The 57,419-nt window shown below is 56.6% G+C and carries 54 protein-coding genes (1 of these 54 running past the window's edge); 37 read left to right on the forward strand and 17 right to left on the reverse strand.

From position 1 onward, the window contains the following. The first annotated feature begins 648 nt into the window (after positions 1-648). The 9 genes from N6P30_RS08110 (at position 649) to trmL (ending at position 10,735) form a co-directional block, all read left to right on the forward strand. Positions 649-2,556: a PTS mannitol transporter subunit IICBA gene (locus tag N6P30_RS08110; RefSeq protein ID WP_023294817.1), complete on the forward strand. Its 1,908-nt coding sequence runs from the start codon at positions 649-651 to the stop codon at positions 2,554-2,556. An 85-nt stretch (positions 2,557-2,641) separates the two neighbouring features. Continuing rightward, the gene (gene mtlD / locus N6P30_RS08115; RefSeq protein WP_084832070.1) at positions 2,642-3,805 is read left to right on the forward strand and encodes a mannitol-1-phosphate 5-dehydrogenase; all 1,164 of its coding nucleotides are present in this window, start codon (positions 2,642-2,644) and stop codon (positions 3,803-3,805) included. Beyond that, a complete protein-coding gene (mtlR, locus tag N6P30_RS08120; RefSeq protein ID WP_008502725.1) occupies positions 3,802-4,392 on the forward strand; it encodes a mannitol operon repressor MtlR in 591 nt (196 codons plus the stop codon). Before mtlD ends, mtlR begins: the two co-directional genes overlap by 4 nt. A 58-nt stretch (positions 4,393-4,450) precedes the next feature. After that, positions 4,451-4,813, forward strand: coding sequence for a YibL family ribosome-associated protein (locus N6P30_RS08125; RefSeq protein WP_008502724.1), 363 nt, complete (start codon positions 4,451-4,453; stop codon positions 4,811-4,813). A gap of 271 nt (positions 4,814-5,084) precedes the next feature. Beyond that, positions 5,085-6,740: an L-lactate permease gene (gene lldP / locus N6P30_RS08130; protein WP_023294815.1), complete on the forward strand. Its 1,656-nt coding sequence runs from the start codon at positions 5,085-5,087 to the stop codon at positions 6,738-6,740. Continuing rightward, on the forward strand, positions 6,737-7,510 hold the full coding sequence (gene lldR / locus N6P30_RS08135) for a transcriptional regulator LldR (RefSeq protein WP_023294814.1): 774 nt from the start codon (positions 6,737-6,739) through the stop codon (positions 7,508-7,510). The genes lldP and lldR overlap by 4 nt, the downstream gene beginning before the upstream one ends. After that, the gene (lldD, locus tag N6P30_RS08140; protein WP_008502721.1) at positions 7,507-8,694 is read left to right on the forward strand and encodes a quinone-dependent L-lactate dehydrogenase; all 1,188 of its coding nucleotides are present in this window, start codon (positions 7,507-7,509) and stop codon (positions 8,692-8,694) included. The genes lldR and lldD overlap by 4 nt, the downstream gene beginning before the upstream one ends. Before the next feature lie 181 nt (positions 8,695-8,875). After that, positions 8,876-10,216, forward strand: a complete 1,341-nt coding sequence (locus tag N6P30_RS08145) for an MFS transporter (RefSeq protein WP_023294813.1) — start codon at positions 8,876-8,878, stop codon at positions 10,214-10,216. Positions 10,217-10,261: 45 nt separating this feature from the next. Continuing rightward, a complete protein-coding gene (gene trmL, locus N6P30_RS08150) occupies positions 10,262-10,735 on the forward strand; it encodes a tRNA (uridine(34)/cytosine(34)/5-carboxymethylaminomethyluridine(34)-2'-O)-methyltransferase TrmL (protein WP_021242431.1) in 474 nt (157 codons plus the stop codon). Here trmL and cysE read toward each other — a convergent pair. From cysE to N6P30_RS08175, 5 genes are all read right to left on the reverse strand, one after another. Further along, a complete protein-coding gene (gene cysE / locus N6P30_RS08155; protein ID WP_008502718.1) occupies positions 10,732-11,553 on the reverse strand; it encodes a serine O-acetyltransferase in 822 nt (273 codons plus the stop codon). The genes trmL and cysE overlap by 4 nt on opposite strands. Positions 11,554-11,627: 74 nt before the next feature. Beyond that, entirely contained in the window at positions 11,628-12,647 is a 1,020-nt protein-coding gene (gene gpsA, locus N6P30_RS08160; RefSeq protein WP_008502717.1) for an NAD(P)H-dependent glycerol-3-phosphate dehydrogenase, read from the reverse strand. Next, the gene (gene secB, locus N6P30_RS08165; protein WP_008502716.1) at positions 12,647-13,114 is read right to left on the reverse strand and encodes a protein-export chaperone SecB; all 468 of its coding nucleotides are present in this window, start codon (positions 13,112-13,114) and stop codon (positions 12,647-12,649) included. The genes gpsA and secB overlap by 1 nt, the downstream gene beginning before the upstream one ends. A 32-nt stretch (positions 13,115-13,146) precedes the next feature. Continuing rightward, a complete protein-coding gene (gene grxC, locus N6P30_RS08170; protein WP_008502715.1) occupies positions 13,147-13,398 on the reverse strand; it encodes a glutaredoxin 3 in 252 nt (83 codons plus the stop codon). Between the two features lie 11 nt (positions 13,399-13,409). Beyond that, on the reverse strand, positions 13,410-13,841 hold the full coding sequence (locus N6P30_RS08175) for a rhodanese-like domain-containing protein (protein ID WP_008502714.1): 432 nt from the start codon (positions 13,839-13,841) through the stop codon (positions 13,410-13,412). Between the two features lie 247 nt (positions 13,842-14,088). Between N6P30_RS08175 and gpmM the strand changes: the two genes are divergently transcribed. From gpmM to N6P30_RS08190, 3 genes are read left to right on the forward strand one after another with little or no spacing between them, the layout of a single operon-like run. After that, positions 14,089-15,633: a 2,3-bisphosphoglycerate-independent phosphoglycerate mutase gene (gpmM, locus tag N6P30_RS08180; RefSeq protein WP_023294812.1), complete on the forward strand. Its 1,545-nt coding sequence runs from the start codon at positions 14,089-14,091 to the stop codon at positions 15,631-15,633. A gap of 33 nt (positions 15,634-15,666) precedes the next feature. Continuing rightward, on the forward strand, positions 15,667-16,926 hold the full coding sequence (gene envC / locus N6P30_RS08185; protein WP_025910576.1) for a murein hydrolase activator EnvC: 1,260 nt from the start codon (positions 15,667-15,669) through the stop codon (positions 16,924-16,926). Positions 16,927-16,929: 3 nt separating this feature from the next. Further along, complete coding sequence (locus N6P30_RS08190; protein WP_023294811.1) at positions 16,930-17,862, forward strand: divergent polysaccharide deacetylase family protein; 933 nt, start codon at positions 16,930-16,932, stop codon at positions 17,860-17,862. 3 nt (positions 17,863-17,865) lie between these two features. Here the strand turns inward: N6P30_RS08190 and N6P30_RS08195 are convergent, their stop codons facing one another. The 3 genes from N6P30_RS08195 to kbl all read right to left on the reverse strand — a co-directional run bounded on the left by N6P30_RS08195 (position 17,866) and on the right by kbl (position 21,039). After that, complete coding sequence (locus N6P30_RS08195; protein ID WP_008502710.1) at positions 17,866-18,666, reverse strand: glycosyltransferase family 2 protein; 801 nt, start codon at positions 18,664-18,666, stop codon at positions 17,866-17,868. 141 nt (positions 18,667-18,807) lie between these two features. Beyond that, positions 18,808-19,833, reverse strand: coding sequence for an L-threonine 3-dehydrogenase (gene tdh, locus N6P30_RS08200; RefSeq protein WP_032664678.1), 1,026 nt, complete (start codon positions 19,831-19,833; stop codon positions 18,808-18,810). 9 nt (positions 19,834-19,842) lie between these two features. Next, positions 19,843-21,039: a glycine C-acetyltransferase gene (gene kbl, locus N6P30_RS08205; RefSeq protein ID WP_023294809.1), complete on the reverse strand. Its 1,197-nt coding sequence runs from the start codon at positions 21,037-21,039 to the stop codon at positions 19,843-19,845. Positions 21,040-21,254: 215 nt separating this feature from the next. Between kbl and rfaD the strand changes: the two genes are divergently transcribed. The 5 genes from rfaD to N6P30_RS08230 are packed head-to-tail and all read left to right on the forward strand — an operon-like array spanning position 21,255 to position 26,434. Next, complete coding sequence (gene rfaD / locus N6P30_RS08210) at positions 21,255-22,187, forward strand: ADP-glyceromanno-heptose 6-epimerase (protein ID WP_023294808.1); 933 nt, start codon at positions 21,255-21,257, stop codon at positions 22,185-22,187. A 2-nt stretch (positions 22,188-22,189) separates the two neighbouring features. Continuing rightward, positions 22,190-23,236, forward strand: a complete 1,047-nt coding sequence (gene rfaF / locus N6P30_RS08215; RefSeq protein ID WP_023294807.1) for an ADP-heptose--LPS heptosyltransferase RfaF — start codon at positions 22,190-22,192, stop codon at positions 23,234-23,236. Positions 23,237-23,239: 3 nt separating this feature from the next. Beyond that, positions 23,240-24,226 (forward strand): lipopolysaccharide heptosyltransferase RfaC, encoded by a 987-nt coding sequence (gene rfaC / locus N6P30_RS08220; RefSeq protein ID WP_260629937.1) that lies wholly within the window; start codon positions 23,240-23,242, stop codon positions 24,224-24,226. Continuing rightward, positions 24,219-25,328 (forward strand): putative lipopolysaccharide heptosyltransferase III, encoded by a 1,110-nt coding sequence (rfaQ, locus tag N6P30_RS08225; RefSeq protein WP_023294805.1) that lies wholly within the window; start codon positions 24,219-24,221, stop codon positions 25,326-25,328. The genes rfaC and rfaQ overlap by 8 nt, the downstream gene beginning before the upstream one ends. After that, complete coding sequence (locus N6P30_RS08230; RefSeq protein WP_023294804.1) at positions 25,325-26,434, forward strand: glycosyltransferase family 4 protein; 1,110 nt, start codon at positions 25,325-25,327, stop codon at positions 26,432-26,434. The genes rfaQ and N6P30_RS08230 overlap by 4 nt, the downstream gene beginning before the upstream one ends. Here N6P30_RS08230 and N6P30_RS08235 read toward each other — a convergent pair. Next, complete coding sequence (locus N6P30_RS08235; protein WP_023294803.1) at positions 26,413-27,516, reverse strand: glycosyltransferase family 4 protein; 1,104 nt, start codon at positions 27,514-27,516, stop codon at positions 26,413-26,415. The genes N6P30_RS08230 and N6P30_RS08235 overlap by 22 nt on opposite strands. Positions 27,517-27,746: 230 nt before the next feature. On the opposite strand from N6P30_RS08235, the gene N6P30_RS08240 reads away from it, so the two are divergent. The 7 genes from N6P30_RS08240 to coaD all read left to right on the forward strand — a co-directional run bounded on the left by N6P30_RS08240 (position 27,747) and on the right by coaD (position 35,563). Further along, positions 27,747-29,117 carry an O-antigen ligase family protein gene (locus N6P30_RS08240; RefSeq protein WP_023294802.1) on the forward strand — a complete coding sequence of 457 codons (1,371 nt, stop codon included), beginning with the start codon at positions 27,747-27,749 and terminating at the stop codon, positions 29,115-29,117. Between the two features lie 145 nt (positions 29,118-29,262). Then, on the forward strand, positions 29,263-30,246 hold the full coding sequence (locus N6P30_RS08245) for a glycosyltransferase (RefSeq protein WP_023294801.1): 984 nt from the start codon (positions 29,263-29,265) through the stop codon (positions 30,244-30,246). An 8-nt stretch (positions 30,247-30,254) separates the two neighbouring features. Next, positions 30,255-31,226: a hypothetical protein gene (locus tag N6P30_RS08250; protein ID WP_023294800.1), complete on the forward strand. Its 972-nt coding sequence runs from the start codon at positions 30,255-30,257 to the stop codon at positions 31,224-31,226. Positions 31,227-31,244: 18 nt separating this feature from the next. Next, positions 31,245-32,879: a sulfatase-like hydrolase/transferase gene (locus N6P30_RS08255; protein WP_023294799.1), complete on the forward strand. Its 1,635-nt coding sequence runs from the start codon at positions 31,245-31,247 to the stop codon at positions 32,877-32,879. Positions 32,880-33,035: 156 nt separating this feature from the next. Next, a complete protein-coding gene (gene waaA / locus N6P30_RS08260; protein ID WP_023294798.1) occupies positions 33,036-34,310 on the forward strand; it encodes a lipid IV(A) 3-deoxy-D-manno-octulosonic acid transferase in 1,275 nt (424 codons plus the stop codon). Then, positions 34,310-35,080, forward strand: a complete 771-nt coding sequence (locus tag N6P30_RS08265) for a glycosyltransferase family 2 protein (RefSeq protein ID WP_023294797.1) — start codon at positions 34,310-34,312, stop codon at positions 35,078-35,080. Before waaA ends, N6P30_RS08265 begins: the two co-directional genes overlap by 1 nt. A gap of 3 nt (positions 35,081-35,083) precedes the next feature. Continuing rightward, entirely contained in the window at positions 35,084-35,563 is a 480-nt protein-coding gene (gene coaD / locus N6P30_RS08270) for a pantetheine-phosphate adenylyltransferase (RefSeq protein ID WP_008502695.1), read from the forward strand. Between the two features lie 2 nt (positions 35,564-35,565). On the opposite strand, the gene mutM is transcribed toward coaD, so the two are convergent. The 4 genes from mutM to radC all read right to left on the reverse strand — a co-directional run bounded on the left by mutM (position 35,566) and on the right by radC (position 37,761). Beyond that, positions 35,566-36,375: a bifunctional DNA-formamidopyrimidine glycosylase/DNA-(apurinic or apyrimidinic site) lyase gene (mutM, locus tag N6P30_RS08275; RefSeq protein ID WP_008502694.1), complete on the reverse strand. Its 810-nt coding sequence runs from the start codon at positions 36,373-36,375 to the stop codon at positions 35,566-35,568. 72 nt (positions 36,376-36,447) lie between these two features. Continuing rightward, a complete protein-coding gene (gene rpmG, locus N6P30_RS08280; protein WP_003024094.1) occupies positions 36,448-36,615 on the reverse strand; it encodes a 50S ribosomal protein L33 in 168 nt (55 codons plus the stop codon). A gap of 22 nt (positions 36,616-36,637) precedes the next feature. Further along, positions 36,638-36,874 carry a 50S ribosomal protein L28 gene (rpmB, locus tag N6P30_RS08285; RefSeq protein ID WP_002436699.1) on the reverse strand — a complete coding sequence of 79 codons (237 nt, stop codon included), beginning with the start codon at positions 36,872-36,874 and terminating at the stop codon, positions 36,638-36,640. 218 nt (positions 36,875-37,092) lie between these two features. Beyond that, positions 37,093-37,761, reverse strand: a complete 669-nt coding sequence (gene radC, locus N6P30_RS08290) for a RadC family protein (protein WP_008502693.1) — start codon at positions 37,759-37,761, stop codon at positions 37,093-37,095. A gap of 172 nt (positions 37,762-37,933) precedes the next feature. Here radC and coaBC point away from each other — a divergent pair, with 172 nt between their 5' ends. The 3 genes from coaBC to slmA all read left to right on the forward strand — a co-directional run bounded on the left by coaBC (position 37,934) and on the right by slmA (position 40,298). Further along, on the forward strand, positions 37,934-39,145 hold the full coding sequence (gene coaBC / locus N6P30_RS08295; protein ID WP_025910617.1) for a bifunctional phosphopantothenoylcysteine decarboxylase/phosphopantothenate--cysteine ligase CoaBC: 1,212 nt from the start codon (positions 37,934-37,936) through the stop codon (positions 39,143-39,145). Then, positions 39,123-39,581 carry a dUTP diphosphatase gene (gene dut / locus N6P30_RS08300; RefSeq protein ID WP_008502691.1) on the forward strand — a complete coding sequence of 153 codons (459 nt, stop codon included), beginning with the start codon at positions 39,123-39,125 and terminating at the stop codon, positions 39,579-39,581. Before coaBC ends, dut begins: the two co-directional genes overlap by 23 nt. A 120-nt stretch (positions 39,582-39,701) precedes the next feature. Next, positions 39,702-40,298: a nucleoid occlusion factor SlmA gene (slmA, locus tag N6P30_RS08305; protein WP_008502690.1), complete on the forward strand. Its 597-nt coding sequence runs from the start codon at positions 39,702-39,704 to the stop codon at positions 40,296-40,298. A gap of 82 nt (positions 40,299-40,380) precedes the next feature. Here the strand turns inward: slmA and pyrE are convergent, their stop codons facing one another. Further along, positions 40,381-41,022: an orotate phosphoribosyltransferase gene (gene pyrE / locus N6P30_RS08310; protein ID WP_023294796.1), complete on the reverse strand. Its 642-nt coding sequence runs from the start codon at positions 41,020-41,022 to the stop codon at positions 40,381-40,383. A 67-nt stretch (positions 41,023-41,089) separates the two neighbouring features. After that, positions 41,090-41,806 (reverse strand): ribonuclease PH, encoded by a 717-nt coding sequence (gene rph / locus N6P30_RS08315; protein WP_006812424.1) that lies wholly within the window; start codon positions 41,804-41,806, stop codon positions 41,090-41,092. Between the two features lie 125 nt (positions 41,807-41,931). Between rph and N6P30_RS08320 the strand changes: the two genes are divergently transcribed. From N6P30_RS08320 to N6P30_RS08330, 3 genes are all read left to right on the forward strand, one after another. Then, the gene (locus N6P30_RS08320; protein WP_008502687.1) at positions 41,932-42,795 is read left to right on the forward strand and encodes a YicC/YloC family endoribonuclease; all 864 of its coding nucleotides are present in this window, start codon (positions 41,932-41,934) and stop codon (positions 42,793-42,795) included. Between the two features lie 206 nt (positions 42,796-43,001). Further along, entirely contained in the window at positions 43,002-43,619 is a 618-nt protein-coding gene (locus N6P30_RS08325; protein ID WP_008502677.1) for a trimeric intracellular cation channel family protein, read from the forward strand. Between the two features lie 113 nt (positions 43,620-43,732). Continuing rightward, positions 43,733-45,385, forward strand: coding sequence for a phosphoethanolamine transferase (locus N6P30_RS08330; RefSeq protein ID WP_023293750.1), 1,653 nt, complete (start codon positions 43,733-43,735; stop codon positions 45,383-45,385). Here N6P30_RS08330 and ligB read toward each other — a convergent pair. After that, on the reverse strand, positions 45,382-47,052 hold the full coding sequence (ligB, locus tag N6P30_RS08335) for an NAD-dependent DNA ligase LigB (RefSeq protein WP_023293749.1): 1,671 nt from the start codon (positions 47,050-47,052) through the stop codon (positions 45,382-45,384). The genes N6P30_RS08330 and ligB overlap by 4 nt on opposite strands. A 251-nt stretch (positions 47,053-47,303) precedes the next feature. Between ligB and gmk the strand changes: the two genes are divergently transcribed. Genes gmk through recG form a run of 5 tightly spaced genes read left to right on the forward strand, consistent with a single transcriptional unit; the run spans position 47,304 to position 53,170 of the window. Beyond that, on the forward strand, positions 47,304-47,927 hold the full coding sequence (gmk, locus tag N6P30_RS08340) for a guanylate kinase (RefSeq protein WP_008502674.1): 624 nt from the start codon (positions 47,304-47,306) through the stop codon (positions 47,925-47,927). A gap of 54 nt (positions 47,928-47,981) precedes the next feature. Then, positions 47,982-48,257 carry a DNA-directed RNA polymerase subunit omega gene (gene rpoZ / locus N6P30_RS08345; RefSeq protein WP_000135058.1) on the forward strand — a complete coding sequence of 92 codons (276 nt, stop codon included), beginning with the start codon at positions 47,982-47,984 and terminating at the stop codon, positions 48,255-48,257. A gap of 19 nt (positions 48,258-48,276) precedes the next feature. Next, positions 48,277-50,391, forward strand: coding sequence for a bifunctional GTP diphosphokinase/guanosine-3',5'-bis pyrophosphate 3'-pyrophosphohydrolase (gene spoT, locus N6P30_RS08350; protein ID WP_008502673.1), 2,115 nt, complete (start codon positions 48,277-48,279; stop codon positions 50,389-50,391). A gap of 4 nt (positions 50,392-50,395) precedes the next feature. Further along, a complete protein-coding gene (gene trmH / locus N6P30_RS08355) occupies positions 50,396-51,085 on the forward strand; it encodes a tRNA (guanosine(18)-2'-O)-methyltransferase TrmH (protein ID WP_032654439.1) in 690 nt (229 codons plus the stop codon). Between the two features lie 3 nt (positions 51,086-51,088). After that, the gene (recG, locus tag N6P30_RS08360; RefSeq protein ID WP_023293747.1) at positions 51,089-53,170 is read left to right on the forward strand and encodes an ATP-dependent DNA helicase RecG; all 2,082 of its coding nucleotides are present in this window, start codon (positions 51,089-51,091) and stop codon (positions 53,168-53,170) included. 2 nt (positions 53,171-53,172) lie between these two features. On the opposite strand, the gene gltS is transcribed toward recG, so the two are convergent. After that, positions 53,173-54,375, reverse strand: coding sequence for a sodium/glutamate symporter (gene gltS, locus N6P30_RS08365; RefSeq protein ID WP_023293746.1), 1,203 nt, complete (start codon positions 54,373-54,375; stop codon positions 53,173-53,175). A gap of 225 nt (positions 54,376-54,600) precedes the next feature. Here gltS and xanP point away from each other — a divergent pair, with 225 nt between their 5' ends. Continuing rightward, complete coding sequence (xanP, locus tag N6P30_RS08370; protein ID WP_008502668.1) at positions 54,601-55,992, forward strand: xanthine/proton symporter XanP; 1,392 nt, start codon at positions 54,601-54,603, stop codon at positions 55,990-55,992. A 119-nt stretch (positions 55,993-56,111) separates the two neighbouring features. Further along, on the forward strand, positions 56,112-57,419 hold the 5' portion of the coding sequence (locus tag N6P30_RS08375) for an AsmA family protein (protein WP_023293745.1). 387 nt of this gene lie beyond the right edge of the window; the window shows 1,308 of its 1,695 coding nt (coding positions 1-1,308); it begins with the start codon at positions 56,112-56,114; its stop codon lies off the right edge, out of view.

Raw genomic sequence — 57,419 nt, forward strand, 5'->3', positions numbered from 1 at the left:
CTTAAACAACGTCAACTCATTAAATTAATAAAACGGTACGCAACCTAATTAATTTTTTTATAAACACGGGGATGTGCTTACTATTTCCGAGCCGGGGAGTATGAGTTTTTATAATATCTCCATGCAAGTTTATAAGCGTGTCAAAATATATCCTGAATAATAATAGACTTAACCTTACAATATGAGCGTAATCCACCTTTTAACTTTTCGCCATACCACACATCAAAAGTGGTTTTTTAGCTTATCGTGTCGTGCCATATCATCCTGGCGCTGAAACGCGAAGCAGAGTTTGCCGCCGATCACAGCCGGAGAAATCTGCATAAAAATATTTTGTGAAATCAGTCACAATCCAGAAACAAACACGTCATGACAAAACGTGACGGCAATCACACTATGGGGTGGATTTTGCTTTTTTTCTCGCCATCGTATTTTTTTTGCCCACTTATTTTGTGATTGAGATCACTTCATTGACATCCCTACCCCCTGCCTTTACGTGACACACATCACATAAATTTTCCCTGTCTGGACAGTTGAACGATTCAGTGCCAGATTTCACAGCATCAGAACAGGGCCCGGCTACCTCTGCCGCCTCATTAACAATAAACCTCGGGCCATAAGCCTAAGCGTAAACAGAAGAAGGGGTGTTTTATGTCATCCGATTTCAAGATCAAAGTTCAAAGCTTTGGTCGTTTCCTCAGCAACATGGTGATGCCAAATATCGGCGCGTTTATCGCGTGGGGTATCATCACTGCATTGTTCATTCCGACAGGGTGGTTGCCTAACGAAACGCTGGCGAAACTTGTTGGCCCAATGATTACCTATCTCCTGCCGCTGCTCATCGGTTTCACCGGGGGTCGTCTGGTGGGCGGTGACCGTGGTGGCGTCGTGGGTGCCATCACAACCATGGGTGTTATCGTCGGTGCGGATATGCCGATGTTCCTCGGTGCGATGATTGCCGGTCCTCTGGGCGGTTGGGCGATTAAGAAATTCGACGTCTGGGTTGATGGTAAGATCAAATCCGGCTTCGAAATGCTGGTGAACAACTTCTCTGCGGGCATCATCGGGATGATCCTCGCCATTCTGGCGTTCCTCGGCATTGGCCCTGCGGTTGAAGTGCTGTCTAAAATTCTGGCGGCAGGCGTTAACTTCATGGTGGCGCACGAGATGCTGCCGCTGGCGTCTATCTTTGTTGAACCGGCGAAAATCCTGTTCCTTAACAACGCCATCAACCACGGTATCTTCTCGCCGCTGGGCATTCAGCAGTCACACGATCTCGGCAAATCCATCTTCTTCCTGATTGAAGCCAACCCGGGTCCGGGTATGGGCGTACTGCTGGCGTACATCTTCTTTGGCCGTGGCAGCGCAAAACAGTCTGCTGGCGGTGCGGCGATCATCCACTTCCTGGGCGGTATCCATGAAATTTACTTCCCATACGTGCTGATGAACCCACGTCTGATCCTGGCCGTTATCCTCGGCGGTATGACCGGCGTGTTCACGCTGAGCGTCCTGGGCGGTGGTCTGGTTTCTCCGGCCTCTCCGGGTTCTATCCTGGCGGTACTGGCGATGACGCCAAAAGGCGCTTATTTCGCGAACCTCGCAGCTATCTTTGCGGCAATGGCCGTCTCCTTCGTGGTCTCTTCTATCCTGCTGAAAACCAGCAAGGTGAAAGAAGATGATGACATCGAAGCCGCAACCCGTCGTATGCACGATATGAAAGCCGAATCCAAAGGCGCAACGCCACTGGCAGCAGGTGATGTTTCTAACGACCTGAGCCACGTGCGTAAAATCATCGTTGCCTGTGATGCCGGTATGGGTTCCAGCGCAATGGGTGCAGGCGTGCTGCGTAAGAAAGTGCAGGATGCAGGCCTGACCAACATCTCCGTGACCAACAGCGCCATTAACAGCCTGCCGCCGGATGTTGACCTGGTGATTACGCACCGCGATCTGACTGAACGCGCCATGCGCCAGGTGCCGCAGGCACAGCACATTTCGCTGACCAACTTCCTCGACAGCGGCCTGTACACCAGCCTGACCGAACGTCTGGTTGCCGCGCAGCGTCACGAAGACAACGAAGTGAAAGTGCGCTCCAGCCTGCAGGACAGCTTTGACGAGAGCAACGCCCACCTGTTTAAGCTGGGTGCGGAAAACATCTTCCTCGGTCGTACCGCGGCCACCAAAGAAGACGCGATTCGCTTTGCCGGTGAGCAGCTGGTGAAAGGCGGCTACGTTCAGCCTGAATATGTCGACGCGATGCTGGAACGCGAAAAACTGACGCCAACCTATCTGGGCGAATCCATCGCGGTGCCGCACGGTACGGTTGAAGCGAAAGATCGCGTCCTGAAAACCGGCGTCGTATTCTGTCAGTACCCGCAGGGCGTGCGCTTCGGTGAAGAAGAAGATGACATCGCCCGTCTGGTAATTGGTATCGCCGCTCGCAACAACGAGCACATTCAGGTGATTACCAGCCTGACCAACGCGCTGGATGATGAAACGGTTATTGAGCGTCTGGCGAACACCACCAGCGTTGAAGAAGTTCTGGCTCTGCTTAACAAATAACGGTACTCCTCCCTCTCCCCCCGGGGAGAGGGCTAGGGTGAGGGGAAAACGTTCCTCACCCCAGCCCTCTCGGGTAAAAACATTGATGAAGGTTAACACTATGAAAGCATTACATTTTGGCGCAGGTAATATCGGTCGTGGTTTTATCGGTAAACTGCTGGCAGACGCGGGCATTACCCTGACATTCGCCGATGTGAATCAGGTCGTCCTGGATGCCCTGAATGCCCGTCATAGCTATCAGGTCCATGTGGTGGGCGAAAACGAGCAGGTTGAGACAGTATCTGGCGTCAACGCGGTCAGCAGCATCGGCGACGACGTTATTGATCTTATCGCCAGCGTCGATCTGGTCACCACCGCCGTGGGCCCGGTTGTGCTTGAGCGCATCGCCCCTGCGGTCGCGAAAGGCCTGGCAAAACGTAAAGCGCAGGGTATCGACACCCCGCTGAACATCATCGCCTGTGAAAACATGGTGCGCGGCACCACGCAGCTGAAAGGCCACGTTCTCAACGCTGTGGCAGATGAAGACAAAGCCTGGGTGGAAGCGCACGTCGGTTTTGTGGATTCCGCCGTGGACCGCATCGTTCCGCCGTCAGAATCTGCCACCAACGACCCGCTGGAAGTGACCGTGGAAACCTTCAGCGAGTGGATCGTTGATAAAACCCAGTTTAAAGGCGACTTGCCTACTATTCCGGGAATGGAATTAACCGATAACCTGATGGCATTTGTCGAACGCAAACTCTTCACGCTGAACACCGGGCATGCTATAACCGCGTACCTCGGAAAATTGGCCGGTCATCAGACCATTCGTGACGCGATCCTCGATGAGAAGATCCGGGCGGTGGTAAAAGGGGCAATGGAAGAGAGCGGCGCGGTGCTGATCAAACGCTACGGTTTTGATGCTGAGAAACACGCAGCATACATCCAGAAAATCCTCGGTCGCTTTGAAAACCCGTATCTGAAAGATGACGTTGAGCGCGTGGGCCGCCAGCCGCTGCGTAAGTTGAGCGCGGGCGACCGCCTGATTAAGCCGCTGCTGGGCACGCTGGAATACGGTCTACCGCACGCCAACCTGGTGAAAGGAATTGCCGCCGCGATGCACTACCGCAGCGAGCAGGATCCACAGGCGCAGGAACTGGCTCAGCTGATTGATAACAAAGGCGCGCAGGCTGCGCTGGCGCAGATTTCCGGTCTGGACGCCAACAGCGACGTGGTTGTGGAGGCGGTTAACGCATACAACGCAACCAAATGATGCAGAATGCGGCGCAGGTAATCCTGCGCCCTGATTACAGATTGTCAGATATGCAGGCAATAATGGAACAAACCCAGGCCTTTGAAAATCGTGTGCTTGAGCGTCTGAATGCTGGCAAAACCGTACGAAGCTTCCTGATTGCCGCCGTCGAGCTGTTAACCGAGGCGGTGAATATCCTGGTGCTTCAGGTGTTTCGCAAAGACGACTACGCGGTAAAATATGCTGTAGAACCGTTACTGGACGGAGATGGACCGCTGGGCGATTTATCCGTGCGTCTGAAGCTGATTTATGGTCTTGGCGTGCTGAACCGACAAGAGTATGAAGATGCGGAGCTGCTAATGGCGCTGCGCGAAGAGCTCAACCATGACGGTAACGAATACACCTTTACCGACGATGAGATCCTGGGGCCGTTCGGCGAGCTGCACTGCGTCACCGCGCTCCCTCCGGCACCGCAGTTTGATAACAGCGACCCGGAACTCTACGCGATGCAAAAGCTGCGTTATCAACAGGTTGTCCGTTCTACGATGGTCCTTTCCCTGACTGAGCTGATTTCCCGAATCAGCTTAAAAAAAGCGTTTCAGAAGTAAGCCTGCTCACATTGGTGTATCCTTCCCTGTAAATTCCCCGTTTTCAGAGTTATTTGTCATGAAAGAAGTCGAAAAGAACGAAATTAAACGCCTGAGCGACCGCCTGGATCTCATCCGCCACCAGATGGCGGGCCTGTCGCTGGTCGATTCCGCCGAGAAATATGCCGAGCTTGAAAAAGAGACCGCAAAGCTGGAAGCGGAGATTGAGCGCCTGCGCGAGGTCAAAGGCCAGAAGCTGAGCAAAGAAGCGCAGAAGCTGATGAACATGCCGCACCGCCGTGCGATCACCAAAAAAGAGCAGGCCGACATGGGCAAGCTGAAGAAAAGCGTCCGTGGTCTGGTGGTGGTTCACCCGATGACCGAGCTTGGCCGCGAAATGGGCCTGAAAGAGATGACGGGTTTTTGTAAGACGGCGTTCTGATTTCATGCCGGGTGGCGCTGCGCTTACCCGGCCTACTCTTTTCCCCTTCGCGTGAATTGGTCCAACCAATAGCGCAATCAATCCTCCCCCGGTTCACAATTCCATTATTTCCGCTCACAAAACCATTGCTAGCTCATAACATCTGGTTAACCATTCATTGTCATTAACCCTACAACACAACATTGGCAGGACCACTTTTACACAGACTGTGACGCAGAGATGAGCGGAGACTCACCCGCAGCGCAGGCTGTCTGGTCCCCAGGAGACCTGCATGAGCCTCTGGCAACAAAACTACGACCCGGCCGGAAATATCTGGCTGTCGAGCCTGATCGCATCGCTGCCGATCCTGTTCTTCTTCTTTGCGCTGATTAAGCTCAAGCTGAAGGGCTACCTTGCCGCGACGTACACCGTCGCCATCGCCCTGATGGTGGCGCTGTTCTTCTACAAGATGCCGGTCGATCGCGCACTGGCCTCCGTCGTCTACGGTTTCTTCTACGGCCTGTGGCCGATTGCGTGGATCATCATCGCGGCGGTCTTCGTCTATAAAATCTCGGTGAAAACCGGGCAGTTCGACATCATCCGCTCGTCGATTCTCTCCATCACGCCGGACCAGCGCCTGCAGATGCTGATTGTCGGCTTCTCCTTCGGGGCGTTTCTGGAAGGCGCGGCAGGCTTTGGCGCACCGGTGGCGATCACCGCCGCGCTGCTGGTGGGGCTGGGCTTTAACCCGCTGTATGCCGCGGGCCTGTGCCTGATTGTGAACACCGCGCCGGTGGCGTTTGGCGCGATGGGTATTCCGATTCTGGTCGCGGGCCAGGTGACCGGTCTGGACAGCTTTGAGATTGGTCAGATGGTCGGCCGCCAGCTGCCGTTCCTGACCATTATCGTCCTCTTCTGGATCATGGCGATTATGGACGGCTGGCGCGGCGTGAAGGAGACCTGGCCTGCGGTGATGGTGGCGGGCGGTTCGTTCGCGATTGCCCAGTACCTCAGCTCGAACTTCCTTGGCCCGGAGCTGCCGGACATCATCTCTTCGCTGGTGTCGCTGGTCTGCCTGACGCTGTTCCTGAAACGCTGGCAGCCGGTCCGTATTTTCCGCTTCGCCGACATGGGCGCCTCACAGGTCGATCAAACGCTGGCCCGCACCGGCTACACCGCAGGCCAGGTAATCCGCGCCTGGTCGCCGTTCCTGTTCCTGACCGCCACGGTTACGCTGTGGAGCATCCCGCCGTTTAAAGCCCTGTTCGCCCCGGGCGGCGCGCTGTACGACATGGTCATTAACGTTTCGGTGCCGTTCCTCGACAAGATGGTCGCCCGTATGCCGCCGGTGGTGCACGCCGCCACGCCGTATGCCGCGGTCTATAAATTCGACTGGTTCTCCGCCACCGGGACCGCCATCCTGTTTGCCGCTATTCTTTCCGTGGTGTGGCTGCGCATGAAGCCTGCGGCGGCGGTACAGACCTTTGCGGCGACCGTAAAAGAGCTGATGCTGCCGATCTACTCCATCGGCATGGTGCTGGCGTTCGCGTTTATCTCGAACTACTCCGGTCTGTCGTCGACGCTGGCACTGGCGCTGGCCCATACCAGCCACGCCTTCACCTTCTTCTCGCCGTTCCTCGGCTGGCTGGGGGTGTTCCTGACCGGTTCCGATACCTCGTCTAACGCCCTGTTTGCCGCACTGCAGGCAACGGCGGCCCAGCAGATTGGCGTGTCGGACGTGCTGCTGGTGGCCGCAAACACGACGGGCGGCGTGACCGGGAAAATGATCTCCCCGCAGTCCATTGCCATTGCTTGTGCGGCGGTGGGACTGGTCGGTAAAGAGTCGGATCTGTTCCGCTTTACCGTGAAACATAGCCTGATATTCACCTGCATGGTCGGGGTGATCACCACCCTGCAGGCCTATGTCTTAACCTGGATGATCCCATGATAGTGATGCCCAGACGCCTGTCCGACGAGATTGCCTCTCGCGTGCGGGCGCTGATTGAAGAACAACAGCTGGAAGCGGGCATGAAGTTGCCCGCCGAACGCCAGCTCGCCGCCCAGCTTGGCGTGTCGCGCAATTCACTGCGCGAGGCGCTGGCAACACTGGTCAGCGAAGGGGTGCTGGTAAGCCGTCGCGGCGGCGGCACCTTTGTACGCTGGCAGCATGACGACTGGTCCGAGCAAAACATCGTTCAGCCGCTGAAAACGCTGATGGAGAACGACCCGGACTACAGCTTCGACATCCTTGAAGCGCGTCACGCCATCGAAACCAGTACCGCCTGGCACGCGGCCATGCGGGCAACCGACGCCGACAAAGAGAAACTCATCGCCTGCTTTGAGGCCACGCAAAGCAGCGACCCGGACATCGCCTCCCAGGCGGACGTGCGTTTTCACCTGGCGATTGCCGAGGCGTCGCACAACGTCGTGCTGCTCCAGACCATGCGCGGGTTCTTCGACCTGCTGCAATCCTCCGTGAAGCAGAGCCGCCAGCGGATGTATCTGGTTCCGCCGGTGTTTGCCCAGCTGACCGAACAACACGAGGCGGTGCTCAACGCCATTCTGGCCGGTGATGCCGAAGCCGCGCGGAAAGCGATGATGGCGCATCTCGGTTTCGTGCATACCACCATCAAACGATTCGATGAAGACCAGGCCCGACAGGCGCGTATTACCCGTCTGCCTGGCGACAGTGATATTTCCAGGGAGAACAAAGCATGATTATTTCAGCAGCCAGTGACTATCGCGCCGCAGCGCAGCGCATTTTGCCCCCGTTCCTGTTCCACTATATCGACGGCGGAGCGTATGCCGAATACACCCTGCGCCGCAACGTGGAAGATCTGTCGGAGGTGGCTCTGCGCCAGCGCGTGCTGAAGAATATGTCTGACCTGAGCCTTGAGACAAAACTGTTTAACGAAACGCTTTCCATGCCGGTCGCGCTCGCACCTGTCGGCTTATGCGGCATGTACGCCCGTCGCGGTGAAGTGCAGGCCGCCGCCGCCGCAGATGCTAAAGGCATTCCGTTTACCCTCTCTACCGTCTCGGTCTGCCCGATTGAAGAGGTCGCCCCGACCATCAAGCGCCCGATGTGGTTCCAGCTGTACGTCCTGCGCGATCGCGGCTTTATGCGTAACGCGCTGGAGCGCGCCAAAGCGGCGGGCTGCTCCACGCTGGTCTTTACCGTTGATATGCCGACCCCCGGCGCGCGCTACCGCGATGCGCACTCCGGCATGAGCGGCCCAAATGCGGCGCTCCGCCGCTACTGGCAGGCGGTAACGCATCCACAGTGGGCGTGGGACGTCGGCCTGAACGGTCGTCCACACGATCTGGGGAATATCTCGGCGTATCTGGGTAAACCCACCGGGCTGGAGGATTACATCGGCTGGCTGGCGAACAACTTCGATCCGTCCATCTCCTGGAAAGACCTGGAGTGGATCCGCGAATTCTGGGATGGCCCGATGGTGATCAAGGGGATCCTCGACCCGGAAGATGCCCGCGATGCGGTCCGCTTTGGCGCAGACGGGATTGTGGTTTCTAACCACGGCGGCCGCCAGCTCGACGGGGTGCTCTCCTCCGCCCGCGCCCTGCCGGCCATTGCCGATGCGGTGAAAGGCGATATTGCCATCCTGGCCGACAGCGGGATCCGCAACGGGCTGGACGTGGTGCGCATGATTGCACTGGGTGCCGACAGCGTGCTGCTGGGGCGCGCGTATCTGTACGCCCTGGCGACCGCGGGCCAGGCGGGCGTGGCGAATCTGCTTAACCTGATCGAAAAAGAGATGAAGGTAGCGATGACGCTGACCGGTGCAAAAACGATTAGCGAAATCAGCAGGGATTCTCTGGTTCAGGAGTTAAGCAAATTACCGGCAGCGCTGGCTCCGCTTGCTCAGGGAAACGCGGCCTGAATTACCCCACGTTAACATCTCTTCTCATGCGTCCGATCTCCCCCTCGGGCGCTTTTTTATGCCAAAAATAACATCCAGATAACATATTGGATAAGAAAATTTGACATCTACCTGTCGCCCGCAATTGTATAGACAAGCAAAGACAAGAACACAAAAACAACATCACATCAGAGGGGAGCGTATGACCTATTCAGGTAAGGTGGATATTCAGCAGGTGATCGACGACAGCCGCTTTTCAGGGTTTCACTGGCTGCTCATTGTGCTGGGCTTTCTGGTTCTGGCGATCGATGGCTTTGATACGGCGGCAATGGGCTACATCGCGCCCACGCTGTCGGCAGAATGGGGGATCCATAAGCAGGATCTGGGGCCGGTGCTGAGCGCCGCGCTGCTGGGGCTGTCGCTGGGCGCGCTGATTGCCGGTCCGGTATCGGACCGAGTGGGACGCAAGCGCGTGCTGGTCTTCTCCTGCCTGTTCTTCGGCCTCGCGAGCCTGGGGACGGCCTGGGCGCAAAGCCTGAATACCCTGACGCTGTGGCGCTTCCTGACCGGCCTGGGGCTCGGTGCCGCCATGCCGAACGCCATTACGCTGATCTCCGAGTTTGCCCCCCAGCGCTGTCGCGCCATGGCGATTAACACCATGTACTGCGGCTTCCCTCTGGGTGCGGCGGGCGGCGGCGCGATCTCGTCCTGGCTGATTCCCCACCACGGCTGGCGAAGCGTGCTGCTGACCGGCGCAATTGCGCCGCTGGTTTTAACGCTGCTGCTGGCGCTGCTTTTACCGGAGTCGGTGAAGTTTCTGGTGCAGCGCGGGAAAGACATCATGCAGGTCCGCCGTATCGCCAGCCGGTTCTCGCGCAGCACGCTGGAGGGCGTCACGGGCTTTTTCCTGGCGGAGGAGAAGGTCGCGTCGAAAAAAGGGAGCGTGTCGCAGCTGTTTTCCATGCCCTGGCTACCCGGCACCCTGATGCTGTGGATCACCTACTTTATGGGACTGGTGATTTATTACGTCCTGCTGAGCTGGATGCCGACGCTGATGCAGGGCATGGGCTATGCCCTGGCGGAATCCGCCTGGCTGACTTCGCTGTTCACCTTCGGCGGTACCGCGGGGATCCTGCTCGCAGGCTGGATGATGGACCGCTGGGAAGCGCACAGGGTGGTTGCGTGTGGTTTCGTCCTGACGATGGGCCTTATTCTGTTACTGGGCATTGAGCATAACCATATCGCCCTGTTTGGCGGGCTGATCTTCCTGATGGGGATCGCGATGAACGGTGCGCAGTCGGGCATGCAGACCCTGGCCGCCACCTTTTACCCTACCGAGTGCCGCGCGACGGGCATCGCCTGGATGCAGGGCATCGGCCGCTTTGGCGGCGTGGCGGGCACCATGACCAGCGCCCAGCTTCTTTCCATGCAGTGGCAGGCGGACAGTATTTTAATGATCCTCAGCGTGCCCGCCCTGGTGGCCGCGGCGGCAACCGTCTACAAAATGCTGTACAGCCGCTCGCAGGAACCCGGCGTCGCGTAGTTCCTCTCTTTTCTGCTATCCTGCCCCCGCAATTAAGGGGGCAGCATGCTTAACATCGTTTTATTCGAACCAGAAATTCCGCCGAATACCGGCAATATTATCCGCCTGTGTGCCAACACCGGTTTTCGTCTGCACATTATTGAGCCGATGGGCTTTACGTGGGACGACAAACGCCTGCGTCGCGCAGGGCTGGATTATCATGAATTTACCGCCGTTATTCGCCACCACGATTACGCCGCGTTTCTGGAAGCAGAGCAGCCGCAGCGCATGTTCGCCCTGACCACCAAAGGCACGCCAGCGCACAGCGCCGTAAGCTATCAGGCAGGTGACTATCTGATGTTTGGCCCGGAAACCCGCGGCCTGCCGGCCACGATCCTGGATGCCCTGCCCGCTGAGCAGAAAATCCGTATTCCGATGATGCCGGACAGCCGCAGCATGAACCTGTCGAACGCGGTGTCGGTGGTGGTGTATGAAGCATGGCGCCAGCTGGGATATCCGGGCGCCATTCTCAGAAGTTAAATGCCGTCACCATACTCGAAGGTATGGTGAATGCCGTTGAAGTGCTGATCCATATCCATGGACGGCTTATCGCTGTCTGGCTTACCGACGATGCGCGCCGGTACGCCAGCGGCGGTGGTGTGCGGCGGCACCGGCTGGAGCACCACGGAGCCTGCGCCGATCTTCGCGCCGCGTCCGACTTCGATATTGCCGAGGATTTTGGCACCCGCGCCAATCATCACCCCTTCACGAATTTTCGGGTGGCGATCGCCGCTGGTTTTCCCGGTACCGCCCAGGGTAACCGACTGCAGGATCGAGACGTCGTCTTCAATCACCGCCGTTTCCCCGACAACGATCCCGGTAGCGTGGTCGAGCATGATCCCGCGGCCAATCTTCGCCGCCGGGTGAATATCAACCTGAAACGTCACGGAAACCTGGTTTTGCAGGAAGATCGCCAGCGCGCGGCGGCCTTCATTCCATAGCCAGTGGCCGATGCGGTAAGCCTGCAGGGCGTGGAAGCCTTTCAGGTACAGCAGCGGCGTAGAGTATTTATCGACCGCCGGGTCACGCGTGCGCACCGCCTGGATATCACAGGCGGCAGAGGCGATCATTTCCGGATCAGCGGCGTAAGCCTCTTCCACCACCTCACGAATCGCAATCGCGGGCATGATCGAGGACGCCAGCTTGTTGGCGAGCATATAGCTCAGCGCGCTGCCGAGGTTTTCGTGCTTGAGTAGCGTTGCGTGGTAGAAACTGGCCAGCATAGGCTCACAGTCGGCCAGCGCCCGGGCTTCGGCTTTAATGTTATTCCAGACGATATCCAGTTCTTCACACGGCATTGCTTACTCCAGACGATAGTTAATGACCAGCCAGTTCTGCGCTGGCTGGGTCATTCAGGTGACAACGGTTCCGACTAGTTACTGCTGCGCTCGTCCTTGCGCGCACGACCTAATAAGGTCAATGCTGCCTCGCGCGCATTTTTTCCGCAATACAATACCTGATAAATTTCCTCGGTTATTGGCATTTCGACACCGAAACGGTGCGCCAGCTCGCGGACTTCTTTGGTATTGCGGTAGCCTTCCACCACCTGGCCAATCTTCTCCTGCGCGTCTTTCACATCGCTGCCCTGTCCAAGCATCATGCCAAAGCGGCGGTTACGAGACTGGTTGTCGGTACAGGTCAGCACCAGGTCGCCCAGGCCCGCCATTCCCATAAAGGTGGCCGGATCGGCACCCAGCGCTTCGCCCAGGCGGGACATCTCGGTCAGACCGCGGGTGATCAGCGCTGTACGGGCGTTGGCACCAAAACCAATGCCGTCGGACATCCCGGCGCCAATCGCAATCACGTTCTTCACCGCGCCGCCCAGCTGCACGCCGATAAAATCGGGGTTGCTGTAAACGCGGAAGCTCTTGCCGCAGTGCAGCAACTGCTGGAGATCGTCGGAGAAGGCCCGATCGGTGGAGGCCAGTGAAATCGCCGTCGGCAGGCCAGCGGCCAGCTCTTTGGCAAAGGTCGGGCCGGAGATGACCGCCAGCGGGATCGCATCACCCAGCGCTTCGCGGGCAACGTCCTGAAGCAGGCGTCCGGTTTCGGCTTCCAGTCCTTTCGTCGCCCAGACAACGCGCGCATCCGGGCGCATCAGCGGCTTAATCTGACGCAGCACGTCGCCAAAGACATGGCTCGGAACCACAATCAGAATGTTGCGGCTGGCCGCCAGCGCGGTCGCAAGGTCGCTTTCAAGGTGCAGGGTGTCAGGGAACGGAACGTCCGGGAGAAACGCCACGTTACAGCGGTCGCGCTGTAGCGTCGCGATATGTTTTGGGTCGTGGCCCCACAGGACCACATCGTGACCATTTCTTGCCAGCGTGATGGCAAGAGCGGTGCCGTATGAGCCGGCACCGATCACAGTCATTGACGCATTAACAGTGCTCATCAGGCATCCTGATGTTGTTCAGCACCTTCGCCAGCCTGCTGCTGCAGATAGTTCATGAACAGCGCATCAAAGTTAACTGGCGCAAGGTTCAGTTGCGGGAATGTACCGCGAGAAACCAGGCTGGTGATGCATTCACGTGCATACGGGAACAGAATGTTCGGGCAGTACGCACCCAGGCAATGCGCCATCTGGTTGCCTTCGATACCGCCGATGGAGAAGATACCGCCCTGCTGTACTTCACACAGGAAAGCAGTCTCTTCGCCCAGAGAAGCGGTCACGGTCACACGCAGTACGACTTCATACACGTCATCAGCCAGTTGGGTTGATGCGGTATCCAGATCAAGTTTAACCTCTGGCTGCCAGTCTTTCTGGAAAACGTGCGGCGCATTTGGCGCTTCAAAAGAGACATCTTTGGTGTAGATGCGCTGGATCTGGAAAATCATTTCATTATTGCTTTGTTCTGACATGGAAATACCCTTTTTAATTGTCCTAAAGTCTCTTAGCTCAGCAGCGGATCGAGTCCACCACGGGCATCGAGCGCATACAAGTCATCACAGCCGCCAATGTGCTGCGCATCAATAAAAATCTGTGGAACCGTCGTACGACCACTACGTTGGATCATCTCTTCGCGTTTAATCGCGTCACCGTCAATCGGCAGTTCCTGGAACGTGACGCCTTTGCTGTTCAGCAGCGCTTTCGCACGGTGGCAGAACGGGCACGTCGCTTTGGTGTAGATCTCAATATGGGCCATGACTGAACTCCTTATTTACCGCGTACCAAAGGAAGATTTTCCCCGCTCCAGCCGGAAATGCCTTCTTTCAGCACAGATACGTTTTCGAAGCCTGCTTTATGTAGCAGGCTGGCGGATTCCTGCGCCTGCATGCCGGTACCGTCAACAACGATAATCGGCTGGGCTTTATGCTTCTCAAGCTCGCCCACGTTGTTCGCTTTGATTTCAGCGGGCAGCAGGTTAATCGCACCTGCAATGTGCCCTTTGCGGAAATCGTCACGCTGACGCAGATCGACCACGACAGCATCTTCTTTGTTAATCAGACGCGTCGCTTCACCACGGGTGATAACCTTAATCTTAGACGTCAGGCTCTTAAATGTGGTGAACAGCACAGCAGCCAGCAGGCCAATCCACGCGATGCTCAGAACCGGATGGCGGCTAACGAATTGCATAATTTCTTGCATGGAGGGTAACTACTCCCGACTTAGTGATTAAAAAAACCAGGACAGGAGTATACCTGTGCGTTCTGGCAAATACAGCCAGCGACCCTAACCTAATCCATTTTCTGCGGCATGCCACCTAAAAAAATGCCTCAAAATGGTCTGGCGAGTCCCTTGCCCCTGCGCTTTCTTTGATCTTCTGCGGCTATTTGATCGATTCAGCTGTAGTAAAATTACGCAAATTTTGACTCTTGAGCATGAGGTTGTCGCAATGTCGGTTTCTAAAAAACCTATGGTACTGGTGATTCTGGATGGCTATGGCTACCGTGAAGACAGCCAGGATAACGCTATTTTCAACGCCAAAACCCCGGTCATGGATGCCCTGTGGGCAAAACGTCCGCATACGCTGATTGACGCGTCTGGCCTGGAAGTGGGCCTGCCGGACCGCCAGATGGGCAACTCCGAAGTCGGTCACGTTAACCTGGGCGCCGGGCGTATCGTGTATCAGGACCTGACGCGTCTGGACGTTGAAATCAAAGAACGCACCTTCTTCTCCAACCCAACGTTGTGTGGCGCGGTTGATAAAGCCGTTGCTGCTGGCAAGGCCGTTCACATCATGGGTCTGCTCTCTGCTGGCGGCGTTCACAGCCACGAAGATCACATCATGGCGATGGTTGAACTGGCCGCTGAGCGCGGTGCGGAAAAAATCTATCTGCACGCCTTCCTGGACGGCCGCGACACGCCGCCACGCAGTGCGGAAGGCTCCCTGAAAGCCTTCGAAGACAAATTCGCCGCGCTGGGTAAAGGCCGCGTGGCCTCCATCATTGGTCGTTACTACGCCATGGACCGCGACAACCGCTGGGATCGCGTTGAACAGGCCTATGACCTGCTGACCCTGGCAAAAGGGGAATTCCAGTTCGCGACCGCCGTTGAAGCGCTGGAAGCGGCTTATGCACGCGATGAAAACGACGAATTCGTGAAAGCGTCCGTGATTCGCGCGGAAGGCCAGGCCGATGCCGCCATGGAAGACGGCGACGCGCTGATCTTCATGAACTTCCGCGCTGACCGCGCGCGCGAAATCACCCGTGCGTTCGTCAACAGCGACTTCGACGGTTTTGCCCGTAAGAAAGTGGTAAACATCGACTTCATCCAGCTGACCGAATACGCCGCAGACATCAAAGCGCCGTGTGCGTACCCACCCGCCTCGCTGGCAAACACCTTCGGTGAGTGGATGGCGAAGAACGACAAAACGCAGCTGCGTATTTCCGAAACGGAAAAATACGCGCACGTGACCTTCTTCTTTAACGGTGGCGTTGAAGAGCCGTTCAAAGGCGAAGAACGTATTCTGATCAACTCCCCGAAAGTCGCCACCTACGATCTGCAGCCAGAGATGAGCTCTGCAGAATTGACTGAAAAATTGGTTGCGGCCATCGAGAGCGGCAAATACGACACTATCATCTGTAACTACCCGAACGGCGACATGGTCGGTCATACCGGGGTGATGGAAGCGGCAGTGAAAGCGGTTGAAGCGCTGGACCACTGCGTTGAGCAGGTGGCGAAAGCGGTTGAATCCGTTGGCGGCCAGCTGCTGATCACCGCGGATCACGGTAACGCTGAACAGATGCGCGACCCGGCGACCGGACAGGCGCACACCGCCCACACCAACCTGCCGGTTCCGCTGATTTATGTGGGTGATAAATCAGTGAAAGCCGTAGAAGGCGGCAAGCTTTCTGACATCGCGCCAACCATGTTGTCGCTGATGGGGATGCCGATCCCTGAAGAGATGACTGGTAAGCCGCTGTTCATCGTGGAATAATCGCTCCCCATGAGGGGAAAGGCGATTTTTTCAATCACATGGGTCGTGAAGCCGCTTAGGTTATCAGTCAGACCTCTGTTTTACGCCAGCGCACTCAGCGCTGGCGTATTGCTGTGCGCCGCATCCGCCCACGCGGATGACCGCGACCAGCTGAAATCCATTCAGGCCGATATCGCCGCCAAAGAGCGTGCGGTACGCCAACAGCAGCAACAGCGCGCCGCCCTGCTCGCCCAGCTTAAGCAGCAGGAAGAGGCCATCTCCGCTGCCACGCGTAAACTCCGTGAAACGCAAAACACCCTTGCCCAGTTGAATAAGCAGATCGACGAGATGAACGCGTCGATTGCCAAACTGGAGCGCCAGCGCGATGCGCAGGAGCGCAACCTTGCCGCACAGCTTGATGCCGCATTCCGCCAGGGTGAACATACCGGCCTTCAGCTGATCCTCAGCGGCGAAGAGAGCCAGCGTGGCCAGCGCCTGCAGGCCTACTTTGGCTATCTGAACCAGGCGCGTCAGGAGACGATCGCGCAGCTGAAGCAGACGCGCGAAGAGGTTTCCACGCAAAAAGCCGAACTGGAAGAGAAGCAGAGCCAGCAGCAGACGCTGCTCTACGATCAGCAGGCCCAGCAGGCAAAGCTTGAGCAGGCACGCAACGAGCGTAAGAAAACCCTGGCCGGTCTCGAGTCCTCGATTCAGGAAGGTCAGAGCCAGCTGAGCGAAATGCGCGCCAACGAATCCAAACTGCGTAACAGCATCGCCCGTGCCGAAGCCGCGGCGAAAGCGCGCGCCGAAAAAGAGGCTCGCGAGGCGCAGGCCGTTCGCGACAAGCAGCAGGAAGCGTCCCGCAAAGGGACCACCTACAAGCCAAGCGAAAGCGAACGTTCCCTGATGTCGCGTACCGGCGGCCTCGGCTCTCCTCGCGGTCAGGCTTTCTGGCCCGTTCGCGGTTCAATTCTGCATCGCTATGGCGAACAGCTGCAGGGTGAGCTACGTTGGAAAGGGATCGTTATCGGTGCGTCTGAAGGTAGCGAAGTGAAAGCCATCGCCGATGGCCGCGTGATTCTGGCCGACTGGCTGCAGGGTTACGGGCTTGTGGTAGTGGTCGAGCACGGTAAAGGCGACATGAGTCTTTACGGCTACAACCAGAGCGCGCTGGTCAGCGTCGGCACGCAGGTGCGCGCTGGCCAACCCATCGCCCTTGTGGGCAGCAGTGGCGGTCAGGGCCGCCCGTCACTCTATTTCGAAATTCGTCGTCAGGGTCAGGCGGTCAATCCACAGCCGTGGTTGGGAAGATAAGTTTTGCTTCAATTTCGTCGAATCGTTTTCTCCGTCGTCAGCGCGCTGGCGCTGGCTGCACCGGTATACGCCGGTAAGCTCGCTATCGTGATTGATGACTTCGGTTATCGCCCACATTATGAAAACCAGGTGCTGGCGATGCCGTCGGCCATCTCCGTTGCCGTCCTGCCGAATGCCCCCCACGCGCGTGAGATGGCGACCAAAGCCCACAGCAGCGGGCATCAGGTTCTCATCCACCTGCCTATGGCCCCGCTCAGCAAGCAGCCGCTGGAAAAAGATACCCTGCGCCCGGATATGAGCAGCGAGGAGATCGAGCGCATCATCCGCGACGCCTACAACAAGGTGCCGTATGCCGTAGGGCTGAACAACCATATGGGCAGCGCGATGACCTCCAGCCTGTACGGGATGCTAAAAGTGATGCAGGCGCTGGAGCGTTACAATCTCTACTTCCTTGACAGCATGACCATCGGCAACAGCCAGGCGATGCGCGCCGCTCAGGGAACGGGCGTAAAGGTGATTAAGCGCAAGGTGTTCCTGGATGATACCCAGAACGAAGCCGATATTCGCGTGCAGTTTAATCGCGCGGTACAGCTGGCCCGCCGCAATGGTTCGGCCATTGCCATCGGTCACCCCCACCCGTCTACCGTCCGCGTCCTGCAGCAAATGCTGCCGACCTTACCTTCCGATATCACGCTGGTGCGCCCGAGCGATCTGCTGAATGAGCCGCAGGTGGATACCTCTACGCCGAATTCTGCGCAGCCCACCCCGACGGCGCCGCGTAATCCGTTCCGCGGCGTGAAGCGCTGCGTAGCGAAGCAGCCGCTAGAACCGGTCTACGCGACCCGCTTCTTCTCCGTCATCGGAGAGAGCATCAGTAACAGTACGCTGGTGAAATACGTCCAGCAGCAGTGGCAGGGATGGGGTAAGAAAGCCTGACGCTTATTTCGCAATCTGAGAGTCCGTCTGCTCATTCGCAACGGGCTCTTTTTTCTCCTGATGCTGATACCAGGATTTGAAATATTTCAAAAAGCTGTAGGCTGTGGCATACAGACCCGTCACGACCCCAACCTTGCCCTGACGCCAGGCTCCGCTGAACAGATACCATTTGAAGAACGCCCCGATGGCGCTGATGATGCCGCGTCCGATCGAAGGCCGAGCCGGCTGGTACTTCACCAGCCGGGTGGTGTAGCTGTTGAGCTTGTTGAACACTTCATGCAGATTATAAAACGTGTCGTGACGCACCCGCCCCGGCATTTTCACGGCGACAATCTTACCTTCAACTTTGTCATCTACGGGTCGTTGGTTGAAGCGAGCCTGGGTACGATTGAAGAGCCGCACCGGGAAATCAGGCGAGGAAACAGGATAGATTGTACGCACCTCCTCGCCCAGCACGTGCCAGTAGCGGGCGATACGCCAGGCGCGATCGGCGGAAGGTTCATCCCCGGCTTTCAGGGTCAGAATAAAGTCGACCGTTTCCGCGTCCAGGATCTCGTCGCTATCCATACATAGCACCCAGTCATTGCTCGCCAGATCGATCGCATGGTTCATCTGCACGCCATGCATAGCATAGGGGTGATGATGAAGGGAGAGGCCGTACTCGCGGCAAATAGAAAGGGTGGCATCCGTACTGCCGGAATCCAGAACGACAATTTCATCTGCCACCGTCAGCAGCGGAGGAATCACCTCGCGCAGCAAACGCGCAGAATTACAGGTCAATAAACAAACGGTAAGCTTGAACATAGGCTCTGTAAAGTAAACGGATCGTCAACAAACTTTATAAGTGTGCGGGTAAAAAAGCGAAGGAAAAATCGAAATAATCTGATTGCGGATGTAAGAAACGTGAAGAGGCCGTAAAAAAAGCGCCCGAAGGCGCTTTCGCGGTTAATCCCAGCTCAGAATCACTTTCCCTGACTGGCCGGAACGCATCGCGTCAAAGCCCTGCTGGAACTCATCTATAGAGAAACGGTGAGTAATAATCGGGGACAGATCCAGACCGGACTGAATCAACGCCGCCATCTTGTACCAGGTCTCAAACATCTCACGACCATAGATGCCCTTGATGAACAGCCCCTTGAAGATCACTTTGTTCCAGTCGATGGACATATCCGACGGCGGGATACCCAGCATCGCGATACGGCCACCGTGGTTCATGGTGTCGAGCATGGTGCGGAACGCCGGTGGCGCACCGGACATCTCCAGACCCACATCGAAGCCCTCGGTCATGCCCAGCTCTTCCATCACGTCGGTCAGGTTCTCTTTCGAGACATCCACCGCGCGGGTGACGCCCATTTTGCGCGCCAGCGACAGGCGGTATTCGTTTACATCGGTGATCACGACGTTGCGCGCACCTACATGCTTCGCCACGGCTGCCGCCATAATGCCGATGGGGCCCGCGCCGGAGACCAGCACGTCTTCACCGACCAGATCGAAGGAGAGCGCCGTGTGCACGGCGTTGCCGAACGGATCGAAAATGGAGGCCAGATCGTCAGAAATATTGTCCGGGATTTTGAAGGCGTTAAAGGCCGGGATCACCAGGTATTCCGCGAAGCAGCCCGGACGGTTCACGCCCACGCCGATGGTATTGCGGCACAGGTGCGTACGCCCGCCGCGGCAGTTACGGCAGTGGCCGCAGGTAATGTGGCCTTCACCGGAGACGCGGTCGCCGATTTTGAAGCCTTTCACTTCCTGGCCGATACCCACCACTTCACCGACATATTCGTGACCGACAACCATCGGGACAGGAATGGTTTTCTGCGACCACTGGTCCCAGTTGTAGATGTGAACGTCAGTACCGCAGATAGCCGTTTTACGAATTTTGATCAGCAGATCGTTATGACCGACTTCCGGTTCCGGCACGTCGGTCATCCAAATCCCTTCTTCCGCTTTCAGTTTGGATAACGCTTTCATCACACGTCCTCAGGCAATGACGCCCAGCTGTTTACCGATGCGGGTAAAGGCTTCCACCGCACGTTCAATTTGTTCAGGCGTATGCGCCGCAGACATCTGGGTGCGGATACGCGCCTGACCTTTTGGCACCACCGGGAAGAAGAACCCGGTGACGTAAATCCCTTCTTTCTGCAGTTCGCGGGCAAAGTTCTGCGCCACGACCGCATCACCCAGCATCACCGGAATGATCGCGTGGTCAGCACCGGCCAGGGTGAACCCTGCTGCGCTCATTTTTTCACGGAACAGACGCGCGTTGGACCACAGGCGGTCGCGCAGTTCAGCGCCGGACTCCACCATCTCCAGCACTTTGATGGAGGCGGCAACAATCGCCGGTGCCAGGGAGTTGGAGAACAGATACGGACGCGAGCGCTGGCGCAGCCACTCCACCACCTCTTTACGCGCAGCGGTATAGCCGCCGGATGCGCCGCCGAGCGCTTTGCCCAGCGTGCCGGTGATGATGTCCACGCGGCCCATTACGTCGCAGTATTCGTGGGAGCCGCGACCATTTTCGCCGACAAAACCGACCGCGTGAGAGTCATCGACCATCACCAGCGCGTCGTATTTATCCGCCAGGTCACACACGCCCTTCAGGTTGGCGATCACGCCGTCCATGGAGAATACGCCGTCGGTGGCGATCAGCACATGGCGAGCGCCCGCTTCACGGGCCTCTTTCAGGCGAGCTTCCAGCTCAACCATGTCGTTATTGGCGTAGCGAAAACGCTTCGCTTTACACAAGCGTACGCCGTCGATGATGGAGGCGTGGTTCAGGGCGTCGGAGATAATCGCATCTTCTGCGCCGAGCAGGGTCTCGAACAGGCCGCCGTTGGCGTCGAAGCAGGAGGAGTAGAGAATCGCGTCTTCCATTCCGAGGAAGTTCGCCAGCTTTTGCTCAAGCTGCTTGTGGCTGTCCTGGGTACCGCAGATAAAGCGTACGGAGGCCATACCAAAACCGTGGGTATCCATGCCGTTTTTTGCCGCGGCAATCAGCTCAGGGTGATTCGCAAGACCTAAGTAGTTGTTCGCACAAAAGTTGATCACATGGCTGCCGTCGGCAACGGTGATGTCCGCCTGCTGTGCAGACGTGATAATACGCTCTTCCTTGAACAACCCTTCCGCACGTGCGGTCTCGAGGTCGCTGTTTAACTGTTTGTAAAAATCACCACGCATTGCAATTCTCCAGACTCGGCAAATTTCGGGACATATTACCCAAACCTATAGTTCATGACGAGATGACACGTCATCTCTTGTCGTTTTTGCAGCATAAATCACGTGTACCCTTGCGCTATGTCGGTGAATGGCTGAAGGGCAGCCATACTAATGATATGATAGAAACATTAGCGTCCGGGATTGTCCCCGGGCTCCACACTTCAAAGGTTACAGTTATGATCATCGTTACCGGCGGCGCAGGCTTTATCGGCAGCAATATTGTTAAGGCTCTCAATGACAAAGGCATCACCGACATCCTGGTGGTTGACAACCTGAAAGACGGCACCAAGTTCGTTAACCTGGTGGATCTGAACATCGCTGACTACATGGATAAAGAAGACTTCCTTATCCAGATTATGGCAGGCGAAGAGTTCGGCGAGATCGAAGCCATCTTCCACGAAGGTGCGTGTTCTTCCACCACCGAGTGGGACGGCAAGTACATGATGGAAAACAACTATCAGTATTCCAAAGAGATCCTGCATTACTGCCTGGAGCGTGAAATTCCGTTCCTGTATGCCTCTTCTGCCGCCACTTACGGCGGGCGCACCTCGGACTTCATCGAGTCCCGCGAATATGAGCAGCCGCTGAACGTCTACGGCTACTCCAAATTCCTGTTCGACGAATATGTGCGTCAGGTTCTGCCAGAAGCGAACTCGCAGATCGTCGGCTTCCGCTACTTCAACGTCTACGGACCGCGCGAAGGCCACAAAGGCAGCATGGCAAGCGTGGCGTTCCACCTGAACACCCAGCTGAATAACGGTGAAAGTCCAAAACTCTTCGAAGGCAGCGACGGCTTTAAGCGCGACTTCGTTTACGTGGGCGACGTGGCGGCCGTAAACCTGTGGTTCTGGGAAAACGGCGTGTCCGGCATCTTCAACCTGGGTACTGGCCGTGCAGAGTCCTTCCAGGCGGTGGCTGACGCCACGCTGGCGTACCACAAAAAAGGCAGCATCGAGTACATTCCGTTCCCGGACAAGCTGAAAGGCCGCTATCAGGCGTTCACCCAGGCTGACCTGACTAACCTGCGCGCAGCGGGTTATGACAAACCGTTCAAAACCGTTGCCGAAGGCGTAACGGAGTATATGGCCTGGCTGAACCGCGACGCGTAAGTATGAAGATTCTGGTGATCGGCCCGTCATGGGTGGGCGACATGATGATGTCGCAAAGTCTCTATCGCACGCTCAAGGCGCGCTATCCCCAGGCGATAATCGACGTGATGGCACCCGCATGGTGCCGTCCGCTGCTATCGCGTATGCCGGAAGTGAATGAAGCTATCCCGATGCCGCTCGGCCACGGGGCGCTGGAAATTGGCGAACGCCGCAAGCTCGGCCATAGCCTGCGCGAGAAGCGGTATGACCGCGCTTATGTTCTGCCCAACTCCTTTAAATCTGCCCTGGTGCCCTTCTTTGCGGGCATTCCGCATCGCACCGGCTGGCGCGGCGAAATGCGCTACGGCCTGCTGAACGATGCGCGCATGCTGGATAAAGCGGCTTGGCCATTAATGGTGGAGCGCTACGTGGCGCTGGCCTATGACAAAGGCGTGATGCGCAGCGCGAAAGACCTGCCGCAGCCGCTGCTCTGGCCCCAGCTTCAGGTTAACGACGGTGAAAAATCCCAGACCTGCAGCGCGTTTGGCCTTTCGGCTGAACGTCCGATGATTGGCTTCTGCCCTGGCGCCGAGTTCGGCCCGGCAAAACGCTGGCCGCACTACCACTATGCAGAGCTGGCGAAACAGCTGATCGACGAAGGCTACCAGATTGTCCTGTTCGGTTCGGCAAAAGACCACGAGGCGGGCAACGAAATTCTCGCGACGCTCAGTAATGAACAGCAGGCCTGGTGCCGCAACCTGGCGGGAGAAACGCAGCTTGAGCAGGCGGTTATCCTGATTGCTGCCTGCCACGCTGTGGTTACCAACGATTCAGGCCTGATGCACGTCGCCGCTGCGCTCAACCGTCCGCTGGTGGCACTGTATGGGCCAAGCAGCCCGGACTTTACGCCTCCGCTTTCCCATAAAGCGCGCGTTATTCGCCTGATCACCGGCTACCACAAGGTGCGCAAAGGCGATGCCGCTGAAGGTTATCATCAGAGCCTGATCGACATTACCCCGCAGCGCGTTCTTGAAGAGCTTAACGAACTGCTGTTGAGCGAAGAAGGATAACGAATGCGGGTACTGATCGTTAAAACCTCGTCGATGGGCGATGTTCTGCACACGCTGCCGTCACTGACGGACGCCATGCAGGCCGTACCGGGCATTCGTTTTGACTGGGTGGTGGAAGAGGGCTTCGCGCAGATCCCCACCTGGCATGAAGCGGGTGACCGCGTGATCCCGGTGGCGATTCGCCGCTGGCGGAAAGCGTGGTTCTCTGCCCCGATTAAAGCCGAACGCAAAACCTTCCGCGAGGCGGTACAGGCGCAGCGTTATGATGCCATCATCGACGCACAGGGGCTGGTCAAAAGCGCCGCGCTGGTGACGCGACTGGCGCGCGGCGTAAAGCACGGCATGGACTGGCAAACCGCCCGCGAACCGCTGGCGAGCCTGTTTTATAACCGCCGCCATCACATCGCGAAGCAGCAGCACGCGGTGGAACGTACCCGCGAGCTATTTGCAAAGAGTCTTGGCTATGCAAAGCCGGAAACGCAGGGCGATTACGCCATTTCGCAGCATTTTTTGCACGGTTCGCAACAAACAGACGCACCCTACCTGATTTTCCTTCATGCAACGACCCGCGACGACAAGCACTGGCCGGAAGCGCACTGGCGCGAACTGATCGGCCTGCTGGCAAACGCGGGGCTGCGTATCAAACTCCCGTGGGGTGCACCGCACGAAGAGGCGCGCGCCAAACGCCTGGCGGCAGGGTTTGATTATGTGGACGTTCTGCCGCGCATGAAGCTGGATGGCGTCGCTCAGGCGCTGGCAGGCGCGACGGCTGTGGTCTCCGTGGATACCGGTCTCAGCCACCTGACGGCGGCGCTGGATCGACCTAATATTACGCTTTACGGCCCAACGGACCCGGGCCTGATCGGCGGCTATGGAAAAAATCAATATATCTGCCGCCCGGAACACTCATCGCAGCTGAGCGATCTCAGCGCCGCTGCGGTATTTGCGCAATTAGAGCCTTTGCTGGCAGCAGAGAGAGCCTATGTCTGATTTTTTCTCAGCGGAGCGCCCGCCAAAGCGCGTGCTGATTATTAAGCTTCGTCACCACGGTGACGTTTTGCTTACCTCGCCGGTTTTTACCGTGCTGAAAAAGAACTGGCCGAACGTGGAAGTCGATGCGCTGGTTTATGACGATACCCAGGCGATGCTGACCAGCCACCCGCATATCGACCAGGTGCACACTATTGGGCGCAACTGGCGCAAGAAGGGCTGGTTTGAACAATTCCGCCTCTACCGCGCCCTGCTGAACACCCTGAAAGGCCGTCAGTATGACGTGCTGATTAACCTGACCGAACACTGGCACGGCGCGCGCCTGGCGCGTCGCCTGAAACCGCGCGTCTCCGTCGGCTTTAAGCCGGATAAGCGCGGTGGCCTGGCGCGTCGCCGTTGGGTGAAATCGTTCACCACGCTCTATCCGGCGATTCAGGACAACAGCCGTCATATGGTGGAGGTTAATCTGGATGCCCTGCGCCGGATCGGCATTCATCCGCAGTCCGATGAAGACAAACATACGCTTTTTGTGCCCGGTGACGCGGCAGAAGCCTCTGTGGCCGAAAAACTGGCCGGGTTTGGGCTCACGAGTAAATCCTACATTCTGGTTCACCCGACCTCGCGCTGGATGTTTAAGGCCTGGGATATCAAAAAGCTGGCAGCGACCATTGATAACCTGGCGGCGCGCGGCCTGCCGATCGTCCTCTCCGCCGCACCGTCAAAAGAAGAGAAGGCCTATATGGATGCGCTGCGCGCAGCCCTCACCCAGCCGGTCTTTGATTTAAGCGGTCAGCTGAACCTGAAAGAGCTGGGCGCGCTCATGAAGCACGCCCGGGTGTACTTCGGCGTGGATTCCATGCCAATGCATCTTGCGAGCGCCGTCGGTACGCCAACCGTCGCCATCTTTGGCCCTACCGGCGCCATCAAATGGGCGCCGTGGGGGGTGAACTATCGCGTAATCGTTGCCGGGTTTACCTGCCAGCCTTGCGGCAAAGCGGGCTGCGGAGACAGCGGTGTCTCTGACTGCATCACGGCCATCACCCCACAGCAGGTGCTGAGCGCCATTGATACGATGCTTCTGGAAACGGAAACACCTGCATGAAGCTGGCTATTGTCCGACAGACCTACAACCCCAACGGTGGCGCAGAGCGTTTTGTCTCACGTGCGCTGAACGTGCTGGCGCAGGATACGTCGCTTGATGTCACGCTAATTGCTCGCCAGTGGGAGGATGCCGCAGGCTGGAAAACGCTGACGGTCAATCCGCCGTTTCGCAATCGCATCGCGCGTGAATCCGGTTTTGCCCTCGAAGCCGCCGCGCATTTTGCGCAGTTTGATATTGTGCAAAGCCACGAACGCATACCGGGAGCCACCATCTTCCGGGCGGGCGACGGTGTTCACGCCACCTGGCTTGAGCAATATGGCCGCATTCTGTCGCCGCTGGCGCGCTGGGCGCAATCTCTGAGCCGCTATCACCGCTACATTCTGCAGGCCGAGGCGCAGATGTTTACCCATCCGCAGCTGCGCAAGGTGATCTGTAATTCGAAGATGGTGCGCGATGATATCGTGCGTCGCTTCGGGCTGCCGGACGACAAGCTGACGGTGATCTACAACGGCGTGGACACCGTTCAGTTTAGCCCTGAGGTCCGCGCCCTTTCGCAGCGTGATGCTCTGGGTATTCCTCCTGACGCACCGGTGCTGGCGTATGTTGGGTCAGGCTTCAGCCGCAAAGGCGTCGCCACCGCGCTGCGCGCCATTGTGGCGCATCCTGACGTCTGGCTGCTGATTGCCGGCCGCGATAAACATGCGCGGAAGTTCGAAAAGCTGGCGCAGGCGCTGGGGATTTCCTCACGAGTGAAGTTCCTGGGCCCCGTTGCCAACGTGCGTGAAGTCTATGGCACGGCGGATGCCCTTATCCTGCCGACGCTCTACGATCCCTTCCCGAACGTCTGCGTGGAAGCGCTGGCCTGTGGTTTGCCGCTGCTTACCAGCCACGGCTGCGGCGCGGCGGAGTGGATAACCGAGGGTCAAAACGGCTGGGTGCGCGATGCGCTGGACAGCGAAGGCTACCAGCAGGCCATCTCGCTGTGGCTGAAAGGCCGTGAACAGGGTGTCGATTACTCCGCCGCTGCGCGTGCAACCGCCGAGCCCTTCACCCTGGACAGAATGGCGAAAGAGCTACAGGCGCTTTATCGCGATTTGCTGCGCTGAGCGGCATCGGAGAAGACTTTCTCCATCGCGTCCAGCATACATTCGCGGGTAAAGTGCGTGCGCAGGTAGTCATATCCCTGTTGCGCGAGCGTCTCGCGAAGGGCTGAGTCGTCATAGAGTTTCATTATGGCATCGTGCAGCGCGTTTTCGTCGCGCTGCGCGACCAGCACTCCCGTCTGCCCGTTAATCACCGCATCTCCCGTTCCACCCGCATCCGTCGCAATGGTGGCAATACGGGTGGCTAACGATTGCAGCACGCCCTGCGGAACACCTTCCATATCGTGCGAAGGGCTGAGCGCAATATCAAAGGCCGGGAACCAGCGTTCCGGATCGGATTGATGTCCCGCCATGACCACGCGCTGCTGTAACCCCAGGGCGGTGATTTCCTGTTCCAGCGTCGCTTTGTGCGGACCTTCACCGACAATCGCCAGCTTGATGTGTGGATTGGCGATTTTCGCCAGGGCGCGCAGCAGTACGCTATGGCCTTTGTTCGGGCGCAAATGCGATACCACGCCCAGCCAGAAATCGTCCTGCGACAAACCACAATGAACCCGGGCCTGGTGCTTATCTCCCGGATGGAAACGCTGCGTATCGACACCGCTTGGCACCGACGTACTCTGAGACATCGGCACGCCAATATTTGCCACCTGATGGCGCAGCGCCTCGCCGGTGGTCACGATATGCGCGCAGGCCGTGCGGAAGAGCCAGCGGGTCGTCCAGTTGTTGCGCGGTACGCCGGACGCATGACGGGTTCTCACCAGTGGTACAGGGTTGGACAGCGTCAGATTCGCCAGCGCCACCAGCCAGGTATCGGCAGAGTTATGGCTGTTGATGACGTCAATCGAGTGACGGTTATCCTTCATCCAGCGACGCAGCACCTGCAGGTTTTTAAGGTTCTTACGCTTCAACGGCATCGTGACCACCGTCAGACCGGCATTGCGTGCCAGCGCGTGGAGCGGCGCAGTTTCCGGACAAAGGAGAGTCACCTGATGGCCACGCTGAATCATCCCAAGCGATTCGTTGATAATGCGCAGAGGCTGCCCGCCTTTGCCGCCGTCTGCTTCAGTGTGAACAATATGCATATATTTCCTGTCGTTTAGCTGAAACCGCTGTCCAGGCCGCCGATTATATACGTGGGTATTACGATAATGCACAGGCGGATTAATCTTGCTTACAAACATTGTCCTTCTGTAGTAATGGCTTCTGTGGTAATTTTCTCAGGCTTTTATTCCACTCAAAATCAGTGGAATCTGCATATGGCATTGTTAACTAACCGGTATTAACGCCGAGATCCTTTACCAGTACCAAAATTATGACAAATACTCGTAACATCCTGACAGGTCTTTTAGTACTGTCTGTACTGGCTTTATGTTTTATCTGGCCAATCCCAAACGATCAGCTACCTTTTCATCGTAATGGACTGATTTATCCTAATATTGTGGTGGCGCTCGGTCTTTTCTTTAGCTCTTCAGTGGCGAGAAAAGCGCTGGACTTAAACAAAATTAAGTTCGTGCTTATTGTGCTGTGGGCATTAACCTTCTTTATCCTGATTAACGGCTTTTTTGTCGCGCCAGATATTAAAGAAATGGTGTCGACCTGGGATGGACAGTGGTTACGTCCGGTATTGCTTTTCTGTGCGGGCCTGGTGTTATTACCGGTGATTCAGGAGCGCTTCCCCTCGTTATCGGCAGCCCGGTTCTTTACTCTCGTCGTCCTTTTTTTCTGGGGTGTCGTCTGTATCCACCTCCTTGATACCGTCTGGCTTTACTGGCGAGACGGCGTGATCCACTGGGGCGAAACGCGGATTGTTTATAACCGCACGCGCATGAGCTTCCAGGTCAATATGATCACCGGTTTCCTGCTCGCCGAACTGCTTGCGCGCGGCCTGCTTCATCAGCGTTTCTTACGCCTGAAGACACCGTTCCTCGCCTTTATGCTGTTGTGTAACCTTGTCTGCACTGCGTTAGTCGATACCCGCTGGGGAACGATCGGCCTGGTTGGCAGCCTGTTCTCCACCTTCATTCTGCTTAGCCTGCATAGCATGCGTCGCAGCCGGGTGTTGCTCACCGGTGGCATTCTTTTGGGCATTACTATCGCTTCTGCGCTTCTGGGCTATGCCTCCTGGAAAACCGATCCGCGCTGGCAAAGTCTGGAAGATGATGCCGTAACCGGCTGGAACGCGCCTTTCACCAGTTTTTGCTATAACAAAACCAACGGCACAGTACCGACTAACGATCTCGGTCGTCCAATGAACCACTCCAACGGCTGTCGCGCGAGCTTCTTCCATCAGGGCTGGAAACTGGTGGGCGAACATCCTGCGGGAATGGGGCCTCGCAAAGAGGCCTTCCGCTATGTGCTGCGTCGCGACACGCAGGACAATCGCATTGATATTCCGCACAGCCACTACGGCCTGATTGAGTTTGGTATCCAGAACGGCATCGCGGGCATTGCAGGCTGGCTGATTCTGCTGGCAGGCTGCTGGTACATCGGCTGGCGCGAGTTCCGCCATGGCAATATGATGGCGGGCATGTTCCTGCTGCTGTTTACGGTTGGTTTCTTCTCCCGAACCATGGTTGACCACAATCTGAAAGATCACTACCTGGAACAATATATGCTGTTAACCGGGTTGCTTGTGGGAATGTGCGCGTTACGGCCCGCTAAACGAACAGAAACAACCTCCTGATTGCGTATACATAGCGCCGTTGACAATACGCATCGGCGCAACGTTACCTATCAGAACTCTTTTGCCTGCCGGCTGTCGAAAAGCCATTGCACGTTGCTGTATCGCTCGTTAGCCGCATCTCACCGCGTTAAATTACGGAGTAAGCATGTCTGGAACGCCTCAATTAAGCCTCGTTGTCGCCGTCTATAATGGCGAGAATTTCCTGAGCGCTTTTTTTGACAGCATAAAGAAACAGAATCTGCACAGCCTGGAACTTGTTATTGTTAATGACGGCTCTACTGACGGCTCTGCAGATATCATCGCCCGCTACGCCAGTGAATTCAGTCATTTTAATGTCATCGACCAGCCTAATGGGGGTGTCTCTGCGGCCCGTAATACCGGTCTGGCCGCAGCAACGGGCGATTACATCGCGTTCCCGGATATTGATGATGTCATCTATCCGGGCATGTATCCGCGCCTGCTGGAGATTGCACTCGCCGGGCAGTTGGACGTCGCGACCTGCAACGGTACCTACATTTATGACGACGGACGCCCGTCGAAGAAGATTTTCCCTTCAGATAAACTTGCGTCAACCGACGTGCTGGACGGCCCGACCTGGCTGCAGATGGCGCTCGAATCGCGCAAGTTCCTGCACGTGACGTGGCTGAACATCTATCGCCATGCCTTTATCAAAGAGCAGGGCTTCAGCTTTGAACAGGGTCTGCGCCATCAGGACATCCCCTGGACTACGGAAGTGCTGCTCACCGCCAGACGCGTGCAGTATATTGATGAGACCTATTACGACTACCTGATCCACTCCGCTTCCGTTTCCCATACGCCAGGCACGGACGACACGCGCATGCGCTCTTCGCGCCATTATATGAAGATTCTGGAGATGCTGGACGCCATCAACAAACGCTATCCGGAACAGGTGAAACGCGTGCCCGCCTGCCGCTGGCAGATCGCCAAAGAGGGTCTGGGGATCCTGCATAGCATTAACAACATTGAAGATATGGCCAAAAAACGCGAGATCACCCGTGAGCTTTTCGATCGCGGTATCTGGACTCTGATTTGGCAAAATGCGCGCGGCTTCCGCCAACGGTGGCGTCTGGGACGTCGCTACTTCCGTCTTAAAAAAATTCTTGGCTAACGGAAATTATGAGCAAACTTAAATTACACGCGGTTTCCCGCGCGGATTTCATCGCTAAAAACTACGCAGATTTCCAGACTCTCCTGGATAACCAGGTCAATCCTGACGATATTCCGGAGCGATTTTATTGTGGCGGCCGCGGTGGCTGGACGTTCCAGACTACCCTGGCGCTAAAGCACTATTATGGTGACGCAATCGAGTGTTCGTTTGGCTCTGAATGCAGGCCAGATGCCATTAACCTGATGCATAACGACGACTTTGGTTCCCGCGTGAAGCCGTGGCGTGGCTTCACCGTGGTCGCGCGTGCGGACCGCCCTCCCGTGATTGGCGCCGATGTTGTCGTCGACCAGAATCCGGAAGTAGACAACCATAGCAATCGTATTTTCGTCCCCTACTGGCCACAGCCGGGCGTAAAACCACGCGAACGCACCGACGAGACAATCAAAACCGTCGCATTCTTCGGCCGTGTAGACAGTTTCCCGGACGAATACCGCGAAGGGAATTTTAAGCAACGTCTTGCCGAACAAGGTATTGAGCTCCGCATCTCGTTCGATAACTGGACAAACTACCAGGACGTGGACGTGTGCATCAGCTTCCGCAAATCACACGATCACAAACTGGCGCGTAAGCCTGCCAGTAAGCTCATTAACAACTGGCTGGGGAAAACGGTGATGGTCTGCGATGACGAGCCGTCTTATCGCGCGATCCGCGAAAGCGAGCTGGACTACCTGATCGCCAAAAACCCTGATGAAGCCTTCAATGCCATCATGCGTCTGAAAAACTCCCCTGAACTGTATCGTCAGATGCGCGAACAGGGTGAAAAACGCCTACAGGTCTATTCCCGCGAAGCGGTCGCTGCACGCTGGTATGCCCTGTTTGAGGATATCTGGCGTAAAGGATTGCACAATCGTCCTACGGTAGTTCGCGCACTGCGCTTTGGTTTTGGTAAAGCCATTCGCCCGCTGACTAAAAAGTTCTGATCGGAATAGAGTCCTTCCATGTTCAAAACAACGACACACTCTTCGTTCACCCCGCGCAGCAATCTGTTGCGCACCCTGGGGTTGACGCTGGCATTCCTGCTGCTGTTCTCGCTTTCAGAAATCATCATTCTGCTGAAAGATCACGTCTACCAGCCGAAGTCCGGTGATATCTCGCTGTATCTGATCATTTCCCTGCTTGCCGCAGCCAGCGCGCGTTTCTTCCTGACTCGCCTGCTGCTGGCCGTCACGTTTATCGTTCAGATTTCGGAAGCGGTGTACTACCAGTTCTACGGTCAGTTCTATGGCCCGAGCGAAGTCTGGCTGGCGTTCGTGGAAACGAAAGACATTGCCAGTGGGATCACCGACAGCCTGGGTTCACTGGGCATCTACTTCGCCATCATGATTGTGGCGGTCGTGTTTGCGCTGGTCTTTGCGCGTCGTCTGGCGCCGCTTTGGCACAAATGGATTGCGCTTCCTTGCCTGCTTGCGATTGTCGTGATGTTTGTCGGTCAGTTCTACAAAGCGATCGACGGGCAGATGTACAAGTTCAACCCGGACCTGCGCCACTCCCTGCTGCGTAACGGCCTGTCTGCAATGAGCTTCAGCGCCATACGCCTGATCCCGGAAGCGATGTCAGGCGAAAACCAGAATCTGACCCACTACGATCCCTACCAGGTCAAACCTGTTAAGGATACGCGCGCGGGTAAATATTCGATTATTCTGGCGATAGGTGAAAGCCTTAATCCGCACCACGTCAGCGCTCTGGGCTACGAACGCGATACCACGCCTGAGCTGAAAGCGCTGCTCCAGCAGTATCAAGGTAAGGGCCGCCTGATTGTCTCCAACGCCGTGTCCACCCGCGTGGCCATCCCGATGCTGGTGAATAATCTGCGCGAGCCGGATAACTACGGGGCCTATAAATCGAAATCCACCAATATCTTCGCCAACGCGAAGAAACAGGGTTATCAGACCGCCTTTATCTCCGCCCAGGGGCTGGAAGGGCTGAGCAACTGGATTGGCATCCATGATATCGATCTGTGGGAAGATACCCAGATCCGCCCGGCACCAGATGTCGGCGCAGACGTTGTTCTGACGCCATCCGTTGAGAAAGCAACCCTGGACTGGAACAAACCGTTCCTGATGGTGCTCAACAGCCGTGCTCCACATATCCCGTACGAGCGTAATATCCCGCAGGGCTTCGCGAAGTTCTCTACGCCGCGTCTGAGTGATGATGTGGCGCAGAAGAAAAATGAGTATGACGATGCGGTCCGCCTGTATGACAAAGAACTCGCGTCCGCGATTCGCACCGCGCTGGCAAAATCCAAACTGCCGGTGCTGGTGTTTATCACCTCCGATCACGGGGAACGCGTGGGCGATAACGGTCTGTTTGGCCACTCGGTTGTAGAAATGCCAATTGCTCAGGTACCGTTCCTCTACTTCAGCAACGATCCAGCTTACGCCATGAAGGAGATCAGCCCGCAGATGCCGCTCAACCATTATCAGGTGGCAACGCTCATCAACAAGATGCTGGGCTACGACGTCAGTAATCCAAATCAAAAAGATGACAGCTTCTTTATCACTGGCGGTGACATTCGCGGGCTTTCGGAGCGCGTAACCTACCATCTGAACGCCCTCCCCGAAGCGGAGCGCTAAACGGTGAGACAAGAAACGGGCAAGAAATTGCCCGTTTTTTTTCAGGCGAATGAGCGTAACGCAGCCAAATGGGTGTCTTAAAACACCAAAGAGATAGCTTTAGACGGCTCAAATGCTTAGAATTTGCCCGCCGAAACTAAAAAAACGGATAATCGCTTGGAATTGTTGTATACCGCTCTGCTCTACATCATTCAGCCACTGGTGTGGCTGAGACTGTTGCTTCGTAGCCGTAAAGCGCCTGCGTATCGTAAACGCTGGGCTGAACGCTATGGCTTCTGCCGCAATAAAGTCGCGCCGGACGGTATTTTGCTGCATTCCGTTTCTGTCGGTGAAACGCTGGCGGCAATCCCGCTGGTTCGCGCCCTGCGTCACCGCTACCCGTCGCTGCCGATCACCGTCACGACGATGACGCCAACCGGCTCGGAGCGCGCGTTATCCGCTTTCGGCAAAGACGTTCATCACGTCTATCTCCCTTACGATCTCCCCTGCGCCATGAATCGTTTCCTGAATACCGTTCGCCCGAAGCTGGTGATTGTGATGGAAACCGAACTGTGGCCAAACATGATTTCCGCCCTGCATGCCCGTAAAATTCCGCTGGTGATTGCCAACGCGCGCCTGTCAGAGCGCTCGGCGAAAGGTTACGGCAAGCTGGGTAAATTTATGCGCCGCCTGCTGAGCAAGATCACCCTGATTGCCGCGCAGAATGAAGAAGATGCGGCACGCTTTATCTCTCTGGGCCTCAAACGCAACCAGCTTGCGGTGACGGGCAGCCTGAAATTTGATATTTCGGTTACCCCTGAACTCGCCGCCCGCGCCATCACGCTTCGCCGCCAGTGGGCCCCGCGTCGTCAGGTCTGGATTGCGACCAGTACCCATGACGGTGAAGAAGAGATTATCCTGCAGGCGCACCGCAAGCTGCTGGAAAGCTTCCCGGATTTACTGCTGATCCTCGTGCCCCGCCATCCGGAGCGTTTTAAAGATGCCCGTGAAATGGTGCAAAAAGCCGGTTTCAGCTTCACGCTGCGCAGCAGCGGGGAGATCCCGTCTGGCAGCACCCAGGTGGTGATTGGCGATACGATGGGCGAACTGATGCTGCTCTACGGCATTGCTGACCTCGCGTTTGTCGGCGGCAGCCTGGTGGAGCGCGGCGGCCATAACCCGCTCGAGCCGGCAGCCCACGCGATTCCGGTGCTGATGGGGCCGCACACATTTAACTTCAAAGATATCTGCGCGAAATTACAGCAGGCCGATGGTTTAATTACCGTGACCGATGCGGATTCGGTAGTCAAAGAGGTCTCAACCCTTCTGACTGACGAAGATTATCGCCTGTGGTACGGGCGACATGCGGTCGAAGTGCTGCACCAGAACCAGGGTGCCCTGACCCGTCTGCTGCAACTTCTGCAACCTTACCTGCCCCAGCGGAGCCACTGATGTCAACGCGTCTGTCGGTCGTGATGATCGCCAAAAACGCCGCCGACCTGCTTCCGGACTGCCTGGCGTCGGTAGCCTGGGCTGATGAGATAGTCATTCTTGATTCCGGAAGTACGGACAACACGGTGGACGTTGCCCGGGCAGCGGGCGCAAAAGTCTTTATCGATACTGACTGGCAAGGCTATGGCCTCCAGCGCCAGCGCGCGCAGAGGTTTGCCACCGGAGATTATGTCCTGATGCTCGATACTGACGAGCGCATCACGCCGGAGCTTCAGCAGGCCATTCAGGCGGTGCTTTCCTCACCTCAGCCTGGTGCTGTATACAGCATTGCCCGCCGCAACTACTTCCTTGGCCGTTTTATGCGCCACAGCGGCTGGTATCCTGACCGCGTGACGCGCCTCTACGAGCGCGAGCGGTATCAGTACAACGACAATCTGGTGCATGAATCTCTGGCCTGCGACAACGCCCAGATCATCCCCCTGACGGGCGATTTGCTGCACCTGACCTGCCGCGATTTCGCAAGCTTCCAGCGCAAACAGCTCAACTATGCCACCGCATGGGCGCGGGAGCGTCACCAGCGCGGCAAGAAGGCCTCGCTGACCGGAATCTTCACCCACACGCTGGGCGCGTTCCTGAAAACGCTGCTGCTGCGTGGTGGCGTGCTGGACGGTAAGCAGGGCTGGTTACTCGCGGTAGTCAATGCCCAGTATACTTTTAACAAATACACCGAGCTGTGGGCGCTCTGCCGCGGCTACTCAGAGAAAACGTGAGTCATGAGCACAAAAGCGATTTATCCGGGTACCTTCGATCCGATCACCAATGGTCATCTTGATATCATCACCCGTGCGGCGTGCATGTTCGACAAGGTGATCCTGGCGATTGCCGCCAGCCCCAGCAAAAAGCCGATGTTTGACCTCCACGAGCGCGTGCAGCTCGCCACCGATGCCATTTCGCACCTGCCGAATGTTGAGGTTGTCGGATTCAGCGACCTGATGGCGAACTTCGCCCGGGCCCAGCAGGCGAACATTCTGATCCGCGGTTTACGCGCGGTGGCAGACTTCGAATATGAGATGCAGCTGGCGCACATGAACCGCCACCTGATGCCGGAGCTGGAGAGCGTATTCCTGATGCCCTCCAAAGAGTGGTCGTTTATCTCGTCCACGCTGGTGAAAGAGGTGGCGCGCCATCACGGGGACGTTACCCATTTCCTGCCGGTTAACGTCCACCAGGCGTTGATGGAAAAGCTAAAGTAGCCCTATTTCTGGCACTGACGGCAGTAGAACGTGGCGCGCTGGGCGTGCTTCGTGGCAATAATGGGTGTGCCGCAGACTCTGCACGGTTCGCCCTTACGGCCATACACCTGCAGCTCCTGGGCAAAATAGCCCGGCTTGCCGTCACTTTGCAGGAAGTCCTTCAGCGTTGTCCCCCCCTGCTCAATCGAGCGCAGCAATACGGCTTTAATCACCCGAACCAGCAGCTCGCACTCCTGCGCCGACAGCGACGAGGCCAGCCGATCGGGGTGGATCCCGGCCGCAAACAGCGATTCGCTGGCGTAGATATTCCCCACGCCGACCACCAGCTTGTTATCCATCAGCCAGGGCTTAATCGGGCTTTTCTTCTTCGCGCACTTCGCCTTGAGGTATTCCGCGTTAAACGCGTCTGAGAGCGGCTCCGGGCCCAGATGCGCCAGCACGTTATGCCCTTCCAGCTCCTTCGTCCACAGCCACGCGCCAAAGCGCCGTGGATCGGTGTAACGCAGCACTTTGCCGTTGCTCATCACCAGATCCACGTGGTCGTGCTTTTCCGCAGGCAGTTCTTCGGTAAGAACGCGCAGGCTCCCGGACATCCCCAGGTGGATAATGATCCAGCCGTCGGGCAGCTCCAGCAGCAGGTATTTCGCGCGGCGCTGCACGCTAAGGACGGGTTTATCGCTCAGGGCATGGATCTCATCGGACACCGGCCAGCGCAGACGCCCGTTACGGACAACCGCGTGAAGAATCGTCGCGCCCACCAGATGGGGCTCAATGCCGCGACGGCTGGTTTCTACCTCAGGTAATTCAGGCATGGTTCCTCCGTTGAGATACAGAATGCAAAAAACCCCGCAGTTGCGGGGTTTTTCGATACAAGGAGACTAAAATTATTTGATTTTAGCTTCTTTGTACAGTACGTGCTGGCGTACAACTGGATCGAATTTTTTCAGTTCCAGTTTTTCCGGCTTAGTACGTTTGTTCTTCGTGGTGGTGTAGAAGTGACCTGTACCAGCAGAAGAAACCAGCTTGATTTTCTCGCGAATACCTTTAGCCATGATTTATTTCCTCTTTAAGTACTTAGTACTTTTCGCCACGGGCACGCAGTTCAGACAGAACTGTATCGATGCCTTTCTTATCGATTACACGCATACCTTTAGCAGATACGCGCAGGGTGACAAAACGCTTCTCGCTCTCAACCCAGAAACGGTGAGAGTGCAGGTTCGGCAGGAAACGGCGTTTAGTCGCGTTCAGTGCGTGGGAACGGTTGTTACCGGTCACCGGACGCTTGCCAGTAACTTGGCAGACTCGGGACATGTCTATTCTCCAAAAATCAAATTAGCTCGAGCTTCGTATGGGGTATCGGCGCCTCGTCAGGCTTTACAGCCCGGTCATCGCATAGTTCTAAGTGAACTCTCGATTGCCAGGCCCAAATGCCAAACCCGAGATTCTCAAAGGTGGCGTAGTATACGCTGACTCGGCGGTGTGCTCAAGTCCCGAACAGACAAAGATCCCGATGGATCGCGAGAAATAGCCTAAATCCAGCCATGTTCTGCAAAAGAAATGTACTCTCCGCGGCCAATTATCAGATGGTCCAGCACACGAATGTCCATGAATTGACAGCATTTGATAATGCGCTCGGTGATTTCTTTGTCCGCTCTGCTCGGTTCTGCACAGCCTGAGGGGTGATTATGCGCGAGGATCACGCCCGCTGCATTCACTTTTATCGCTTCCCGCACAATTTCTCGCGGATGCACCTCAACGTGGCTTAACGTACCGGCAAAGAGGCAGCTATGTTTCAGTACCCGGTTTCTGTTATCGACAAAGATCACCATAAAGATCTCGCGCTCGATATCGGTTAACTGGCTTTGCAGATATTCACGCGTCATCGCTGGCGTCAGGATCGGATCGTCCTTCTCCATGCGGACATTGTAAAAACGGCGGGCAAGTTCAGCAATGGCCCGCAACTGGGCATATTTCGCCACACCGATCCCTTCTACGTGCTTAAACTGCGCCAGTTCGGCGGTCAGCAAACCGTGCAGAGAACCGAAATGTACGATCAGCTCTTTTGCCAGCGTAAATACCGTTTTACCGGGCGTTCCGGTACGTAAAAAGAGCGCCAGCAGTTCATCATCTTTTAACAGGGTGACGTCATAGCGCAGCAGTTTTTCGCGCGGCAGCAGCGGCTCATCCTCTTCTTCCATGCTCTTTCTCCCTTTTTTAACCGCATGCTGCCACAGGCCAGTCAGGCACTCGACGACCACGTTGCGTTCTTGCGTAGCGCCTCGCAAAGTGGTCGAAGGACAAAATCACCCCGTTTTGGGGATTGTGATAAAATGCCCGCTCTCTGGTGAACCCCAACAGGAAAGAATCATGATGAGCCTGGCCGGTAAAAAAATCGTTCTTGGCGTGAGCGGCGGTATTGCTGCCTACAAAGCGCCGGAGCTGGTGCGTCGTCTGCGCGAGCGCGGGGCAGATGTACGGGTCGCGATAACCGAAGGCGGTAAAGCCTTTATCACTCCTCTGAGCCTGCAGGCCGTTTCAGGATACCCGGTATCTGACAGCCTGCTCGATCCGGCCGCCGAAGCCGCGATGGGCCATATTGAGCTTGGGAAATGGGCAGACCTGGTTATCCTCGCCCCCGCCACGGCTGATTTAATCGCCCGGGTAGCGGCCGGTATGGCAAACGACCTGGTCTCCACCATTTGTCTGGCCACACCTGCGCCTGTTGCCGTCGTGCCTGCCATGAACCAGCAGATGTACCGTAACGCGGCTACGCAGCACAATCTTGAGACCCTGGCCTCACGCGGCCTGCTTATCTGGGGTCCGGACAGCGGTAGCCAGGCCTGCGGCGATGTTGGCCCGGGCCGCATGCTTGATCCGCTGACGATTGTTGATATGGCCGCGGCCCACTTTTCGCCTGTCAACGATCTGCAACATCTCAACATCATGATAACCGCGGGCCCCACGCGCGAGCCGCTGGATCCGGTGCGCTACATCACCAACCACAGTTCCGGCAAAATGGGCTTTGCGATTGCCGCCGCCGCCGCGAAGCGCGGTGCGAACGTCACGCTGGTGAGCGGCCCGGTCTCTCTGCCTACCCCTGCGTGTGTGAAGCGAATTGACGTTACCACCGCGCTGGAGATGGAAGCCGCCGTGCAGGCACATGCGCAAAGCCAGCAGATTTTTATCGGCTGTGCGGCCGTTGCAGACTATCGTGCTGAGACGATCGCCGAGGCTAAAATTAAAAAGCAAGGCGATGAATTAACACTAAAAATGGTGAAAAACCCGGACATTGTTGCCGGTGTCGCCGCACTAAAAAGCCACCGTCCATACGTTGTTGGGTTTGCCGCAGAAACGAATAATGTGGAAGAATATGCCCGGCAAAAACGTACCCGCAAAAACCTCGATTTGATTTGCGCGAACGACGTATCGCTGGCCACACAAGGATTTAACAGCGACAGCAACGCACTGCACCTTTTCTGGCAGGATGGAGATAAAGTCTTACCGCTTGAGCGCAAGGAACTCCTGGGCCAACATTTACTCGACGAGATCGTTACCCGTTATGATGAAAAAAATCGACGTTAAGATTCTGGACCCGCGTGTTGGCGAGCAATTCCCGCTGCCAACCTATGCCACCTCCGGCTCTGCCGGTCTTGACCTGCGCGCCTGTCTCGATGACGCCGTAGAACTGGCCCCGGGTGCCACGACACTGGTTCCGACTGGCCTGGCGATTCACATTGCTGACCCGTCGCTGGCAGCGGTTATCCTGCCGCGTTCTGGCCTGGGCCATAAGCACGGCGTTGTGCTGGGTAACCTGGTGGGCCTGATCGACTCCGACTATCAGGGTCAACTGATGGTCTCCGTCTGGAACCGTGGTCAGGACAGCTTCACCATTGAACCGGGCGAGCGTATCGCACAGATGGTCTTTGTACCGGTGGTACAGGCAGAATTTAACCTGGTGGCAGACTTTGACGCCACCGACCGTGGCGAAGGCGGCTTCGGCCATTCCGGGCGCAAGTAACGGCCCGACAAACACGTATCTCACAGCGTCATAATGCAATAACAAACCGCAAACGTCCGTTTGCGGTCGCTGTGTGGATGCCAGCCTGGCAAGTGCTTATTTTCAGGGGTATTTTGTAACATGGCAGAAAAACAAACCGCGAAAAGGAATCGTCGCGAAGAAATACTTCAATCTCTGGCTCTGATGCTTGAATCCAGCGATGGCAGTCAACGCATCACCACCGCTAAACTGGCCGCCTCCGTAGGCGTGTCTGAGGCGGCGCTGTACCGTCATTTTCCGAGCAAGACCCGGATGTTCGACAGTCTGATCGAGTTTATTGAAGACAGCCTGATCACGCGCATCAACCTGATTCTGAAAGACGAAAAAGACACTACCGCGCGTCTGCGTCTGATAGTGCTGTTAATCCTGGGCTTCGGTGAACGCAATCCGGGCTTAACCCGTATCCTGACCGGCCACGCGCTGATGTTTGAGCAGGACAGACTCCAGGGCCGCATTAACCAGCTTTTCGAACGCATTGAAGCGCAGCTGCGCCAGGTGCTGCGCGAGAAGAAAATGCGTGAGGGTGAAGGATACAGCATTGATGAAACGCTGCTGGCGAGCCAGATTCTGGCGTTTTGTGAAGGGATGCTTTCCCGCTTTGTGCGCAGCGAGTTTAAATACCGTCCAACGGACGATTTTGACGCCCGCTGGCCGTTAGTGGCGGCACAATTACAGTAACGCCATCGCCGGATGGCGGCTTCGCCTTATCCGGCCTACGAACAGGTAGGCCCGGTAAGCACAACGCCACCGGGCAATGCACTTAAACCCCGAACTCTTCGCGATACGCTTTTACCGCTGCCAGATGGTCCGCCATCTCAGGCTTCTCTTCCAGATACGCAATCAGATCTTTCAGGGTGATTATTGACGTCACAGTGCAGTTGTAATCCCGCTCCACTTCCTGAATGGCGGAAATTTCTCCGCGACCACGCTCCTGACGATCCAGCGAAATCAACACGCCAGCCAGCGTTGCACCGTTGGCCTGGATAATCTCCATTGATTCGCGGATTGCCGTACCCGCGGTGATCACGTCGTCCACCAGCATGACGCGGCCCTGCAGCGGGCTGCCGACCAGATTCCCGCCTTCACCGTGGGTTTTGGCTTCTTTGCGGTTAAAGCAGTACGGCACGTCGCGATCATGATGTTCCGCCAGCGCCACCGCGGTAGTGGTCGCAATCGGAATGCCTTTATAGGCCGGGCCAAATAGCAGGTCAAAATCAATCCCGGAATCCACCAGCGCTTCGGCATAGAAACGGCCTAACAGTGCCAGATCGCGCCCGGTATTAAACAGCCCGGCGTTGAAGAAATAAGGACTTTTACGCCCGGATTTCAGCGTAAATTCGCCAAACTTAAGTACCTGCTTGTTAAGCGCAAACTCAATAAACTGGCGCTGATACGATTTCATGGATTAGCTCCTTTGGTTTTTCTGTCTTACAGGCAAAAAAAAGGCGACTCATTGGTCGCCTTTAAAATCAATTTTCTAACGCCGCTTTCTGCGTCGTGACAATGGATTCGATTCCCCCTCGGGCCAACGCCAGCAGGGAGAGAAGCTCTTCGTGGGTGAACGGCTCGCCTTCTGCCGTGCCCTGCACCTCAATGATGCGACCGTCTTCGGTCATCACCACGTTCATGTCTGTCTCTGCAGCGGAATCTTCAACGTATTCCAGATCGCAAAGCGCTTCACCGTTAACGATGCCTACGGAGACCGCCGCAACCATGCCTTTCATTGGATTGGTTTTCAGCTTACCGGCAGCAACCAGCTTGTTCAGAGCATCGGCCAGCGCTACACAGGCGCCGGTAATAGAGGCCGTACGCGTGCCACCATCGGCCTGAATCACGTCGCAGTCCAGGGTAATCGTGAATTCGCCGAGGGTTTTCAGATCAACGGCGGCGCGCAGCGCACGCGCGATCAGACGCTGAATTTCCATGGTACGACCGCCCTGCTTACCCTTTGCCGCTTCACGAGCGTTACGGGTATGGGTCGCGCGCGGCAGCATGCCGTACTCGGCGGTGATCCAGCCCTGGCCCTGACCTTTCAGGAAGCGCGGAACGCCTTCTTCGATGGATGCGGTACACAGCACTTTGGTGTCACCAAACTCAACCAGCACGGAGCCTTCAGCGTGTTTTGTATAGTTACGGGTCAGGGTGACGGGACGCACCTGATTGGCGCTACGACCTGATGGACGCATGATGGATTCTCCGGCTTGAAACGAATGTGGCTGCGCATTATACGGATAAAGGACGCTTATTCCTATCCTGAGAAGCCCCCGAAAGCTATAATCCCCCCATCTCTCCTTTAAAAACGGGAATGTCTATGATCCGCAGTATGACCGCCTACGCCCGGCGTGAAATCAAGGGTAGCTGGGGTAGCGCTACATGGGAAATGCGCTCGGTAAACCAGCGTTACCTGGAAACGTATTTCCGTATGCCGGAGCAGTTCCGCAGCCTTGAGCCTGTTGTTCGCGAGCGTATCCGTACGCGTCTGACGCGCGGTAAAGTGGAATGTAACCTGCGCTTTGAGCCTGATGCCAGCGCACAGGGCGAGCTAATCCTCAACGAAAAACTGGCGAAACAGCTCGTGAATGCGGCGAACTGGGTCAAAATGCAGAGCGATGAAGGCGAAATCAACCCGGTTGATATTCTGCGCTGGCCTGGCGTCATGGCCGCCGGCGAGCAGGATCTGGACGCGATTGCCGCTGAAATTCTGGCCGCCCTCGACGGCACGCTGGATGACTTTATCGTTGCCCGCGAAACCGAAGGTCAGGCGCTGAAAGCGATGATTGAGCAGCGCCTTGAAGGCGTGAGTGCGGAAGTGGCTAAGGTTCGCACCCATATGCCGGAAGTGCTGCAGTGGCAGCGCGAGCGCCTGGTCGCCAAACTGGAAGAGGCAGAAGTTCAGCTGGAAAACACCCGTCTGGAACAAGAGCTGGTGCTGATGGCGCAACGTATTGATGTCGCTGAAGAGCTGGACCGTCTGGAAGCGCACGTTAAAGAGACCTACAACATTCTGAAGAAAAAGGAAGCGGTAGGCCGCCGTCTGGACTTTATGATGCAGGAGTTCAACCGCGAGTCGAACACTCTTGCGTCTAAGTCGATCAATGCGGAAGTGACGAATTCAGCGATTGAGTTGAAAGTACTGATTGAGCAAATGCGCGAGCAGATCCAGAATATTGAGTAATGCCTTTTCGGGTGGTGCCGACGGCATCACCCATTATTATTTCTAATCCATTCCGGCACCTGATTTTGCATGCTACCGCCTTTCATCAAGCTTATTCAACATCATTTGATAAAAATTTATAGGGCAAACGCACTCGCCTTAGAAAAACTCAATCGTGATCTTGCGCACAAATCGCTAACCTCCCCCGCGTTCACACCGGAGGAAATATGCTGCTTCACATCCTTTATCTCATTGGCATCACCGCAGAAGCCATGACCGGCGCACTTGCTGCCGGACGTCGCCGTATGGACACCTTCGGCGTGATCATTATTGCTACAGCGACCGCGCTGGGCGGCGGCTCGGTACGCGATATTCTGCTGGGACATTATCCGCTTGGCTGGGTCAAACACCCTGAGTACGTCATTATCGTGGCGACAGCTGCCGTGTTAACCACCATAGTGGCGCCCGTCATGCCCCATCTTCGCCGCCTGTTTTTAGTCCTTGACGCTTTAGGTCTGGTGGTTTTCTCGATTATCGGAGCACAAATCGCGCTCGATATGGGGGAAGGACCTGTTATCGCTACCATTGCCGCCGTGGTCACGGGCGTATTCGGCGGTGTGCTGCGCGATATGTTCTGCAAGCGTATTCCACTGGTTTTCCAGAAAGAGCTTTACGCCGGAATATCCTTTGCGTCTGCCGTTCTGTATATTGCTTTACAACATTATGTTTCGAGCCATGATGTTGTGGTCATTGCCACGTTATTATTTGGCTTTACGGCTCGCTTGCTGGCACTGCGCTTAAAACTGGGATTGCCTGTTTTTCATTACACGCAGGACACACATTGAATTCTCAACAAAACCACAACAAAGTAGTAAAAAGCACTTTTTGTTATCTCATATAACCGGGCCAAACGCGATAAACTGTCGCATCTTTGTCCCCATAAACTTGCGTTAAAACAATGTCCTTTGCCAAAACGTCAGCCCTGATTATTAATAAAAAACTCAGCAGCCATTTTTTAATTTTGCTGCTCGTTTCCGTGCTGATTCAGTTATGGCCAGTATTTTTAACGCAACCTGCACGATTCGCAGTGCGCATTGCGATTTGTAATGCGCTTTTACTGGTTTGCGCCGCAGCGATCTTTCGCTCGCTTCCCGGCAAGATCCTCGCATTTTTTTTAACCGCCCTGCTCACGTTAAATTTTGCGATTGCTTACAGTACCTGGAGCGTCTACCAGAGCGAATTTAACACGGTATTCGCGATGAGTATTCTCGGCACTCACGTTGCCGAAGCGAAAAGCATGTCAGGTTTATACCTACACTGTTTACCAGCCGCGTTTGCTTACTTTATTGTCACCTGGTTCGCAATCAAAGCAGCTAGCGAGCATGTTTCTTCCCGCGTCAAAACTATCGGCTTCGTTCTGCTTGCCGTTTATTTTGGCTGGTATTCGACGGCAAATTGGCTAAAAAAACGCCACGACCTTGAAGTTTATTATCCGCTAAGCTCCCGGATTTTAACCAATACGCCATTTTACACCGGCGCAGAGTTCATTATTGCCCATCGCGATAACGCGCTGGCGGAGAAAATTAGCCAGCACAGCGTCAATTATCCTGCGTTGCAGTATCATGAAACGGGCATCGAAAACTATGTTGTTATCGTGGGTGAATCCGCACGTCGCAGCAATATGAAGCTCTACGGTTTTCACCAGGATACCACGCCAGTGGAATCCTTGCTGGCGAAGGACTCCCTCATTTTTAGCAATGCTATTGCCCCGGCGTCAGCCACCGTGCTTTCCGTGCCGATGATATTAAGTAAAGCCGATCCAGACCACTTCACCACCGATAAGCTTGCTGACAATATCGTTAGCGTCGCTAAAAAAACGGGCTATCACACCGAATGGATTAGCGCCCAGGGTAATACAGGCAAGAGCAATAACTATATTGTGGCGATTGCTTCTATTAGCCATAAAGCCCAGTGGATTGACACCCGTTATGACACCGAACTTTTACCTGCCCTGGATGAGGCGCTTAAAGCCCCCGGCAGGAAGTTAATTTTCCTGCATATCAACGGCAGTCATGAGATGGCCTGCGATCGGTATCCGCCATCCGCAAATATTCTGCATACCGGCAACAAGTATGAAGATTGCTACAATAATGCGATTCTGTTTACCGACTACTTCATTGGCGAAGTAGCTAAGCGTCTGCAGGGCAGCGCATCCTCTCTGCTCTATTTTTCAGACCATGGGCTGGAAAAAAACCCGCAGCTGAACTCCATCTATATGCATGGCTCACGCAACCCAAGCAAAGAGGCTTACCAGGTCCCCCAGTTTATCTGGTATAGCCAGCAAGCCCTGAATACTCAAAAAAGATCGGTGGGGTGGGTGCATGAAGCGTGGCCCACAGCAAGCAATTATGAGTTGATGTTGACGTGGCTTGGAATCACAACGGGTGTTGATCAATGCAGCTCGGTGCTTGCGGCGTGCTATCAGGCTCCCACGCTTATCCCGGTAATTGATGGCGGCCGCCACATCTATGACTACGATCAGCTCCGCGAAACCTTCAGTTCGCCAGACAGACATACCCCCTGGCGCAAAGCTAAAGCAAGCTCGCTCTAAAATCCAGGCAGACCCTGCTTGCCTAACCAGGATGCCAGCCCGGCAACGCCAGGGTCGTGGATGAAGGCAACAATTTGTCGCGCCTTCCTCTCTCCCGTTCCCGGCAGGCTTTGCCAGTTCTTTACGTTACGTTCGCTCAGCGTCTGCCACGTTACGTTCCCCATCGCCTTCAGCGAAGCCTGTGTCAGCGGAACACCCAATGCCATGAGCCAGCGAATAAATGGCTTCTCGCGCACCAGATTAAATCGATGCCAGAGCGCCAGCCCGCGCGCGGAGGAAAACCCAGGCGTAGCCTGCATTTGCGCCTGCGTTAATAACAGCCACGAAAAGAGGTGTTCAAAATGATGTGCCTGCCAGAGGGTACGCCAGCCTGACTCGCCTAATCCTTCAATATCAAGTACCTGCTTTGAGCTGAGCCAGGTCAGTCGGGCAAAGAACTGTTCCATACATTCCGGAGAAGCATAGAAACAGCTCAGCGCATGATAACGCGAGGCTGGAGGCTCGGGTTTATGTCTGTCCGTCCCGCGCCAGACCACCTTATCAAACCGGGGAATACCCTGCCCGGCCAGGCTGACCTGTATCTGATCCCCTGAGGCAATATCCAGCCTCTGCCAGCGCTCCACCGAGCCCAGACTCACCCGCCGTACCTGTTTATCGTCCAATTGCACAGGTTCCAGTGCGGCTACAACGGACATTTTGCCCGTTCGCCCCACGGAAAAATGAATATCACTCACCTCGGTCACCTGGGCTGCAGGCGCATATTTCCACGCAACCAGCCAGTTGCCTTCGCCCGGTAACCAGCCTTCCCCTGCGGGCGCATCCTCCGAACGCACCACAATGCCATCCGTGGCAAAGGGTAATCCGGTTACGTGCCAGGCGGCGCGCTGTTTCTCGACGGCATCAACAGATTCGGCGGGTAGCGTATACCGTGCCGACAGCGTAAAACCGGCCTGAGACAGCTCAGCTAAAGATGTCTGCATATCTTTCGGCCCATCCGGCCAGGCCCAGATGAACACGCCGATCTTGCTCAAAACTGAGTTATCCTTTTGCCGCATCATCGCCCCCGCCACCTTTGCGCGAGCGTTCATCCCGCCCATTTGCCGCTGAATGTGATTGTCGCTTAGCCAGAAAAGCTCGCCCTGTAAGACGCTGTTCGCCAGCTTGCCGGTGAGCTTTTGCGGAATAGTCGGGATCAAACGCACCTTCCCGGTCCAGTCTTCCCCTTTCAGGCCATCACCACGACTGATGGCCTGGGTTAACGTTCCGTCACGATAGACCAGCGTTACCGCCACACCGTCAACTTTGGGCTGCATCCACAGATGCTGCCGCGCACGCATCCACTGTCTCAACTCCTCTTTGCTGGCCACTTTATGTACGCCCGTATGGGCAACAGGATGTTTTACGCTTCCCACCAGCGCAGGGAGTTTCTCCTCTGAAGGCTCACTGCCAAAACAGTGCTGCCACTGCATTAAGCGCCCGTTAAGCTGGTCGTAAACTTCGTCGTTGACCTCGCTCACGCCCTGCTTCCAGTAAGCGTCATCCCAGCGTTTGATTTGCGCGCTTAACGACGCCATCTCTTTCTCAGCTTTTGCCTGCGACCACACCGGGCACACCGCCGCGCCATAGCCACTCCACAAGAGCATTAACCCGCTTATCCATCGCCACATTGCTACTCCTCCTTTGTGTTGCAGGAGGTATATCCCGATGCCTGAAACAACGCTAACGGCAACGACTCACAATGCGAGACGCTATCCGGTATTTCTTTGGGTTGCTGAAAACCCCATATAAAACCTGAAAACGGCACGCAAAATTCAATAATCCAGGGGAAAAAGTGTGACAAAGGCTACGTCACACGGCAGTGACGTGTATAATAAGCCCGTATGTAGGACTTCTTCGTTAACACATACAAAAGACTCTCATGGCTCAAGGCACGCTTTATATTGTTTCTGCCCCTAGTGGCGCGGGTAAATCCAGCCTTATTCAGGCACTGTTAAAAACCCAACCGTTGTACGACACACAGGTTTCTGTTTCTCACACCACGCGTCAACCGCGTCCGGGTGAAGTGCACGGCGAACACTATTTCTTTGTGGATCACGACGAGTTCAGAGCGATGATCGGCAGAGACGCGTTTCTTGAACACGCGGAAGTATTCGGTAATTACTACGGTACCTCGCGTGAAACCATTGAGCAGGTTCTGGCCACGGGCGTGAATGTGTTCCTGGATATCGACTGGCAGGGTGCACAGCAAATTCGCAAGAAAATGCCTGACTCGCGCAGTATCTTTATTTTACCGCCATCGAAAGATGAGCTGGATCGCCGCCTGCGTGGCCGCGGTCAGGACAGCGAAGAAGTCATCGCAAAGCGTATGGAACAGGCTGTTGCAGAAATGAGCCATTACGCGGAATATGATTACCTTATTGTGAATGATGATTTTGATGCCGCACTGAGCGATCTCAAAACCATTCTTCGTGCAGAACGTCTGCGTATGAGCCGCCAGAAGCAGCGACATGACGCATTAATCACCAAACTGTTGGCAGACTGAACCCACTTTCAGTATCATGCCCAGTCATTTCTTCACCTGTGGAGCATTTTAAGTATGGCACGCGTAACTGTTCAGGACGCTGTAGAGAAAATTGGTAACCGTTTTGACCTGGTGCTGGTCGCCGCGCGTCGCGCTCGTCAGATGCAGGTAGGCGGTAAAGATCCGCTGGTACCGGAAGAAAACGATAAAACCACCGTTATTGCACTTCGCGAAATCGAAGAAGGTCTGATCAACAACCAGATCCTCGACGTGCGTGAGCGCCAGGAGCAGCAAGAGCAGGAAGCCGCAGAACTGCAGGCCGTAACCGCTATTGCTGAAGGTCGTCGTTAATTAAACCTGCGGGTCGCCCTTGTATCTGTTTGAAAGCCTGAATCAACTGATTCAAATCTACCTGCCTGAAGACCAGATTAAGCGTCTTCAGCAGGCGTATCTCGTTGCACGTGACGCTCACGAGGGCCAGACACGTTCAAGCGGTGAACCCTACATCACGCACCCGGTAGCGGTGGCCTGTATTCTGGCCGAGATGAAACTCGACTACGAAACGCTGATGGCCGCGCTGCTGCACGACGTGATTGAAGATACCCCTGCCACTTACCAGGACATGGAACAGCTGTTTGGCAAAAGCGTTGCCGAACTGGTGGAAGGGGTCTCTAAGCTTGATAAGCTGAATTTCCGCGACAAGAAAGAGGCGCAAGCCGAAAACTTCCGCAAGATGATTATGGCGATGGTGCAGGATATCCGCGTCATTCTCATCAAACTCGCTGACCGCACCCACAACATGCGCACGCTGGGCTCGCTTCGCCCGGATAAACGTCGCCGCATTGCCCGTGAAACCCTCGAAATCTACAGTCCGCTGGCGCACCGTTTAGGTATTCACCACATTAAAACCGAGCTGGAAGAGCTGGGTTTTGAAGCGTTGTACCCGAACCGCTATCGCGTGATTAAAGAGGTGGTGAAAGCCGCACGCGGCAACCGTAAGGAGATGATTCAAAAGATCCTCTCTGAAATCGAAGGGCGCTTGCAGGAAGCGGGAATTCCGTGCCGCGTCAGCGGTCGCGAGAAACACCTGTACTCCATCTACTGCAAAATGGTGCTCAAAGAGCAGCGTTTTCACTCGATCATGGATATCTACGCCTTCCGCGTGATTGTCCACGACTCGGACACCTGTTATCGCGTGCTGGGGCAGATGCACAGCCTCTACAAGCCGCGTCCGGGGCGCATGAAAGATTACATCGCCATTCCAAAAGCGAACGGCTATCAATCTTTGCACACCTCGATGATCGGGCCGCACGGCGTGCCTGTTGAGGTGCAAATTCGCACCGAAGACATGGACCAGATGGCAGAGATGGGTGTTGCCGCGCACTGGGCCTATAAAGAGCACGGTGGCGAAAGCAGTACGACCGCACAAATCCGCGCCCAGCGCTGGATGCAGAGCCTGCTGGAACTTCAGCAGAGTGCGGGCAGCTCGTTTGAATTTATCGAGAGCGTGAAATCCGATCTCTTCCCGGATGAGATTTACGTTTTCACCCCCGAAGGTCGCATTGTCGAACTGCCTGCGGGCGCAACGCCGGTCGACTTCGCTTACGCCGTGCATACCGATATCGGCCATGCCTGCGTGGGCGCGCGCGTCGACAGACAACCTTACCCGCTGTCTCAGCCGCTCGCCAGCGGCCAGACGGTGGAAATTATTACCGCGCCGGGCGCACGTCCGAACGCGGCCTGGCTGAACTTTGTCGTGAGCTCCAAAGCGCGCGCTAAAATCCGTCAGCTGCTGAAAAACCTCAAGCGTGATGATTCCGTCAGCCTGGGGCGTCGTCTGCTCAACCACGCGTTGGGCGGCAGCCGTAAGCTGGCTGAGATCCCACCGGAGCATATCCAGCGCGAGCTCGACCGTATGAAGCTCACGTCTCTTGACGATCTGCTGGCGGAAATTGGTCTGGGCAACGCCATGAGCGTCGTGGTGGCGAAAAACCTGCAGCAGGGCGAAGCAATACCTTCTGCGCCAGGCGCATCCGGCCATGCTCATCTGCCAATCAAAGGCGCGGACGGGGTGCTGATCACCTTCGCAAAATGTTGCCGTCCAATTCCAGGCGACCCGATTATTGCGCACGTCAGCCCAGGTAAAGGGCTGGTTATCCACCACGAATCCTGTCGTAACATTCGCGGCTACCAGAAAGAAGCCGAGAAGTTTATGGCGGTCGAGTGGGATAAAGAGACGGCGCAGGAATTTATCACCGAGATTAAGGTGGATATGTTCAACCACCAGGGTGCCCTGGCGAACCTGACGGCAGCGATCAACACGGCCTCTTCCAATATTCAAAGCCTGAATACGGAAGAAAAAGATGGCCGCGTGTACAGCGCCTTTATTCGTCTGACCGCCCGCGACCGCGTGCATCTGGCGAATATCATGCGCAAGATCCGCGTCATGCCGGACGTGATTAAAGTCACCCGTAACCGAAACTAGTGGTATGAATTCACAACGTTACGCGCGGATATGCGAAATGCTCGCCAGGCGTCAGCCTGACCTGACGGTCTGCATGGAGCAGGTCCATAAGCCGCATAACGTCTCTGCTATCGTCCGTACCGCCGATGCCGTCGGTGTGCATGAAGTGCACGCCGTCTGGCCGGGTCACCGGATGCGCACCATGGTCTCGGCGGCGGCAGGCAGTAACAGCTGGGTTTCCGTCAAATCTCACCAGACAATTGGCGATGCCGTTTCGCACCTGAAAGGGCGCGGGATGCAAATCCTTGCCACTAACTTGTCCGCTAAAGCCGTGGATTTTCGCGAGATCGACTACACTCGCCCGACCTGCATTTTGATGGGTCAGGAGAAAACCGGGATCTCACAGGAAGCGCTGGATCTGGCGGATCGGGACATCATCATTCCGATGATCGGCATGGTCCAGTCTCTCAATGTCTCCGTGGCGTCCGCGCTCATTCTGTATGAAGCGCAGCGCCAGCGTCAGAACGCCGGCATGTACGAGCGTAGCAACAGCATGCTGCCGGAAAATGAACAGCAGCGCCTGCTGTTTGAAGGCGGTTATCCGGTGCTGGCTCGCGTTGCGAAGCAGAAAAAATTGCCTTACCCCCACGTCAACGCGCAGGGCGAAATTGAAGCCGATGCCGAGTGGTGGGCCACCATGCAGTACGCCGGGTAAGCGATGAAGGGCCGCCTGCTGGATGCTATCCCGCTCAACAGCCTGACGGGCGTGGGCGCGGCGCAAAGCAGTAAGTTGGCCAAAATTGGCCTGCACACCGTGCAGGATCTCCTGCTTCACCTCCCCCTGCGTTATGAAGACCGCACCCAGCTTTATAAGATTGGCGATCTCCTTCCCGCCATTTACGCCACCGTTGAAGGCGAAGTCCTGAACTGCAACATCACCTTCGGCGGACGCCGGATGATGACCTGCCAGATCAGCGACGGCACCGGCATTCTCACCATGCGTTTCTTCAACTTCAGCGCGGCGATGAAAAACAGCCTGGCGACAGGCCGCAGGGTGCTGGCCTATGGCGAAGCCAAACGCGGGAAGTACGGCGCAGAGATGATCCACCCCGAGTACCGCGTGCAGGGCGATCTCAGCACGCCGGAACTTCAGGAGACACTTACCCCAGTTTACCCGACGACCGAAGGCATCAAGCAGGCGACGCTGCGTAAGCTTACCGATCAGGCGCTGGAGCTGCTGGATACCTGCGCCATTACCGAGCTGCTGCCACCCGAGCTGGCACAGGGCATGATGAGCCTGCCCGAAGCGCTGCGTACCCTGCACCGTCCGCCGCCCACGCTGCAGCTTAGCGACTTAGAAAGCGGGCAACACCCCGCCCAACGGCGTCTTATCCTTGAGGAATTGCTGGCCCATAACCTGAGCATGCTGGCGCTTCGTGCGGGCGCGCAGCGTTTCCACGCTCAGTCTTTAAACCAGAATGATGCGCTCAAAGATAAGCTGCTGGCCTCTCTGCCGTTTAAACCCACCGGCGCGCAGGCGCGCGTCACCGCCGAGATTGAACGCGATATGGCGCTCGACGTGCCGATGATGCGCCTGGTACAGGGCGATGTAGGCTCCGGTAAAACGCTGGTTGCCGCCCTTGCAGCCCTGCGCGCCATTGCCCACGGTAAACAGGTCGCGTTAATGGCGCCGACCGAGCTGCTGGCGGAACAACACGCCAACAATTTCCGCGCCTGGTTCGCGCCGCTGGGGATTGAAGTGGGCTGGCTGGCAGGAAAACAAAAGGGCAAAGCGCGCCTTGCGCAGCAGGAAGCCATCGCCAGCGGGCAGGTGCAGATGATTGTCGGCACGCACGCTATCTTCCAGGAGCAGGTGCAGTTCAACGGCCTTGCGCTGGTGATTATCGATGAACAGCACCGCTTCGGCGTGCATCAGCGTCTGGCGCTGTGGGAAAAGGGACTGCAGCAGGGCTTCCACCCGCATCAGCTGATCATGACCGCCACGCCGATCCCGCGCACGCTCGCGATGACGGCTTACGCCGATCTGGATACCTCCACCATCGACGAACTCCCCCCGGGCCGTACGCCGGTCACGACGGTTGCCATTCCTGACACGCGTCGCAGCGATATCATCGACCGCGTGCGCAACGCCTGCACCCACGAAGGGCGTCAGGCCTACTGGGTTTGTACCCTGATTGAAGAGTCGGAACTGCTGGAAGCGCAGGCTGCCGAAGCCACGTGGGAAGAGTTAAAGCTCGCCCTGCCGGAGCTAAACGTGGGTCTGGTTCACGGACGCATGAAGCCCGCTGAAAAGCAGGCGGTGATGCAGTCGTTCAAACAGGGCGAGCTGCATTTGCTGGTCGCGACCACGGTCATCGAAGTGGGCGTGGATGTGCCGAACTCCAGCCTGATGATTATCGAAAACCCGGAGCGCCTGGGCCTTGCCCAGCTCCACCAGCTTCGCGGGCGCGTCGGCCGTGGCGCGGTAGCGTCCCACTGCGTCCTGCTCTACAAAGCGCCGCTCTCGAAAACCGCCCAGATGCGTTTGCAGGTGCTGCGCGACAGCAACGACGGTTTTGTGATTGCGCAAAAAGACCTGGAGATCCGCGGACCCGGTGAACTGCTGGGCACGCGTCAGACGGGGAATGCGGAATTCAAAGTCGCGGATTTACTGCGCGATCAGGCCATGATCCCCGAGGTTCAGCGCCTCGCCCGCCACATTCATGAACGCTACCCCGAGCAGGCGGCAGCGTTAATTGAGCGCTGGATGCCGGAAACCGAACGCTATTCCAACGCCTGATTTCAGGCGAACATCGGCAGCATCAGGTACAGCTTAATCACCAGCGCGTTGACGATATCAATAAAGAACGCCCCGACCATCGGAACCACAAGAAACGCCATGTGCGATGGCCCGAAGCGTTCGGTGATCGCCTGCATGTTGGCGATAGCCGTTGGGGTTGCCCCCAGACCAAACCCGCAGTGACCCGCCGCCAGCACCGCCGCATCGTAGTTTTTGCCCATCATGCGCCAGGTGACAAACATGGCGTACAGCGCCATAAACAGGGCCTGCACCGCCAGAATCGCCACCATCGGCAGCGCCAGGGAGGCCAGCTCCCACAGCTTGAGGCTCATCAGCGCCATCGCCAGAAACAGCGAGAGGCAGACGTTGCCAAGCACCGACACCGCACGTTCAAACACGCGGTAGAAGCCCATCAGCGCCAGGCCGTTGCTCAGAATCACCCCGATAAACAGCACGCAGACAAACGTCGGCAGCTCAAACGCGGAGCCCGCCAGCCATTGCGCAACCACTTTGCCCACGGTGAGGCAGATGGCGATCATCGCGATGGTTTCAATCAGCACCAGCGAGGTGATACTGCGCCCAACGTCAGGCTTTTCAAAGGCGGTCGGTACCAGCTCGTCGTCCGGCCTGCCGTTCGGCGTGGTGGAATGCTTCACCAGATAACGCGCCACCGGGCCGCCAATCAGGCCACCCAGCACCAGGCCAAAGGTGGCACAGGCCATCGCCACTTCCGTTGCATTTTCAAAACCGTAACGCTCGACGAACAATTTACTCCACGCCGCCCCGGTACCATGACCGCCTGACAGCGTAATCGACCCCGCCAGCAGCCCCATCAGCGGGTCCAGCCCCAGCAAGGTTGCCATGCCGATGCCAATCGCGTTTTGCATAAGCAGCAGCCCCACCACCACAATCAAAAATACGCCGAGCACCTTACCGCCCGCCCGCAGGCTTGCCAGGTTGGCGTTCAGGCCGATGGTGGCAAAGAAGGCCAGCATCAGCGGGTCTTTCAGGGACATGTCAAAATCGATTTCCCAGCCCATGCTTTTTTTGAGCACCAGCAGGGCCAGCGCCACCAGCAGGCCGCCAGCGACAGGTTCAGGAATGGTGTATTTTTTCAGAAGGGAAACGCTATGTACCAGCTTACGGCCAAGCAGTAACACCAGCGTTGCGGCAACAAGGGTCGACAACGTATCGAGATGAATCATAGAAGGCTCCTTTTTTGCGCGTGTTCCTTACACACGCGGCGTTATCCTGGGCCGGTTTGCGCTCTTCATGAGCATCCGGCGCAAAAAGTGTAATTTTTTTTCCTCATCGGATGTAGAAAACCTGCTCACAGCGGCAGATTTTCTTGTCTTTTTTTGCTGGCAATCGTTTGCTTTTACCAGGTGGTCAGATAAAATGCCCGCTTTTCCACCGTGGGATTGCCGCCGATGTCCGTTAACACCATAGAGTCGCCTGATGCGCAACCGATTGCGCAGAAGCAAAATAGCGAACTGATTTACCGCCTTGAAGACCGCCCGCCGCTGCCGCAGACGCTTTTCGCCGCCTGCCAGCATCTTCTGGCGATGTTTGTTGCGGTGATCACCCCGGCGCTGCTGATCTGTCAGGCGCTCGGTTTACCGGCGCAGGACACGCAGCACATCATCAGCATGTCTCTCTTCGCCTCCGGCGTGGCCTCGATTATCCAGATTAAAGCGTGGGGTCCGGTGGGGTCGGGTTTACTGTCGATTCAGGGCACCAGCTTTAACTTTGTGGCGCCGCTGATCATGGGCGGTACGGCCCTGAAAACCGGCGGTGCGGATGTCCCGACCATGATGGCGGCGCTGTTCGGCACGCTGATGCTGGCCAGCTGTACGGAGATGGTGATCTCCCGCGTTCTGCACCTGGCTCGCCGCGTTATCACCCCGCTGGTTTCCGGCGTCGTCGTGATGATTATCGGCCTGTCGCTGATTCAGGTGGGCCTCACCTCCATCGGCGGCGGCTATGCCGCGATGAGCGACCACACCTTCGGCGCGCCAAAAAACCTGCTGCTGGCGGGCGTCGTGCTGGCCATCATTATTCTGCTTAACCGCCAGCGTAACCCCTACCTGCGCGTCGCCTCGCTGGTGATCGCCATGGCGGCAGGCTACCTGCTGGCGTGGGCGCTGGGCATGCTGCCGGAGAACACCGCGCCAGCCAACAGCGCGCTGATCACTGTCCCTACGCCGCTGTATTACGGTCTGGGCATTGACTGGGGCCTGCTCCTGCCGCTGATGCTGGTCTTTATGATCACCTCTCTGGAGACCATCGGCGACATCACCGCCACCTCCGACGTCTCCGAGCAGCCCGTTTCCGGCCCGCTGTACATGAAGCGCCTGAAAGGCGGCGTGCTGGCGAACGGTCTGAATTCGTTTGTCTCTGCGGTCTTCAATACCTTCCCGAACTCCTGCTTCGGTCAGAACAACGGCGTGATCCAGCTGACCGGCGTGGCCAGCCGCTATGTCGGCTTCGTGGTGGCGCTGATGCTGATCGTCCTCGGCCTGTTCCCGGCGGTGAGCGGCTTTGTGCAGCACATCCCTGAGCCGGTGCTGGGCGGTGCAACGCTGGTGATGTTCGGGACGATCGCGGCCTCCGGCGTGCGTATCGTCTCCCGCGAGCCGCTGAACCGCCGCGCAATCATGATTATTGCGCTGTCGCTGGCCGTCGGTCTGGGCGTTTCTCAGCAGCCGCTGATCCTGCAGTTTGCCCCGGACTGGGTGAAAAACCTGCTCTCTTCCGGCATTGCCGCGGGCGGTATCACCGCTATCGTGCTGAACCTCGTTTTCCCGCCTGAAAAGAACTGATCCCCTTCACGGCAGGCAGTCAATGTCTGCCGTGACATCTATTTACACCATTCCCGCCTTGAGGATTGCGCATAAATCGTGCATAACTCCCTTATGTGCGTTTTGCGGGATGGAAGACCATGAAATTTATTGGAAAGCTGCTCGTCTATCTTCTGGTAGCCCTGCTCATTGTGATACTGGCGCTCTATATTCTGCTCCAGACCCGCTGGGGCGCGACTCAGGTCAGCAGCTGGGTAACGGTGAATACCGACTACGAGCTCAGTTTCGACAAGATGAATCACCGCTTTTCGTCACCATCCCACCTCATTCTGGAAAACGTCACCTTCGGCCGGGACGGTAAACCCGCCACGCTGGTGGCCAAAAAAGTGGATATCGGCCTCAGCAGCCGCCAGATAACCGATCCGCTGCACGTGGACACCATCACCCTGTTCGACGGCACGCTGAATCTCTCCCCGCAGACCGCGCCGCTGCCCTTCCAGGCGGATCGCCTGCAGCTGAACAATATGGCCTTTAACAGCCCGAATACCGAATGGGATCTGAGCGCGCAGAAGGTGACGGGCGGCGTCAGCCCGTGGCAGCCGGAAGCGGGCAACGTGCTGGGTAATCACGCGCAGATCCAGATGAGCGCAGGCTCGCTGACCCTCAACGGCGTACCGGCCACCAACGTGCTGATCGAGGGCCAGCTTAACGGCAAGGAAGTGGTGCTGAATACGATTGGCGCCGATATGGCCCGGGGCTCGCTCACCGGCTCGGCCCTGCGCAACGCCGACGGGAGCTGGATTATCGACACGATGCGCCTGAACGAGATCCGCCTGCAGAGCGATAAAACGCTGACGGCGTTCTTCGCACCACTGGCCACTATCCCCTCTCTGCAGATTGGTCGTCTGGACGTGACCGACGCCCGGCTTCAGGGCCCGGACTGGGCGGTGACCGACCTCGATTTAAGCCTGCGCAACCTGACGCTGAGCAAAGGTGACTGGCAGAGCCAGGAAGGCCGCCTGTCGATGAACGCCAGCGAGTTTATCTACGGCTCGCTGCATCTTTTTGATCCGATCCTGAATGCGGAGTTTTCCCCGCAGGGCATGGCGCTGCGCCAGTTCACCTCCCGCTGGGAAGGCGGCATGGTGCGCACGTCCGGTAACTGGCTGCGCGACGGTAAAGCGCTGGTGCTGGACGATGTCGCCATTGCCGGGCTGGAGTATACCCTGCCGCAGAACTGGAAAACGCTGTGGATGGCGCCTCTGCCGGAATGGCTGAACAGCGTCACGCTGCAAAAATTTGGCCTGAGCCGCAACCTGGTGATCGACATCGATCCCACCTTCCCGTGGCAGATCACCTCTCTGGACGGCTATGGCGCAAGCCTGCAGCTGGTGAAAGATCGCCAGTGGGGCGTCTGGGGCGGCAGCGCAACCCTGAACGGCGCGGCG

The sequence above is a fragment of the Enterobacter sp. PL1 genome (genome assembly GCF_945957325.1).
GTDB lineage: Bacteria > Pseudomonadota > Gammaproteobacteria > Enterobacterales > Enterobacteriaceae > Enterobacter > Enterobacter roggenkampii.

Bases quoted from the DNA above. Each gene is read 5' to 3' on its own strand.
- N6P30_RS08110 (WP_023294817.1), top strand. From the start codon at position 649: ATGTCATCCGATTTCAAGATCAAAGTTCAAAGCTTTGGTCGTTTCCTC.
- mtlD (WP_084832070.1), top strand. From the start codon at position 2,642: ATGAAGGTTAACACTATGAAAGCATTACATTTTGGCGCAGGTAATATC.
- mtlR (WP_008502725.1), top strand. From the start codon at position 3,802: ATGATGCAGAATGCGGCGCAGGTAATCCTGCGCCCTGATTACAGATTG.
- N6P30_RS08125 (WP_008502724.1), top strand. From the start codon at position 4,451: ATGAAAGAAGTCGAAAAGAACGAAATTAAACGCCTGAGCGACCGCCTG.
- lldP (WP_023294815.1), top strand. From the start codon at position 5,085: ATGAGCCTCTGGCAACAAAACTACGACCCGGCCGGAAATATCTGGCTG.
- lldR (WP_023294814.1), top strand. From the start codon at position 6,737: ATGATAGTGATGCCCAGACGCCTGTCCGACGAGATTGCCTCTCGCGTG.
- lldD (WP_008502721.1), top strand. From the start codon at position 7,507: ATGATTATTTCAGCAGCCAGTGACTATCGCGCCGCAGCGCAGCGCATT.
- N6P30_RS08145 (WP_023294813.1), top strand. From the start codon at position 8,876: ATGACCTATTCAGGTAAGGTGGATATTCAGCAGGTGATCGACGACAGC.
- trmL (WP_021242431.1), top strand. From the start codon at position 10,262: ATGCTTAACATCGTTTTATTCGAACCAGAAATTCCGCCGAATACCGGC.
- cysE (WP_008502718.1), bottom strand. From the start codon at position 11,553: ATGCCGTGTGAAGAACTGGATATCGTCTGGAATAACATTAAAGCCGAA.
- gpsA (WP_008502717.1), bottom strand. From the start codon at position 12,647: ATGAGCACTGTTAATGCGTCAATGACTGTGATCGGTGCCGGCTCATAC.
- secB (WP_008502716.1), bottom strand. From the start codon at position 13,114: ATGTCAGAACAAAGCAATAATGAAATGATTTTCCAGATCCAGCGCATC.
- grxC (WP_008502715.1), bottom strand. From the start codon at position 13,398: ATGGCCCATATTGAGATCTACACCAAAGCGACGTGCCCGTTCTGCCAC.
- N6P30_RS08175 (WP_008502714.1), bottom strand. From the start codon at position 13,841: ATGCAAGAAATTATGCAATTCGTTAGCCGCCATCCGGTTCTGAGCATC.
- gpmM (WP_023294812.1), top strand. From the start codon at position 14,089: ATGTCGGTTTCTAAAAAACCTATGGTACTGGTGATTCTGGATGGCTAT.
- N6P30_RS08195 (WP_008502710.1), bottom strand. From the start codon at position 18,666: ATGTTCAAGCTTACCGTTTGTTTATTGACCTGTAATTCTGCGCGTTTG.
- tdh (WP_032664678.1), bottom strand. From the start codon at position 19,833: ATGAAAGCGTTATCCAAACTGAAAGCGGAAGAAGGGATTTGGATGACC.
- kbl (WP_023294809.1), bottom strand. From the start codon at position 21,039: ATGCGTGGTGATTTTTACAAACAGTTAAACAGCGACCTCGAGACCGCA.
- rfaD (WP_023294808.1), top strand. From the start codon at position 21,255: ATGATCATCGTTACCGGCGGCGCAGGCTTTATCGGCAGCAATATTGTT.
- rfaF (WP_023294807.1), top strand. From the start codon at position 22,190: ATGAAGATTCTGGTGATCGGCCCGTCATGGGTGGGCGACATGATGATG.
- rfaC (WP_260629937.1), top strand. From the start codon at position 23,240: ATGCGGGTACTGATCGTTAAAACCTCGTCGATGGGCGATGTTCTGCAC.
- rfaQ (WP_023294805.1), top strand. From the start codon at position 24,219: ATGTCTGATTTTTTCTCAGCGGAGCGCCCGCCAAAGCGCGTGCTGATT.
- N6P30_RS08230 (WP_023294804.1), top strand. From the start codon at position 25,325: ATGAAGCTGGCTATTGTCCGACAGACCTACAACCCCAACGGTGGCGCA.
- N6P30_RS08235 (WP_023294803.1), bottom strand. From the start codon at position 27,516: ATGCATATTGTTCACACTGAAGCAGACGGCGGCAAAGGCGGGCAGCCT.
- N6P30_RS08240 (WP_023294802.1), top strand. From the start codon at position 27,747: ATGACAAATACTCGTAACATCCTGACAGGTCTTTTAGTACTGTCTGTA.
- N6P30_RS08245 (WP_023294801.1), top strand. From the start codon at position 29,263: ATGTCTGGAACGCCTCAATTAAGCCTCGTTGTCGCCGTCTATAATGGC.
- N6P30_RS08250 (WP_023294800.1), top strand. From the start codon at position 30,255: ATGAGCAAACTTAAATTACACGCGGTTTCCCGCGCGGATTTCATCGCT.
- N6P30_RS08255 (WP_023294799.1), top strand. From the start codon at position 31,245: ATGTTCAAAACAACGACACACTCTTCGTTCACCCCGCGCAGCAATCTG.
- N6P30_RS08265 (WP_023294797.1), top strand. From the start codon at position 34,310: ATGTCAACGCGTCTGTCGGTCGTGATGATCGCCAAAAACGCCGCCGAC.
- coaD (WP_008502695.1), top strand. From the start codon at position 35,084: ATGAGCACAAAAGCGATTTATCCGGGTACCTTCGATCCGATCACCAAT.
- mutM (WP_008502694.1), bottom strand. From the start codon at position 36,375: ATGCCTGAATTACCTGAGGTAGAAACCAGCCGTCGCGGCATTGAGCCC.
- rpmG (WP_003024094.1), bottom strand. From the start codon at position 36,615: ATGGCTAAAGGTATTCGCGAGAAAATCAAGCTGGTTTCTTCTGCTGGT.
- rpmB (WP_002436699.1), bottom strand. From the start codon at position 36,874: ATGTCCCGAGTCTGCCAAGTTACTGGCAAGCGTCCGGTGACCGGTAAC.
- radC (WP_008502693.1), bottom strand. From the start codon at position 37,761: ATGGAAGAAGAGGATGAGCCGCTGCTGCCGCGCGAAAAACTGCTGCGC.
- coaBC (WP_025910617.1), top strand. From the start codon at position 37,934: ATGAGCCTGGCCGGTAAAAAAATCGTTCTTGGCGTGAGCGGCGGTATT.
- dut (WP_008502691.1), top strand. From the start codon at position 39,123: ATGATGAAAAAAATCGACGTTAAGATTCTGGACCCGCGTGTTGGCGAG.
- slmA (WP_008502690.1), top strand. From the start codon at position 39,702: ATGGCAGAAAAACAAACCGCGAAAAGGAATCGTCGCGAAGAAATACTT.
- pyrE (WP_023294796.1), bottom strand. From the start codon at position 41,022: ATGAAATCGTATCAGCGCCAGTTTATTGAGTTTGCGCTTAACAAGCAG.
- rph (WP_006812424.1), bottom strand. From the start codon at position 41,806: ATGCGTCCATCAGGTCGTAGCGCCAATCAGGTGCGTCCCGTCACCCTG.
- N6P30_RS08320 (WP_008502687.1), top strand. From the start codon at position 41,932: ATGATCCGCAGTATGACCGCCTACGCCCGGCGTGAAATCAAGGGTAGC.
- N6P30_RS08325 (WP_008502677.1), top strand. From the start codon at position 43,002: ATGCTGCTTCACATCCTTTATCTCATTGGCATCACCGCAGAAGCCATG.
- N6P30_RS08330 (WP_023293750.1), top strand. From the start codon at position 43,733: ATGTCCTTTGCCAAAACGTCAGCCCTGATTATTAATAAAAAACTCAGC.
- ligB (WP_023293749.1), bottom strand. From the start codon at position 47,052: ATGTGGCGATGGATAAGCGGGTTAATGCTCTTGTGGAGTGGCTATGGC.
- gmk (WP_008502674.1), top strand. From the start codon at position 47,304: ATGGCTCAAGGCACGCTTTATATTGTTTCTGCCCCTAGTGGCGCGGGT.
- rpoZ (WP_000135058.1), top strand. From the start codon at position 47,982: ATGGCACGCGTAACTGTTCAGGACGCTGTAGAGAAAATTGGTAACCGT.
- trmH (WP_032654439.1), top strand. From the start codon at position 50,396: ATGAATTCACAACGTTACGCGCGGATATGCGAAATGCTCGCCAGGCGT.
- recG (WP_023293747.1), top strand. From the start codon at position 51,089: ATGAAGGGCCGCCTGCTGGATGCTATCCCGCTCAACAGCCTGACGGGC.
- gltS (WP_023293746.1), bottom strand. From the start codon at position 54,375: ATGATTCATCTCGATACGTTGTCGACCCTTGTTGCCGCAACGCTGGTG.
- xanP (WP_008502668.1), top strand. From the start codon at position 54,601: ATGTCCGTTAACACCATAGAGTCGCCTGATGCGCAACCGATTGCGCAG.